Below are 57,671 nucleotides of genomic sequence, written 5' to 3'. Positions count from 1 at the left end.
CCAATCGATGCCTTCACTGAGGATGAGTCATTTCTGCACGTTTATGAATCCGCTTTCAAGGAAATTACCGATTATTTCAAGCCCGACATCATTATTACGCAGAACGGGGCGGATGCTCATTTCCTTGATCCTCTGACCCATCTAAGCTCAACGATGGCCATTTACGAGCGCATACCTGCAATTGCCCATGAACTGGCTCATCAATACTGTGAAGGGCGCTGGGTGGCACTTGGCGGGGGCGGATATGACATCTGGCGTGTTGTCCCGAGAGCTTGGGCTCAAATTTGGAAAGTTATGTTGGAAGAAGAACCTTTTACAGGTCCCCTCCCTGTCGAATGGCTGAAGAAATGGGAAAAAAAATCCCCCGTTTCTCTACCCGATGCATGGAACGATCCACCAGACGCTTTCAAACCTATACCGAGAAGAGAAGAAATTACAGAAAAGAACAATAAGCTGTTGGAAAAAGCACTGCAGCTGATTCATAACCAAAAGAAATTCAATTCCTTGTAGTAAAAAAAGCCACTACTTATGTAGTGGCTTTTAAGATCCGGAATTTTCGTAAGCCGGATCTAAAATGACAATTTCAACCCTTCGGTTCCTGCTCCAGTTCTCCTCAGAATCATTAGGAGCGACCGGTCTCGTCTCTCCGTAAGCAACAGCGGTAAACCTTTTCGGGTCCATGTCCTCCGTGTTATCCAGGATATACCGGATAACACTGCTCGCCCGTGCTCCGGACAATTCCCAGTTTGAAGGATAGCGGTAGCTGGAAATCTGACGGTTATCCGTATGCCCTTCCACTTTGACAAAGTTCGGAATGTTTTCAAGCAGGGTGCCTACCTTGGATAAGAACGGCTTAGCCTGGTCCAGAATTTCTGCCTCACTTGTTTCAAAGAGCAGCTGTTCTTCAAGAACGAGGACGACGCCGCGGTCGGAATTTGTCGCAGCAATAATGTCGCTCAAATCGTTTTCCTTCAGGTATTCATCGATCTCCTGCTTCAGTTCATCCAGGTCCTGCTCCTTTTCCGCTTCAGCCTCACTTGATTGTGAAGGTTCCGCTTCTTCCGGCGGCATGTCAAATTCATTATTCTTTTCACCGTTTTCCTCTATCTCAGCCTGATCAGTGGGATTCTCGTTTTCCACAGCAGAAGGATAAAAGTCCAGGATCATCCGGTTTCGGAAGCTTTCTGCTATCGCCTCAAATTTATCGAGGTTAATCTGGGACATGGAAAATAAAAGAATAAAGAATACAAGGACAAGGGTGATCATGTCTGCATATGTAGTCATCCATTTGGGTGCGCCGTCCTGCTTCTTCTTTTTAGGTCTACGCCTCATTGGCTGCTTCCCCAAGTGGATCGTTTTGTTCTTCGTCTTCCAGAGTCTTCTTATCATTTTCAGACAGGAATGCTCCCAATTTTTCTTCCAGAAGTTTCGGGTTCTGGCCGGACTGGACGCCGATGACCCCTTCGATGATAATCTGCTTCATGAACACTTCCTGGTCCGTTTTGTTCTCAAGTTTCCCCGCCATCGGAATGAAAACAAGGTTGGCGAGCAGTGTTCCATAGAAAGTAGTAAGAAGAGCGACGGCCATTTTAGGACCAAGCTCTTCCGGGGTGGATAAGCTGGAAAGCATCAGGACAAGACCAATCAGCGTTCCAATCATTCCCCAGGCAGGAGCATATTCCCCCGCCTTTTCAATAAGAGCTCTTCCTTTTTGGTGCCGCTCTTCCACAGCGGAAATCTCCGCATTCATAATTTCATTAATGACATCAGGCTCTACACCGTCAACAGCCAGAAGAATCCCTTTCCTTATAAAAGGATCCTCCACTTCCTCAAGCTCAGCTTCCAAGGCAAGCAGCCCTTCCCTCCGGGCCCGCTCAGAAAGTCTCACGAAGAGGCTGATCAGCTCTCTCAGGTTCATGCTGCTTTCTTTGAAGGCTTCCTTCGTCACACGGAAGGTCAGCTTCACTTCAGTAAGATTGAAGTTCACGAGAATAGCGGCGGCCAGCCCTCCCAGCACAATCACGATAGAGGATATTTGTATAAAGGAGGCGGCCCCTCCGATGCCTGCGTTGGACATGATTCCAACCATAACCATAGCAAATCCAAGAGTAATTCCTATGGGAGTCATTAAATCTTTTTTTGTCATTTCACTCTCTCCTCAGTTCGAACAAGTACCTTTTAGTACATATATCGGTACTATTTCTGCTGAGTTGAGTTTCTTTCAATAATTCGGTGTGGAAGAACCACGTTCTGTTCCTCTACTTCTTCTTTGTTCATGAATTTCGTAAGCAGACGCATGGCCACTGCTCCGATGTCATACATTGGCTGTACAACAGTGGAAAGCGTTGGACGCACCATGGTAGCCAGACGTGTATTATCAAAACCGAATACTTCCATATCCTCAGGTACACGAATGCCGCGGTCCTGCGCTCCGTGAATAACCCCGAGGGCCATTTCATCAGAAGAAACGAAAACGGCTGACGGCTGTTCGTCCATCTCAAGGATCTGCTCAAGCGCTTCATGACCGGAATCGTAGGAATAATCTCCAGTTACGATGTATTTGTCAGCATCCTCGACGCCCTTTTCACTCATGGCACGTTTGAAGCCTGTCACTTTTCTTGTATTGATTAATGTATTCTCCGGTCCGGAAATGAAGGCAATCCGCTCGTTATTGGAGTCCAGAAGCATCTTCGTTGCATCATAGGCCGCTTCTTCATAATCAATGTTTACAGAAGGCGTTTCCTGAGTCTCATCAACAGTCGCCGCCAGCGCAATCGGTACAGAAGACGTCTTGAACTCACGGATGTGGTCATCGGTAATGTCGCCACCCATGAAAATCAGTCCATCCACCTGCTTGCCGAGCATGGCATTGATCAAATGAAGCTCTTTGTCTTTGTTCTGGTCTGAGTTACTTAAGATAATGTTATAGTTGTACATGGTTGCGATATCTTCAATTCCCCGTGCCAATTCTGCGAAGAAAATGCTGGAGATATCCGGAATAATGACACCCACTGTCGTTGTCTTCTTACTCGCAAGACCTCTCGCTACTGCGTTTGGACGGTAGCCGAGCCGTTCAATCGCATCATGTACTTTCTTTCTTGTGGCGGGTTTCACATTCGGGTTCCCGTTGACGACCCGCGAAACGGTTGCCATTGAAACGTTAGCTTCGCGTGCTACATCATATATTGTTACATTCATCTAATTTCCTCCTCATCGAATCCTGTCGTACCGTAGTACTTATAAGAACAATCATACGACAGATCGCCTGCCTGCGCAATAATCATACGGTTCTCTAGAGTTTGTACCCTATCCATTATAACGGATTCCTAAATTCGTGCAAAAGGTTACTTATAGTCTTCCTGATTTTTTTAGAAACTATGAATAAAAAATAAGACAGGCTGTTTGATCAGCCTGTCTTTATCTTTTTTCTCCGTTATTTTTTCAGTTCTTCCATGAAGGCGTGGAAGGTCGGAATATCCATCTGCTGAGCTGAATCCGAAAGAGCAACAGCCGGATCCGGGTGAACTTCAGCCATGACACCATCGGCACCGACAGCGATTGCTGCTTTCGCTGTAGGAAGCAGCAGGTCGCGACGGCCGGTTGAGTGCGTTACATCCACCATGACCGGCAGGTGGGTTTCCTGCTTAAGGATCGGGACAGCGGAAATGTCCAATGTATTCCTTGTTGCTTTTTCGTAGGTGCGGATACCGCGCTCACAGAGAATGATGTTTTCATTCCCACGTGAGATGATGTATTCAGCTGCATTGATGAACTCGGCAATCGTTGCTGACAATCCACGTTTAAGTAGTACCGGCTTGTTCACAGAACCTGCGGCTTTCAGAAGCTCGAAGTTCTGCATGTTACGGGCACCGATTTGAATGACATCCAGGTATTCCAGAGCTTCTTCCAGGTCTCCTGGGTTCACGATTTCACTGACGACTGCAAGTCCCTGCTCATCTGCCGCCTGTTTCAAAATCTTCAATCCTTCCAGACCAAGTCCCTGGAAGTCATATGGAGAAGTTCTCGGCTTGAAGGCTCCACCACGAAGCAGTGTCAGACCTTCTGCTTTCACAGCTTTGGCCACTTCAGATACCTGCTCGTAGCTTTCCACCGCACATGGCCCCATAACAAAGGAAGGTGTGCCGTTTCCGACTTGTTCTCCTTTTATTTCAACGACTGTATCTTCAGGCTTTTTCTTCCTGGATACAAGCAGTGCTTTACGGTGGTCATCTTCCTGCAGTTCCAGCGCTGCTTTGAAGATTTCCTTGAATAAATGTACGATTGTTGAATCCTCGAAAGGTCCATCATTGTGCTGGGACAACTGGTCCAGCATCGCTCTCTCCCTTACTGGATCGAAGCGGTTCATCCCCTGCTGTTCTTTGATCTGACCAATTTCCTTTACCAGATCACCGCGTTTATTGATTAAACTCAAAAGGTCTAAATTAACCTTATCCAACTCGCTGCGCAACTGGTCAAGCTTTTGATTACTCATGCTTACGTCCCCCTACAATGATATTTGATAATTAGAATCATAAGTATTATGAAATAATTAGGGACAATTATAGCTAACTTTTTGAATATTGTCATCCCTTTGAAAGTGTTTTCATGAAAAACTGGCTAAAAAGTTGGAGGAAGGATCAAGCTTATCTTGAACCTTCCTCCATAAAACCCTGTTCTTATGCTGTGACTTCTTTCAGCTGATCTGCTGTAATTGCGCCATGGCTGTCGTGCCATACCACCTGCCCGTTTTTAAAATAAAGGGCCTGTGGCGATTCATGCTGGACATCGTATTCCGCAGCAATATGATTGGACAAATCTCTTGCCTCCTGGATATGAAGAATGTAGCACGGTACATCCGCTCCGTCGGTGAACTGCTTATATTGGTGATGAGCAAACGTGCTGACCGGGCATGTTAAACTGTGCTTGAGCAGGATAAATGCCTCTTTTTCGCTAACCACCTGTTCAAATGCCTGTTTGTCTTGAATCACTTCGATTGTCATTTCTATTCCTCCTAAAAGAAAGATGGAGACTGCGGACAGTCTCCATACTGTGTCAAATATTTGTCGATGTCGTAGAGTCCTGCTGTCTTTCCAGCTCCTGAGCAGCTTCCTCGATGGCTTCAGCTACTTCCTGAGCGGCTCTTTCCGCTTCATCTTCTTCATTTGTACGGATGTTTTTCACTTTGTCCTTCATCAGTCCGCTCCACTCCTGAGATTTTTCAGAAACAGATTTTGTCAGATGGGAAGAGGATTCAACAGCACGGTCTTTCCATTCTCCGCCCTTTTCATAAGCGACATCCTTCCACTCGCCGGCACGCTCTCTCAACTCCCCGGAGCCTTGATTGATGTTCTCGCGCAGTTCACGTCCGGATTTCGGAGCAAAGAGCAAGGCAACAGCTGCACCGACTAAACCGCCGATCAGCGAACCCAGTACAAAATCTCTACCATTATTTTGTTCTTTGTTTTGTTGTCCCATGTTAATTCCTCCTTATGAATTCTTATCTTCTTTCTTCGCTTTCTTCCAAAGGCTGATCGCCACCTGCCCCCACTTGACTGCCTGGGCAGCTGAGTCTGTGTGCTCATTGGCTGACTGAGTAAAACCCTTGGATACAGAACGTATGGATTGGTTAAATTCCTGTACGGTATCCCCTATACCCTTTACACCATCAACTAATGTATTAAGTTTCTGCGATTTCTCGCCTACATCCTCAGCCAGCTTATTCGTTTTATTCAACAGCTCAGTGGTCTCAAGAGTGATGCCTTCCATTTGTTTCTCTACACCCTCAAGGGTATCAGCTACGTTGTTCATTGTACGGCGTACAGCCGTTAACGTTCTTGCTAAGAAAATTACAAGAACAGCAAAAGCCACTGCTGCAATTAAAGCAGCAATGTAAAGGATATTGATCATTCCCCCTGCACACTCCTTCTTATGTAATCAACACAGTTTAGTTATTGCCCTAATCAGGCTTTTCCTAAACGTGAAGGCTGCTTATAAATGGACATATTCGCTATCTTAAACATAATATCCTTTTTTATCAGCCAATTTTCTACTTTTATTGAAAAAACATGCGGCTTTTCAAAGTTGAAAGCCGCATGCCTGCTTAATTGTACTGCTTTTCGTAAGCGTCCTGGAACTTTTGAATATCCCCGGCTCCCATGAAAAGAAGAACAGCATCATCATACTCGGCCAGCTGCTGCGTTTCATCCAGTTGAAGGACCTTGGATTCAGGAATCAGCTCCTGCAGATGGTCAATGGTCAGTTTTCCGCCATTTTCACGGGCCGAACCAAAGATATCGCACAAGTATACATGATCCGCTTCCTTCAAGCTTTCCGCAAACTCGTTCAAGAACGTTTTCGTCCTTGTAAAAGTATGGGGCTGGAAAATAGCGATGACCGGTCGATCGGCATATTTCTTACGGGCTGAGTCGATGGTCGCTGTAATTTCGATCGGGTGATGGGCATAGTCATCGACAAGAATCTGATTATGCCAGACCTTTTCGGTAAAGCGGCGCTTTACACCTTTAAATGTGGCAAGCTTTTTGATCTGCTCCGGCTGCATCTGCTCATAATGGCAGAGAGCAATCACGCTGAGGGCATTCAAAACGGTGTGGTTTCCGTACTGCGGGATCGTGAATGTATCATAAAAGTTGTTGCGCACAAACACGTCAAACGTCGTTCCATCTTCACCTTCACGGATATTCTGAGCCTGGAAATCGTTCGTGTCAGCCAGTCCATAGTAAAGGACAGGGACGTTGGCCTGAATATGCTGCAGATGCTCATCATCCCCGCACGCAATAATCCCTTTCTTCACCTGTTTTGCCATCTGTTGAAAGGCCTGGAAAACATCCTCCACACTTGAGAAGTAATCCGGGTGGTCAAAGTCAATGTTTGTCATGATGGCATAATCCGGCTCATAAGCAAGAAAATGACGGCGGTACTCGCATGCTTCAAAAGCAAAGTATTGACTGTCTTCATGGCCCTGCCCGGTTCCGTCCCCTATCAGGAAGGACGTCGGGTAGTTCTCTGTCAGCACATGTGCAAGAAGGCCGGTTGTCGACGTTTTCCCGTGTGCGCCTGTGACAGCTATACTTGTATACTTCTGCAGCCACTCACCTAAAAAATCGTGGTACCGGTAAAACGGCAGACCTTTCTCCCTGGCTGCCACGATTTCTTCATGATCGTCCCCAAAGGCATTTCCGGCAATAATCGTCTGGCCGTCAGTAATGTTTTCTTCTGAAAAAGACATGATCTCTATATTTTTAGCTTCTAGTACGTCTTGTGTAAAAAAGCGTTTATCTACGTCTGATCCTTGAACTTTCTCGCCCGAGTCGTGGAGAATCTGGGCAAGCGAACTCATTCCAGTTCCTTTGATACCAATGAAATGGTAAGTTGTCATAAACAAGAACCTCCAAAATAAAGTGGGTCACTTTAGGTATAGTATATGTAACGAGGATCGATCTGCGCTTCACCTCTCTGCACAGATGAGTCCTTGTCTGCATTTCCTTATCTTATCACGGAAATCGCTTTAGAAAAAGCAGGACCTGCCGGGAAGGCACCAACGAGGATCGTCCGCACCTTCCAAACTGCTATTCGGCTGGTCCTGTATATTCTACATATTCCAGTCTTGGATTCGGTTTGAAACGACGGCCTTCCTTGGCTTCCGCTTCGCCATCAATGATGACGTTATCCCCCGTAAATCCGATTCCTATCTTCAAGAGGCTTCCACCTACTCCATACATATCAACAGGAACTTTTTTCTCTTCAAACGCGCGGATACGTTCCTTCGTGAACCCGCCGCTCACGACAATCTTCACATGACGGAATCCTTCCTGATCCAATGCCCGGCGCAAGGCAAAGATTAATTCAGGATTGACCCCTCTCGGATCAAATGTCCCCATCAGATGCTGATTTCTCAGGAAATATTTGTCCACGAGATTCCTTGACGTATCCAGGCGGACGCCTTTCAACTCGTCTCCGAATTCCCGGGCAACGCTAAGGGAATCTGTAATGACATCATTATTATAATCAACGAGAGCCATGAGCTGATCGTCCGGGAATTGTTCATGATAGGCTTTTGTAGCCGCGACTACATCACCTTTAAACATTTGGATCAGCGCGTGGGGCATCGTGCCCATTCCTTCTTTCCCCCACCATTCATTCATGGCGTGGGTGGCCTGGGCAGTCGATCCCCCGATGAATGCAGAATATCCGTCCCCGGACTGCTGCGTAAAGTGGTCATCCCGGTCTCCCATAAAAATAATCGGTTTTTGTTTGCCGGAGGATCTGGCCGCTTTTACGACATTGTAGACATTGGTGGCCACAGATGTACGCCGGGCCAGAATACCGTCAATGATCCCCTCCAGAAATCCGAAATATTGATAAGGGCCCGTGACTGTAAGAACAGTTTCATACGGACTGATCTTATCGCCATCTTTCAGGGAATGAATCTCCAATTCCTCCGGATGGTCCGCAAAGGTATGGATAAGGGCAATCACTTCATCCGTCCCGCATAAAACGGCATGATCCTTCTGGAAAAACTGCATCGTCACCTTATTATCAGGAAGGTGGCTTTTAACGATATCCCGGGTCTTCAAAAAATAGACGGCAGAGAACCAGCCTTCAGCAACGCGTTCATCAAACTTGAATGTCTTGTTGGTCAGTCGGCTGATCTCCCCATTTAATTTAAGTGCAATTTCCTTCATGGCTTAACTCCTTAAACATATAGGTCGTAATTGGTCGAATTTTTATTCATAGTCCATCATATAAAATTGAGACCTGTTTCACAAGCCTTTCGACCAATCTCCAAGATTTTAGTCCATTATTTCTTCGATCTGCTGTCTGGTCAGAAGGACATCCCTCGGTTTGCTTCCCTTCTGTTCAGAAATAATCCCATAGTCCTCCATCTGGTCAATGAGGCGGGCGGCTCTATTGTACCCGACTTTGAAGCGGCGCTGGATCAAAGAGGCACTGGCTCCGTTCTGAGCAAGGACGAAATCAACCGCTTCATCAAACAGCTCATCCGTCTCTTCTTCGGTCGATACCTGCTTGATTAATTCATCCTGATGGAACAGATACTGCGGAGGAGCCATTTTCTTCACAAAGCTCGTGACCCGTTCAATTTCGTCATCTGATACGAAAGCTCCCTGAATCCGGACAGGCTGACCTGAACCATTTTCAACGAAAAGCATGTCCCCTTTTCCTAACAGCTTCTCGGCACCTGACGAGTCGATGATGGTACGGGAATCCACCTGGGAAGATACACTGAAGGCGATCCTCGTTGGAATATTCGCTTTGATAAGGCCTGTAATGACATCTACAGACGGACGCTGAGTAGCAAGCAGCAGGTGAATGCCACAGGCACGAGCCTTTTGAGCAATCCGGCAGATGGCATCTTCGACATCCTGCGGAGAAACCATCATCAGGTCGGCAAGCTCATCAATCACGATTACAAGATAAGGAAGCTTCTCAGAAGCACGTCCCTGTTTGATCATCTTATCGTTGAAACGCTCCACATCCCTGACGCCTTCGGCTACGAACTTTTCATACCGCTCTTCCATTTCTTTTACGGCCCACTTCAGAGCTGTCGTGGCCGCTTTTACATCAGTAATGACTGGTGCGACTAAATGAGGGAGGTCATTGTAAGGCGCCAGTTCCACCATCTTAGGATCAATCAGCAGGAACTTCACATCATCATAGTGTGCTTTGTATAACAAGCTGACAAGAATGGTGTTGATACACACACTTTTCCCTGAACCTGTAGCCCCTGCAATCAACCCGTGCGGCATCTTTTTCAGGTTGGTCACAATCGACTCCCCACCGATATCAAGGCCGAGTCCGACAGAAAGCGGGGACTGTTCTTGAGAAAAGGCTTCATCCTCAAAAATCTCCTGCAGTCCCACCATCTGTGGCTGTTTGTTGGGAACTTCAATTCCGACGGCCTGCTTTCCTGGAATCGGAGCTTCTATACGTATATCTTTTGCAGCCATGCTCAGTTTTATATCATCCGCGAGGTTGGTGATTTTGCTTACTTTCACTCCCGGCTCCGGCTGAACTTCGAAACGTGTGACAGAAGGCCCCTTCATTGCATTGATAACATTCGCCCGGACATGGAAATGACGCAGGGTTGTTTCGAGCAGTTCCATCTGTCCGGTAATCCAGCTGTCATCATCTGTGGATGGACGGACAGGATCCTCGAGTAGATGCAGCGGTGTCTGATATTCACTCCGTACATATTCAGGAGGTCTTCTTCCTGCTTCTTCTTCCTGTTCAGGTGCTGGTTTCTCCACCTGAGCTTCCTTCGTTTGGACAGTTTCAGGCTTGGGTTCCTCCTGTTTAGGAGCATCCGTCTTCTGATGATCTCTTGACCGCTTATCCCGAGGCGTCATAAGCACATTAAATGGCACACTTCTTCTGGAAGAGGATTTTCGTGTTTCCTCTTGGTCTTCCCGGGGTCCTGACGGTTTTTCCCCAAGCGGTTGGGGCTCCATGTCTTCTTCCGTTCCCCTCTCCTGTTCATCCAATTCAGACACAGCCTCATGTCCTGAGCCGGCATCTGGAAGTTCTTCGGTTCCCTCTGCCTCATCTCCGGCTTCGTTCTCAGCTGAGTGAGTTTCCGTATCCTGGAATTCTGGTTGGTTTACCTCAATCCGCTCGGTTTCCGTCTCAACCTCGAGCTCTGCTGTTTCTTCCTCTGCCCTATATTCTTCCGGGTCAGGAAGCTCTCCTATACTGTCTGGAGCGGCTTCTTCTTCCTCTTCATTGATCAACGGTCGTTCTGCCGCCTCAGAAACGTCCTCAGCCGTGTGAGCTTCCGACTCCTCGAATTCAGCTTGATTTACCTCAGTCCGCTCGGTTTCCATCTCAACCTCGAGCTCTGCTGTTTCTTCCTCTGCTCTATATTCTTCCGGGTCAGGAAGCTCTCCAACACTGTCTGGAGCGGCTTCTTCTTCCTCTTCATTGATGAACGGCCGCTCTGCCGCCTCAGAAGTATCATCTTCAAACGGGGCATCTTGAGTTTCTTCATTCTCCGGCTTCTCTTCTTCTGTATAAACCTCTCCATTACCATATGCATTGGTTTTGTCTATGGTTGGAGAATCCTGGTCGAAGATATCCTGCAGACGGTACCTGTATGTTTCTTCTTCAGGCGCTTCTGAATGGACTTCCTGATCTGAACCGGTTTCCACAGAGCTGTCTCCCTTCCCCGGATTCAATGCATGCATTTCCAAATCTACTGTGGATGTGTCTTCGTGTTCGTGGGACTCTTTGTCTGCCGGCGTCTCTTCGGTATGTTCGTCGCGCATGGAATCATTTTTGAGCTTCGACAGCTCTTCATTTCTATTTGGAAGCTCCTCCTGGACAGGCACTTCCATTTCCAGCGACGCCGCACCTTCCTGACGGCTTTCCCGTTGCGGCTCACCCTCGGATGGAGTCACAGCATCCGGCTGTTTCCTGCCAACCTGGACGCGCTCTCTCAATTTTTCCCGTAAATCCTGCCACTTTTTCTCTTCATAGGAACCTGTATAAAATTCCGGCTTGGAATTTTCCTCGACTGTATACTCCAGGTTCTGCAGCCCTTTCGTCATCTGCCTGGTTTGATAGCCAAAGATAGGGGAGGGAACATCACTTGGAGTAAAAGGAATGGACGTCGTTTCAAGTGTCTCTTTCAATTCCTCTTCCGGTTCCGGCTGTTTTCTCTGCCTGCGCTGTGGTCGTTTTTCTACTTCCGGCTCTTCTTCCTGAACATGACGTCTGCGCTCAGATCTTGCGCGTGACACATGTTCTCTGCGTTCCTGATCCTGATCTGGAATGACAGGGAAACGGAATTCTCCCTGCTTCGGATATCGATAGGTCATTTTTGTTTTTGCGTTGACATCTTTCTTTTCTTCTTTATGTACGGCAGCTTCTTCAGCATGGTTTTCTTCCTGTTCAAACAAGCGTTTCATTTTATCTTTTAAGTCTTTCCACATTAAGTTCACACTCTTTTCCAATTTAAATCATAATGCTGATTCCCTTATATTTTAACAGGTTTAAAGCAGGGTTTGGTTTACAATCGCTTTAAAAATGACTTTTGAATCAAAAAAAGCAAAGCAGACCAGCTGCTTTGCTTTTAGACAGAGTTATTCCATTTCAAACGTCTGCCCTGTTTCATATTGGTCATCCAATACAAGAATACCCTTCTCCTCAGGTGCATCCGGCAGATTGAGTTCCTTGGCAGAGCAGATCATTCCTGAAGATGGAACACCTCTAAGCTTCGCGTCCTTAATCTTCATTCCACCTGGCATGACAGCTCCTACTTTCGCTACAACCACCTTCTGTCCTGCATCCACATTCGGTGCACCACAGACGATTTGAAGAATTTCATCTCCAACGTCCACCTGACACACGCTTAATTTATCCGCATTTTCATGAGGGGCTTTTTCTTTTACGTACCCTACGACAAACTTAGGGCTGAGGTCGAAATCAAGGACATCATTCAATTCATTCTGCGTAAAAAGATCCTTGATAGGAGCCAGCACGTCTTCCGTTAAACGGATTTTGCCCTGTCCTTCAATATTGAAATACTTGGAGGCATGGAAGATGTTGTACCCAAGCAGGGATCCATCTCTTTTATCAGTGATTTTTACGACATCACCATAGGATTCCTGTTTGATTTCGTCCCGGCTGCCTTCCTTCACGGGAATAAGTAAAACGTCTCCAATTCCTTGCTTGTTGTAAAATACGTGCATGATCTACTCTTCCTTTCGGTCCTTTTTCGGTTTTTTCTGAGCCAGAATGAATATCGGCTCCAATTGTTTATCTTCATAAAGAAAGCTCAAAGAAGTTACGGGGACCGTTCCTTCAGCAAAGAACTTCATAGCCATCTGAGCTAATATATCATAGCCTTCTGGATTTTGAACATCCGCAAAAATGATAACATCCTGGTGCGGAATGCTGATGGCAAGCTCTCCTTTGGCTTCTGCCTTGAGCTGTTCAAGCAGGGCTTCATTCAGAATCCTGCTTGCATCATACCCGTCACCGGCGGAATGAAAATAAAAATCATTGCCATAGACCGTATCTTTTTTCAGATTGGTTTTCAGAGACCGGACGTTGAAACCTGAAATTTCCCGGATCCTGTCAAGATCCCACTTTTCTTTTTTCAGCATATCCTCATCAATCAGCTGATAGGACTTCCCAAGATCAATGGCATAATAAATACGGGTTTCAGCCGTATGATCTGTATAAACGAGCTTTTTCCCCTGCTCTGTCTCTGTTGGGAAAGAAGCCGCACGAATAACAGGAAAGATATACTGTTCCTTTCCTGTCAGTTGGTGATCTTCCTCCATCACACGCAGGGCTTCTGTTACATGGTCTTCCAGCTCATCAAGAGCCTCTTCCCCGCGCGCTTGGTATTTAGATATGACATTGGGGAGGGTGATTGTGATCCCTTTTCCAGACTCTGCCCATTCAATTCTGAATGTGTCCTTATCTCGGTTAAAGGTAGCTTTCCACTCGTCCCGGGCCAGCCGCTCCTCTAATTTCTTCTTCATTTTAATACTCGTCATTTTCATTGGTTTTTCCTCCTTTTACCTGGGAAGAAAGAAGATCATGTCGTTGATTTCTCTTCGATTTGCATACTCTTCCATTATACACACATCTTTGTAGTAAAAAAAGCAGACAGGCTGCGCCATCTGCACAGCCTGTCTGTAGGTTAACCGGAAACGTTCGTTAGGAAAGCTTCGATTTCTTCTTTTGTCTTACGATCTTTACTGACAAACCGTCCGGCTTCTCCGCCTTCGCGGAAAGCAAGAAAGCTCGGAATTCCAAAAATGTCATTTTCGGCGCAGACGTGGATAAATTGATCACGGTCTACATAAACAAATGTCCATTGGGAATATTTTTCTTCCAGCTCAGGAAGGAAGGGCTCGATCACCCGGCAGTCCGGGCACCAGTCCGCCGAAAAGAGCAGGATGACCGATTCATTTTCTATCAATTCTTTTAATTGCTGATCCGATTCTAATGTAATCATAAGGACACCTCCACCGCTATTCTAGCACAGGATCACTCATATTCAATTCTCATGTCTCCAGGCTCAATCCACCCTTTTCTGGAAAACCAATAATAGAAGCCATAGCTGATGACCGCAGGCCCTATAAAATGGAGGAAAAGGATGATCAGACCCACTTCAAGCGAAAGTCCCATCGTCTCAAATGTCATAATCTGACCAACAAATCCACTTGTACCCATGCCGGCTCCGGCTGCATTGTTTTCCATCGACAGCCACATCGTCGCCAATGGAGCCAGCAGCGCCCCGGCCAGCGTCGGCGGAAGGATGATCAACGGTTTTTTCACGACATTGGCTACCTGGAGCATGGATGTGCCGATCCCCTGGGCGACGGCGCCTCCAAATCCATTATCTTTATAACTTGTCACCGCAAACCCAATCATCTGGGCTGCACAGCCGACAGTAGCCGCTCCGGCAGCTGCCCCTTCCAAAGACAGCATAAGAGCGATTGCCAGACTCGAGATCGGAGCGGTTAAGGCCAGCCCCATGAGAACGGCAACAAGGACACCCATCAACAGTGGCTGCTGTTGAGTGGACCAATTGATGATTTCACCCATTCCGGTCATAAATGCTCCAATCGGCGCTCCAATGATCACACCAACGAAGTACCCTGCCAAAATCGTAGAAAAAGGAGTAAGGATAATATCAAGTTTCGTTTCCTTACTGACAACCTTTCCAAATTCCGTTGCAAACAAGGCAGCAATATAACTGCCGGCCGGGCCGCCGAGATCCGCTCCGTAAGCCCCGCTGAATAAGGCAGCAAAGATGACCAGCGGCGGTGCTTTCAACCCGTAGGCTACAGCCGCCCCGATGGCTCCTCCCCATATCTTTGCATCCATAGCGAAGGTTCCCATATCAATAAGAGAAGCTGAAAACATCCCCAAATCCAGCTGTTCACCAATCGTTTTCATAATCAGCCCGATAATTAATGAAGAAAAAAGTCCAAGAGCCATATAACTCAGAGCCGTTATGAAATAGGCATGAACCGAAATGTACACACCTTTTTTATTTAAGAACTTTTTCATTCCATGACCTCCTGTCTTACCGAAAGAAATTATACACCTATACACAACACGTGTAAAGACATGTCACTTGCATTCCGACAAGGTCTTTTGACCCATTCCTAAAAGCCTGGATTTTATTGTGTTCCTAATCGATTAGTCTTATAATAAATCCATAACTACATAAATTTCAGAAAATTCACAGGGAGGGTCCTTATGAAAACGATTCGCGCACGTGTAAGATTCATCCTTATCTCCTCACTCTGCTCCCTGCTGCTTCTTGTAGGCGTATCGACGTATTTATTTATGGAACAGTCGAAGCAGGCCGAAGAGAGACAAATGGTTCAGCAGGCCGTAACAGACAGTGAATCCATCCAAGCTCTCATGAACGAGGTGAAACTGGAACAGCAGCAGTTTTTCAATGAGCCATCCAAAGACCAGGGCGCAGCTGTGGAGACAGCCGTCACTGAAGTGAAGGAAGCAGCTCTTAGCTACAGAGAAACCTACAGCAGCTACCCATCCATTGAGGAAGGATTTCAGTCGATTTACGAAAGCTCCGAACAGTACATAGAAGAACTCGGACCGTTGGTAAATATGTTTAAGCTGATCGGCTTTTCCGATTCAGAAGGACTGCGTAAGCAGATCCAGGAAGCCTCTGCACAGTTCAGTGAGCTGATCAGCCAATCCGGAAGTCCAGCGCTGGAAAATGATCTGTTGGTAATGAAAATGGAGGAGCAGGCTTATTTAAACAATCCGGAGGAAGAACAGCTTGATGATTTTAAGGAGAGCTCCTCGTCCTTAAAAGAGTCCGCTGAAAGTTTAAACCTTCCGGAAGAAGAAAACGCTGCACTAAGCAGAAGCCTGCTGAAGTATGAGCAGGGCTTAAACACCATCGATAATACTTACGGACAGGCAGGAAACATACGCACCTCGTTCGAGGAAATTGCTTCACAGGTTTCCACCCAGGTGGATCAGGTGATGCATGCAGCCGGTGAAATGAACGAACGCATGGCTGCTGATCAGGAACAACAGCAGGTCTGGTTTACAGCAGGCCTTACAGCCTTAGGGGCGTTGATGCTTATCATTCTCTTCTTCACAGGTTTTCTGCTGATCCGCTCCATCAGTAAATCCATCCAGCAGCTGAAAACAGGAGCCTCCATTATCGGAGATGGACATTTAAGTCACCGAATCCAGCTTGAAACGAAAGATGAAATGGGCGAACTGGCGGATCAATTCAATGAGATGGCCGGGAAGATGGAAAAGTCCGTCAGAAAAGTGCTTCAAGCCTCCGGGGTGATGAACGACACATCGGAGCAGATGGCTCTAGTATCTTCGCAAACTTCCATACAGGCCTCAGAAGTTCATGCAGCCATCGGAGAGGTGGCCGTTGGTTCCCAGGAGCAGGCTCAGCAGATTGATGAAACCAATCACTTCATTCACGATGTATCAGCGGCCATTCAACAGACAAAGACAGCAGCAGCAGACATCGCAGGGAAGCTTGATCAAGCGAAAGAAGCTGGAGATGAAGGCCTTCGGAGGATGACAGGCTTAAAAGAAACGTCCGACGATTTTATCCGTTTGTCTAATTTAATGACGCAGGAAGTGAAAGCTGCGGCCGAACAGTCCAAAGAAGTCCATCATGTCGTAACAACGATCGAAGATCTTGCCGACAGCACGAACCTTTTAGCCTTGAATGCGGCTATTGAATCTGCCCGTGCCGGAGAATCCGGACGTGGCTTTGCTGTTGTGGCTGATGAAGTGAAGAAACTTGCTGAACGGTCCAAAACAGAAGCGCGGAGCATCCAAAGCATGATTGAGCATATGACCGTCCAGATGGATAAGCTGACCAATGAAGCCGACCAATTCCAACAGTACCGGGCTGCACAGGAATCCTCCGTCAAACAGACAGAAGAAGCCTTTAAAACGATCGCTTCCCACGTCACGTATATAAATGAGCAGACGGGTAAAGTAACGGATGCGGTCAACGAAGTCGAAACAGCCAATGAAGAGGTCAAGACCCGCCTGCACAATATCAGTGTCATTTCAGAGGAAGCAGCGGCAGCATCCGAAGAAGTAGCGGCATCCAGTGAAAATCAATTGTCTGCCATCGAGCAGGTGACACGTTCGGCTTCAGATGTTAAAAAACTGTCCAGCGAACTTGAAGAAGAAGGAGGCCAATTCATTCTTCAACAGCCCATGGATGATGACGAAGGTCCGGTTGAAAAAGAAACTCCATTGAATGAGGGTGTTCTTACAATAGAAGATCAAAAATGGAATATACCGAAAAAACGAAGCTCCTGAAAGAGCTTCAACTGGACTTGAATCACCATCTCTCTCATACTGAAAAAGAATAGAATATTGGGAGGGAGAATTATGCAGCTTACTGTATACTTAGCAGGACAGATTCACGATGATTGGCGCAGGGAAATCAAATCCAAAGCAGATGAAAAACAGCTGCCGGTAACTTTTGTCAGCCCTCAGGAAAATCATGCACTCTCCGATGATATTGGGGAAAAAATACTCGGGGAGCAGCCCGGGCAGGTGGAAAGAGATGATGCCGCCTCTTCCATTAACAATTTCCGTACGAAGATATTATTGAACAAGTCGGATGCGGCCATCGCCTATTTCGGGGAATCCTATAAACAGTGGAACACAGCGATGGATGCCGGAGCTGCGATTCAGGCAGGCAAACCACTTATCCTGATCCGCCCGGAGTCCCTCGTTCATCCATTGAAGGAGCTCTCCAATCAGGCTGATGTAACAGTAGAAACCATCGAACAAGCCGTTGAAGTCCTTGCTTATCTTTATGAGTAAAGGCAGCTGCAGCCGTTTCCGATAAAAACCGAATCCAAATGCAGAAAATGGACGGGGGCATCCCCCGTCCATTTATTGTTGATCAAATTCCCACTGCCCCTTTAGTAGCTGGACAACGTGGGTGAACATATCTTCTCGATGAATCAGACCATTCGTAAATATGCCGATAGCCCCTTCGTTACTCCGGACATCGTGCTTATCTGCGTATTCGTCCATGACATCGCCTAATTCTTTTCCTTTTTCAAGGCCTGCCTTCACCTCATCCGGCAGTCGAATCCTGGCTCCACTTGCACTATAGACGTTTTCCTTCTCATCTACAAGGGCGCCCCAGTTGCAAAGGTAAAGATCATCTTCAATTTCCATGACCCCGCCTTCCAGACCAATGCCCATTTTCGATTTATGGTGCGACGCACATTCGCGTGCTCTGTTAATGGCACCTTCCAACGTCTCTTCATCAGAAAAGGGCTGTGCTGCCACTTTTGATTCAACTTCCATCCCCACGACTTCGGCTTCCGGAAATACCCGCTTCACCGAATCAACTTTCGTAGGGTTCTTTGATCCTACATAAATCTTCAACATAACAGGCACCTTTCTCCTTCTCCCTTATATTCTTTCAAGGTCCTTGAATTCTTTAGTTCCTATCATTCTAGCATAAAGTCACACCCGCTGACATCAGCACGTGTGACTTTTTGGTGATCTATACGTTCCGGCGGATTTCATCGACAGTGGATTGATCCGTCGCTTTGACAAGCTTCACGAGAAGCTCTTTAGCTGCCGCGTAATCATCTACATGAATAATGGAAGAGGATGTGTGAATGTATCGGGAGCTGATTCCAACAACGGCAGATGGAACGCCATCGTTCGCCATATGCACCCGTCCTGCATCTGTTCCACCTTGCGATACAAAATACTGGTAAGGAATATCATGGGTTTCAGCTGTATCCAGAATAAATTCACGCATGCCTCGGTGTGTGACCATGGAACGATCGAGTATACGGAGAAGTGCCCCCTTACCCAGCTGACCGAATTCTTTTTTATCCCCGCTCATATCGTTGGCTGGTGAGGCATCCATCGCATAAAAAATATCCGGCTGGATCATGTTGGCAGCTACCTGAGCCCCGCGCAGTCCGACTTCTTCCTGGACAGTCGCTCCGGAATAGAGCACATTCGGAAGCTTTTCTCCCTGCAGTTCTTTCAGTAGTTCAATGGAAAGACCGCAGCCATAACGGTTGTCCCAGGCTTTCGCTAGAATTTTCTTTTCATTGGCCATCGGTGTGAACGGGCAGATCGGCACAATCGGCTGCCCGGGCTTGATCCCGATTTCCCTGGCATCTTCTTTATGATCCGCTCCAATATCAATCAGCATATTTTTGATTTCCATCGGTTTTTTCCGTTGTTCCGGTGTCAGATTGTGAGGGGGAATGGATCCAATGACACCTACGACAGGGCCGCGATCGGTCACTACCTGCACCCGCTGGGCTAAAAGAACCTGATTCCACCAGCCTCCCAGCGGCTGAAAGCGGATCATACCGTTTTCAGTGACTTGAGTAACCATGAAGCCTACTTCATCCATATGACCCGCGGCCATAACCGTCGGCCCCTTCCCTTTCTTCACTCCAAACACACCGCCAAGGCGATCCTGAACGATTTCATCCGAATATCTCCCTAACTCTTCTTTCATGAATTGGCGTACCAGATGTTCGTTTCCAGGTGCACCAGGCAGTTCCGTCAACGTCTTGAAAAGTTCCTGGGTTTCTTGATTCATATGTACATCTCCTTTATTTCCATCTGTTTCTATTTTAACGGAATTGTGAAAACGTTTCTACAAATCCGCCGTTCAAATGAGTTTTGATTTTCTTTTAACGGGAATATTTAGTATACTGGACACTAGAAACTAGTTGTGAGGTGATTGGTTAATGAACTGGAAAAAAGTCGCGATAGCCGCAGGTGTAGGAGCACTCGCCGGTTATATTGTAAAAGAACAAATCAACAGCAGTCAGAATGTCACTCCTGAAAAGGCACTGAAAATTGCAAAGGAAGCCTTCAAGAAACAGGGGCCGATCAGCGGCTCATGGATTTACATGAAGCCGGAAGAACTGAATAAAAACGGCATCAATTATGATGTTTATCGAGGCGGCATCTCCAAGAACCAGGACGGGGAAACCTCTCAATTCGAATTTTATATCGATACAGACACAGGCACCATCGTGGATGTAGCGGAAACAACGGCCTGATTTATAAAAATACCCTCTTCCAGAGAGGGTATTTTTTTATGTGTAATGATGCTTTTTCTGATCCACCTGATCGATGATTTTTCCGTCCTGGTCAAATTTCAACGCACGATATACAGCATCATGGTAAAACGTATACCAGGCTTCTTTATCATACCCAAATTCCATCCATTTTTTCTTTTCGTGTACAGAAGTCACCGGATAATCATCATAAGCGAGAGCCCACAGCACATTTTGGTGAGCATGGGTCGGCATCAAATCAGCCATGTGGATCCATACATGCTCCCCTTCCTCATAAACAAGAACAGAATGGCCGTCACTATGGCCGCTTGTGTGAATCATCCGCAGGCCGGGCACAACCTCCAGGCTGTCTTCAAAGGTCCGCACCTGATGTGCCACGGGTTTCCAGTTATCCTCCCAGTATGTATTAATTGAGCGCATATTCGGCTCCCGCATTTCGTCCCATTCCGTCCGGCTCGTATAAATGACAGCTTCAGGAAAGGCGGATACCAGCTCTTCTCCCTCCCAGCGGGTTAAACCGCAGGCGTGATCGAAATGAAGATGGGTCATCAGGACATAATCAATATCCTCACGGGTCAGATTTAATGTCTGAAGTCCTTGATCTATTTTGGATTCTTCAAGCACTCCGAAATTACGCATCTGTTTTTCATTCATTTTTCCATTCCCAATCCCGGAATCAATGAGAATATGTTTCCCTCCCACATGCACATAGATAGGATCCGTCCGAAGTTCAATTTGATTCTTGTCGTTCACAGGATATTTCTTGCTCCATAGCGCTCTGGGAACAACTCCGAACATAGCCCCGCCATCCAAATGGGTTACCCCGCCATCCAGCCAGGTCAACTCTGCTTGACCGATCGTCAGCTTTTCCATCACTATCACCCCTTCTATAAAGATAGCTCTAGTTTATCATAATAACTAGAGCCTTTGAAAACGCTATCAGGTTGTGAATCTTGCTGTACAACGGTAGATGGGTTGTCCTTTTGCGGAGAATTTCTCTTCATATTCCGTCGGGACATTCAGTGGATCCTCATCTGCATGGAGATCGACGGATACATCCTCAAGAATCATGCCGTATTCAGAAAAACTGACCAGCGAATATTCGAATAATCCTTTATTATCCGTTTTTAACGTGACTCTCCCCTCTTCTTTAAGAACCGCCTCATATTGGGAGAGGAACGTATGGAATGTCAGCCTCCTTTTTTCATGCTTCGTTTTCGGCCACGGATCGGAAAAGTTCAAATAAATATGGTCCACTTCATTATTTTCAAAAAGATCGGTCAAATCTTTTGCATTTTCATTGACCATCCTTACATTTCCAGTCTCCGCGTCTTTCACTTTTTTCACCGCACCGACAATCACACTCTTTACGAATTCAATGCCGATGAAATTGACTTCCGGGTGCTGGACACCCATGCCGGCGATAAACTGGCCTTTTCCTGACCCAATCTCTAAATGAAGGGGTTGATCAGGGTGGGAAAACAACTGCTTCCAGCTTCCCTTTTGTGCAAATGGAGCCTGGACGACAATCTGATCTTCTTCCCTTAGAAAATCGTCCGCCCAAGGTTTATTTCTTAAACGCATGTATGGAATTCCTCCTTCTTATCGATAAAATGGTACCATGAAGACCGCTAAATTGAAAATTTTTTTCTATATTCGCTGTATCTGTACGGATTATGGACCATCCGCGATGATTAAAGCTATTCCAGCCTCTATATCTTCATAAGGACGTCTGCTCCGTTTATACCGGAAAATTCCCCCGTTTAAGGGGGTTGGGTTGTAAGCGCTTCCTGATTTATGATGAATATCGTGTTGATCAATACTGAACGGGAGTGATGAGAAAGCTATGAAATTGATGACAAAACTTTTTGAAGTATCTGTTCTGGCCGTCTTCTCTGTTCTATTCGCAGGATATGCCCTGTTTGTTTATCCGTTTGAAAAAATATCTGAACATATGAGTGCCGAAGTTAAAGCCAAGAAGCTTAAATATACACCAGCCACACAAAAAACCGCTGCCTGAGGGCAGTGGTTTTTTTCGATCAGACTGATTCATCCGCTAAAATTCAAGCTCTTCCTTATCTCTGAAGAATTTCCCGGTCGGTCCTTCTTCCTCCAACTGGGAAAGCCATAAGATTCCTTCCATGGCCTCCTCAGGCTTACGCTTTGCCTTTTCCCCTCCCAGGTCTGTTTTCACCCATCCGGGGCTTACGGAGTTCACCTTCACGTTCTTCCGGCGTGCCGCTCCTGCGAACAACCTCGTTAAGGCATTCAAGCTGTACTTGGACGCTTTATAGGCACCGGCCATCGGAGCGTCCATCGCCTGACTGACCCCCATCTCTGCGGCCACATTAACGATCCGTCCATAATTATTCTCCAGCATGACAGGCATAAGGCTGCTCATGAGAAAATACGGACCAAAGTAATTCACGAGTTGAATCTCCTCAAAAGTGACAGGATCGATATCCAGAATCGAACTTTTTTTATCCGGAAAAATACCGGCATTATTGATCAATGCGTCGATCCGGCCGTCCTCTTGAAGAATCTTATCCCTGACTGAATCCATCTTATCGGGCTGAGCAACATCGAGGAAAATAGAATGAACATCCAGTCCCTCCTTCCGAAGCCGGGAAGCCGCTTCTTCTCCCTTTTCCTCATTTCTGGAACCGAGCCATACCTTAAACCCTGCTTCGGCCAGTCGGCGGCATGCCTCAAAACCAATGCCGCGGTTTCCACCTGAGACGAGTACGTTTTTCTCCATATCCAACTCCTCCACTTCTAGTGAGTGATATCCAACGATACCCGCCTGTTTGGAAGATTGATCCTTTTAATGTTCTGGAAACTATCAAAAAAAGCTTATGCCGCGGTGGCATAAGCTCTTCCTCTACTAGAGGTTTATATAATTCCGTGCTGCTTCATGATGGTCTTCAATTTTTCCGTCCGTACGGCGGATTCATGGTATTCTCCCCGCATTTGATGCCACTGAATAAATGCAAGCGCCTGGGAAATCGAGTACCATTTCATCCGCTGGAACATGTGGGAGTCAGGGCGGATACCGTATTCCTTCAACCATGTTTTCCAGTAATCCTCAGGGATATAGTTGTATAAAAGCATTCCGAGATCCAAAGCGGGATCAGCTACCATCGCGTTATCCCAATCGATTAAATAAAGATGATCTTTTGCGGATAACATCCAGTTATTATGATTGGTATCACAATGACAGACGACGTGAACATCGTGTTGGACATTCCGTACTTCCTGATCCAGGTATCTGACGGCCTGATGAATTTCAATCCTGGGATCCACCTTATCCAGAACCTTTTGGTTTTCCTTAATGTCCATAAGTATTTCATCAGGGGTTAAAGGATGCTTACCCAGTCTCATTAACATATCCAGCAGCTCAGTGGAATGGTGGATTTTACTTAACAGGGCGGCTACCCGCGGGTGCTTCATCTCTTCCGGATTCAATTCCCGCCCGTCCAGCCATTCCTGGGCAGTAATGACATCCCCATTCTCCAGCCTTTTGGTCCAGATCAGCTTCGGGACGATCCCTTCTGCGGACAGGACGGCTAAAAAAGGTGAAGAGTTGCGTTTTAAAAACAGCCGCTTCTCATCTGTCTGGGCATAGTAAGCTTCCCCTGTCGAACCGCCTGCTGGTGTTATTGTCCAATTACTACCGAGTATATGTTCCAACCAATTCACCTTCAATTCCTCAAATCCTCTTGTGATCGAATCACGTCTTTATTCATTCAGTATACCGTACTTTTGTCATTATTCGAAATATACCCTGCCGATTCAATAGTCACCTTAGAATAGATTAACTCATTGATCTGTCAACTTTCAAGAGATATCTATGAATTGCTCAGGAATGTCGTTTTTGATGACGCTTTCTTGATCAGCCATTCATTCGAGCAGGAAGGCTGGCCGTCCACCTGGAAACGTGTCCTCTGATTTGTGCGGACATGGACCCTGTCCGCTTCCCACTCGACCACTTCTCTCAAAGCTGTATGTTTTCCAATGAAGACGCTTAAAAAAAGGGCCAGCAGTTTCCGTTTGGATAGAGCTCGAACGAGAATGATCGAGAGGCGTGGATGGTGGATACCTGCTCGGGGGGCGATTTTCATCCCGCCCCCGAAATAAGGATGGTTTGTAATTGTCATCATCATGACTTTTTCAATAACAGGAGGATGATTATCAAGCGTCACTTCCACTTCCACAGCCTTGAACCACTGCAAAGCACGGACAAGAGCCGCGGGGTAGATCCATTTCGTTAAATGAAGACGACGCATCCACAACCGAAAGTCAGGGCGCTCCGCATAGGAAGCCACTGCCCCATCAAATCCGATACCAACACTGTTCAAGAAGGTTCTTTCCTGTCCGTTGTTCACCTGGTAGTTTCCCAGATAAACATGGTGCTTCTGTGGCTTACGGAGGACGGACTGGAATAAATTAGGAATGCGTGACTTTACTCCCAGTCCCCTTGCAAAATCATTGCCTGAGCCGGCTGGTAAAAAACAGACGGGAACAGGCCGTGCCGGATTCCAGCCATTGATCACTTCATGAAGGGTGCCGTCTCCACCAAGAACTAAACACGCTTCCAGGGAAGGACCCTGTGATTTTGACAAGTCGGCCGCAAGTGCTTCCGCACCAGCAGGCGCTTCTGTGAAAAACGTCCGGATATCCAGGCTGTGATAGTCGGACGTTTTCTTCAGCTGTTGATACAGCTTTAACCCCCGGCCGTTTCCTGCCGCAGGATTCACAATCAGAATATACATGAGCCCCACTCCCCGCGAGTTGAATAACTATACTTTATGTTTGCTGCTCCAGTATACTACTAGTATAAAAGGAGGAGAAGCACATGAGAAACAACTGCCTGTCATGCGGGACTATTTTCACAGTCCCTGATCAAGGAAAGCTGGTCATTAAAGAATCCTATTTCTATCACTTCCCTAAACCACTGCCTTTAACGGTGGAAGATAAAGACGCGGCCCACACCGTTTTTTCCTACCGAAGTCACAAGGAGCTGAAGGATGCACTGGAACAATGGAATGACGGGAATAGTCCCCGGTTCCGTATTCATGTCCTTGATCCTTTCACGGATCGTTCCTATCCAATCCCTTTGATACACCTCTACGAACGGATTTCCCGTCCGGATCTCGTTTCTATTATTCATAAGGGTGACTTTCAAGCCCATTTACAGCCGATCATGGATATAAACATGAAAAAGGTGATTGGATATGAAGCTTTACTGCGGACGATTCACGCTTCTATCCATCCTGGTGAGCTGTTCGCCTTTGCCAGTGATGCGGGACTTCAGTCGATGCTTGACCAAAAAGCAAGAAGAGCGGCCGTAAAAGCAAAAGCCGAGCATTTACAAAACGGAGAAAAGATTTTCATCAACTTCCTTCCCTCCACCATTTATGACCCGGACTTCTGTCTGGCTCATACCTTCCAAATGGTCAAAGAATACGATGTCCCTTCGGAGGATCTTGTGTTTGAAGTCGTGGAAACAGAGAGAATTACAAACGTCAATCATTTAAAAACGATCCTGGAGAAATACAAAGCTTCCGGAATGAAAACAGCGCTTGATGATGTGGGGACCGGATACAGTTCCCTGGAGATGCTTCGCTTACTGCAGCCCGATTATGTCAAAATTGACCGTTCCTACATCCGGGACTGTCATATCCATCCGGAAAAACAGTCCTTTCTTCACCAAGTAATGGCTGACGCAGGCAGACTTGCTATTGATGTCCTGGCTGAAGGAATTGAAACCCAGGAGGAATGGAACTGGCTTGCCGCTCTAGGTGTCCACTTTGGCCAGGGCTACTTGATCGGCAGACCAGCTCCGGCTCCACATGCTGCTATTCTTCCATAGGTTCCTCCGTATCCCATTCGGCTCGTTTTACCGCACTTGTCCGGCAGTGCTTCAGGAGAGCTTCTGCCGTTTTCAGCTGCTTATGCTTCAAAGGTGTGCTCATCTGTCTCTTCTCATAGAGCCAGCGTTCATACTCCTTGTTTCCTACATAGATCGTCTGGTAGGGTTCCTGTGTTTTTTCAAATGACAAGGCAGGGGATAATACCACTTTAGTGTAAGGAAAATCAATATCGTATTTTCTAAGAACACTCCTTACAAAGGTTTCCGTGCGCTTCAACGAAATCAGCGGACTTTGGACTTTCCGCTGAACGTTACCTTCTTCCAGCATCCAAGTGTGTTCAGTCTGCACATACGCCGTCTCCCCCTTCCGGGCAGGCAGAGATGCAACCAACTCCAGCCCATGCGGGCCAATCAGGATGTGATCGATTTCCAATTCTGCGTTTCTCAGCTGAGCGACCGGTTCATACATGAGCAGGTAGGTATCCGGAAAGCGCTGCAGATAAAAAGAGAGGGACGGATCGTCCCGGTAGGCTGGATGCAGAAAGGATTTTTTCTGGAGGGTGGTCGTCGCCCATTTCAATTGAAAGGGAAGCAGCCCATCCAGGTAGTACTGCTTCAACTCCCTTAATGAGCGGGGCTGTTTCTCCACCATCATGGATGCTGCTTCTTCACCAGCGTCTCCAAGCCCTTTGTCCCGGAATAATGCTTTCCACCATGGAGTTTTTTCCGGTTCAACTTCCATAGAATCCGGAAGTTCTTTTTGAAAGTCCAGCCGTCCCTGCTCATAGAGGGACCGCATTTTCGTCCAGTTTTCCTGTTTCAATCGGATAAACTGAGCGGGATATTGATACATATTCACTTCATATCTGGAGATATAATCATTCAGTTTAATTAGTTGAGCCATTGCCATCCCTACTTTTTAATTCAATGGTGAACACTTCTTGATATTTCGGATGTTCCCCGGGGTGGATCCTGAATAACGTTATTTGGTCCACAACCATCGGGAACTTCTGTTGAAATACAGCAGGAACGTTACTTAACGAGAGCGGTGACTGTCCTTCCGCCTGTTTTTTTGCCAGTGTAATATGAGGGTGAAACTTCCTTCTTTCCCGACTCCATCCGGATGCAGCTGCTGCTTCCTCTGTCTGTTGGTACAGCTTCTCCAGCCCCGGGGCTTTTTCCACTTCAGCGAGGAAGACCCGCGGGGACTGCGGGTTGCCGAAACCACCGGCGGGTCCGATAGTGATGGAAAAAGCATCCGGCATCTCCTGCTGGTGGAGCATTGTAATCAACTTGTTTATTTTTTCATCGGATGCCGGCCCCAGAAACTTTAGGGTTATGTGAAAGTCTGAGGGATGGGTCCAAACATTGTACCGCATATGTTCCCTCAGTTCCTGCTGCCATAGAAGAAGATGATCTGCTGCTTGTTCTGTCTTCAAGCCGATAAAATAATGAGGGTCGCTCATGATCCCGCCTCCGTTTCCATCGTCCTTTTATTTTGTCAGCCGGTACAGGCTTTTCGCATAAATTTCCATGGCTTTTACCATATCCTTCAACCTGACATGTTCATCAGACTGATGTGCAGTATCCGGACTGTCGGCAAACATCGCCCCGAAAGCGACTCCGGTGGTCAAAGAACGGGCATAAGTGGCTCCTCCAATGGACAAAGCTTCTGCCTGGCCGCCGATGGCTTCGTTATAGACGGACAACAGCGTCTGTACTAAAGGATCCTCTTTCTCAACGTAGAGAGACGCCAGATGATCGTAAATCTCCACCGTTCCTCCATTTGTTTCCAGCGCGGTGTGCAATTGTTCCATCACTTGCTCTGCGTCCGCCGTTACAGGATAGCGGAGGTTCAGCCCGACTCTCCATTCTTCCTTTGTCTTTTCCAAAGAGCCCAGATTTGATGTTAATGGTCCGGATACGTCATCAGAACTGTTCAAACCGAGACCTCTGCCGTCCGTATCTGTAAAGCAGGCAAGCAGCTGTGAAACAAGCTGACGGTCGATTTTAGGAAGCGGAAGAGAGAAGAGAAAGCCCAAAAGGTCTATCAGCGCGTTTTTCCCTGTTTCCGGACGGCTTGCATGAGCCGCTTTCCCTTTGAACACAATTTGGACAGCCTTCTCTTTCTCCTCCAGGTATGCATCTGTTTGATGTTCGTTCATGTAGGCATCAAAAGCCGAGCGAACGGACCCTGTCAATTCGACTACGGCCTCATCCGGAACCATATTCAACGGTCCTCCCCCTTTCACCCGTAAGAGGCGGACGTCACCTTCCCCGTCCGCTGCAGCAGGATACGAAGCATAAGCATCAAGCAGCCCTTTTTCAGCATGAATCACCGGAAAAGAAGCGTCTGGCGTGAAGCCGGCCACAGGCATGGGCTCCTTTTTAAAATAATGGCTGATCCCCTGCCAGTCCCGCTCTTCATCTGTACCGAGGATAAGCCGTATTCTCTTCTTAGGCTGAAATCCTTGGTCCTTCAGCATTTTCATGGCCATATAGGCAGCCATCACAGGTCCTTTATCATCCTGGGCTCCGCGTCCGTACAGGTTATTATCCCTTACAGCAGCTTCAAAGGGCGGGGATGTCCATCCTTCTCCCGCAGGAACAACATCAAGATGGCCGAGCACCCCGATGATTTCGTCTCCTTCTCCAAATTCGATGTGTCCAGCAAAGTCGTCGATGTTCTTTGTTACAAACCCGTCTTTCTCTCCAAGCGCAAGCATATGGGATAAGGCCTGCTGTATGGCAGGTCCAAATGGTGTATCCTCGTCTTTCTCATAAACACTTGGAATGCTGATCAGTTCACCAGCATGAGTAAGGAAGGAATCCAAATACGCTTTACTTAATGTTTTAAAATTCATGATTGTCCTCCTTTAGAAAGAATGGCGTCATACGTGGCTTTATCACAAACAGCATAAAGTTCTGCATTCTCAGGAATCGGCTCATCCAGCTTTCGATTAATCGCCAGATCATTCCGGTCTGCGATAAGAGTGGCTCCTTCAGATAGAAGATTTTGAAAGGCATCCTTGTAAGTACGCCACTCCGGACGGGTCGGAATGTAAAAGAGGTCCTCTCCTACAGAACGCTTCAGAAGCTGTCCATAAATTCCAGAAACCCCTTTTCTGAATGCTGCCCGGACTGCCAAAGAGGAAATCGTTTCACTGGAGACGATAAATTCATCCACCTGGGCATGCTTAAAGTTCTTGATGTGTTTTTCCTCCATCACTTCAACGATCGTATGGACACCCGGAGCCAGATTTTCAACGGATGAAGCAATCAGAAGTGTTTTTCCATCAATCATCTGATTGCTGGTCATCTGATCATCAGCAAAAATCAGTACAGCTTTCGCTTTGGTTATATTGGCTTTTTCCAATGTGTTTTGATCTCCCGCATCTCCTTTTATGTAATGAATGTTTTCTGAAAGCATAGGAGCTTCCGGGAGCTGATCGATCAATACGATTTCACAGTCTTCATGCGTATCCAGCATTTCCTTCACAGCAAATTCTGTTTTCTGTGACCAGCCGATAATCACAAAATGGCCTTGATCTTTATACACGATATCACCTTCCAGACGTTTTTTTCTATAAATGGCCAGACTATCAACGACCTTACCAATCACAATTCCAATCAGACCGATTCCGAAGATATATAAAAACATGGCTATCAGGCGCCCACCAGCACTGGCAGGAGAGTAATCCCCGTAACCTACTGTGGTTACCGTTGTCATGACCCACCAGAACCCATCGAATAGTGTCGGGAAGGTATCATTCTCCACGATAACGATCAAAATACTGGATAGAAGCAGCAGGGCTATGCTTGCTAAGAAAAGGACAAGATTGTTGACCTTTACCATTTTTAAAAGAATTTTCCTGAAAAAGTACAATTTCATACCTCCGATCTTTAATAATCTGTAAATAAGGTGAATAATCTGTAAATTGAGAGGATTATAGTAGCACGATACCTTTCATTATTGTAGAATGAAACCAACTTCAGAGATTCACTGGCACCACAAGTTCCATATAATGACGATTAAGGAGTGGTTTTTTGAATCATCCATCATCACGTATGCTCACCCGGATCAAAGCTGTCTACCTTTACATTAGAGAAAAAGGGACAGTCTCGACAAATGAGTTAGCAGATGAGTTTGGTATCACTGATCGCACAATGCAGAGGGACTTAAGCATATTGGAATACAATGGACTCGTCGCCAGTCCACACCGTGGAAGGTGGTCAATCACTGAAAAGAGGGTTAAAATCTCATAATTGAATCATTATCTCTTCTTATATAGATGACACCCGGTCGTGGACCGGGTGTTTTTTTCTTATTCTCGAACTTAGAGGTTTGTTATATTCATCAAATACTCCAGTTCCTCATCCGTCAGCTCACGGTATTCTCCAAGCTCCAGCTCTTCATCAAGAACCAGTTCCCCCATTTTAATCCGCTGCAGGTATACAACCTTCTTTCCTACAGCTTCGAACATCCGCTTTACCTGATGGAATTTGCCTTCGGTAATCGTCAGTTCGATTTCCGAAAATTCATCAGAAGAAAGAATGACCAGCTCCCCCGGTTTCGTATGATAGCCGTCATCCAGCGTGACCCCTGAAGCGAATTTTTCCACATCGCTCTCAGTGACTTTCCCTTCTATACGGGCAAAGTAGGTTTTTCCCACGTCTTTTTTCGGAGAAGTCAGCCGGTGGTTCAGCTGACCGTCGTTCGTGATCAGGAGCAGGCCTTCTGTATCCTTATCGAGTCTCCCGACAGGAAACGGTTCAAAGACGATATCCTCCGGCTGGAGAATATCGATCACTGTTGTCTCATGCGGATCTTCGGTAGCGGATATTAAATCCCCCGGCTTGTTCATCATTAGATAGATAAATTCCCGGTACTCCACTTCGTCGCCCATAACCGTCACTAAGTCTTCCTTGGGATCCACATGGGTTTTCGGGCTTTTTTCCGGTTCGCCGTTGATGCGGACATGGCCGCTCTTCAAAAGGCCTTTCACCTCTTTACGAGTTCCATAGCCCATATTGGCAAGCAGTTTATCAATTCTCAATCCTATTCCTCCTTAGCTGCGCTTCAAAAACTTATCCAGCACACGGACTCTTCCGCCCAGTACATGTTCAAGCAGTGTCGTCTTGTAGGCCGTCCACAAGTAGACGATTCCGCCGGCCCCTATACTGATGATCAATACGATCAAAGCATCCAGACGGTTTTCAGTGGGTTCAAATACAAAACCGAGCAGCCATTTGACTAGAAGTACCGTTACGGCCATGACTGCTGTCAGAATGACGACAAGCAGCGTACGCTTCAGCAGCTGCTTATAAGAAAAGTCGATGGTCGTAAAAATACGCCAGAAGTTCAGGCTGACAGCTGCAGCCACACCGATACCTGTCGCTAAAATCGCGCCTTTGGCGCCAAGCATCTGGATAAGCCACCAATTTAAGCTGAGCTTCAGCAGGATTCCTGTTCCGAGACTGACAACAGCGAAATTTTGTTTATTCACCCCTTGAAGAATCGAAGAAGTGACCGTATATAAGGCCAGGAACAGCCCTACTGGTGCATACCACCTGAGAAGATCTCCGCGGTATTCTATCTCATCCACGCCATAAAACGTTCCATACGCTTCCCACGCAACGACAGATAAGCCGGCGACAGCAGGAATGATCAGCAGCGCGACAATCTGGAGGGCCTGGTTGATCTGTTTGTTCAAACGGTCCATCTCATTTTTCGTAAACGCCTGTGTAATCGCAGGCAGCAGCGCCAGGGATAAACCAAGGCCGAGCGTAACCGGAATCATAATCAATTTATGACTTAGAAAATTTATGATGGAAAAAGCATTGTTATATTCAGCGCCTGAGGCCTTAATCGCTTTTTCCAAAGTAAACTGGTCGACCAGCTGGTATAAAGGCGTAGCAATCCCGACCAGAATGAAAGGACCGGCATAGGTGAACAATTCCTTGAACATTTCCTTATTGGACAATCCGTACGTATATTCCTGAGCCTGAATTTGATTTTCCAGGAAAGGTTTACGCTTTCTCCAATACACGTACAGAACGATACAGGAAGCAATTCCTCCGATAAAAGCGGCAAACGTTGCAAAACCGACCGCCTGATGGACAGGGCCGCCCAGCACCTGGACAATAACAAAAGCAGAAGCCAGAAGAAAAACAATCCGGACAATTTGTTCAACGACCTGTGATACGGCCGTAGGGGCCATAGACTCATGTCCCTGGAAGAAGCCTCGTGTAATACTCATCGGCGGTATTACGAGCAAGGCGAAACTGACCATCTGAATGACCATCGTCGCATGACCAAGGCGGTCAGAATCCGAGCCGATTGTCCATATGGCTACCTGTTCAGCTGAGAAGTACAGCATTAAAAACGCGATGACTCCTGTGATGGACATCAGGGTCATCCCCGCTTTCAGCATCCGCTGACCGGTCTCGTAATCACCAAGCGAGTTGTATTTGGACACAAACTTGGAAACAGCGACAGGAACACCCATGCTCGATAAGCTGAGCAGAATGCTGTAGGGAACATAAGCAATGGAAAATAGGTCGGTCCCGTCTGTTCCCACCATATTTTCAAACGGAACCGTATAAATCATTCCCAGGAACTTGGATAGGAAAGTTCCTGCAGTCAATAACAAGGTACCTTTAAGTATTTTTGACATAATTCGCTTTTCACCTTCAATTTTATTGTAGAATCGACCTCATCTATTTTATCATAGATAGAGGATAAACAAGGAACGATGAGATAAGAAAGGGACGACATTTATGAATTACCATGTAACCGTCATCGGCGGAGGGCCTTCAGGGCTTATGGCAGCCATCGCTGCTGCTGAACAGGGTGTAAGTACGCTCTTGATTGAAAAAGGAAAAAAGCTGGGCACCAAGCTTGCCATCTCCGGAGGCGGGCGCTGCAATGTTACGAACCGCCTTCCAGAAGAGGAAGTCATCAAGCATGTACCAGGAAACGGAAAGTTCCTATACAGTCCATTTTCTGTTTTTAACAATTACGATATCATTGACTTCTTTGAGGGGCTTGGAGTCGCGCTCAAAGAAGAAGACCACGGCCGGATGTTTCCGGTCAGTAATAAGGCGAAGGATGTTGTCCAGGCCCTTCTGAACCGGATGGATGAATTGAATATCGAAGTAAGAAAAGAAACGCCTGTGGATGCCATTCATTACGGAGAAAACGAACACGAGATCATTTTGAAGTCCAAAGAGAAGATACAAACGAATGCTGTAGTCATTGCGGCCGGCGGGAAAGCTGTCCCGCATACCGGATCTACCGGAGATGGCTATGCATGGGCGAAGAAAGCAGGACATACGATTACAAAGCTGTTTCCGACAGAAGTGCCTCTGCTGTCAAACGACACTGTAATTAAACAAAAGACTCTTCAGGGACTTTCTCTGCGGGGTGTGAACGTATCGGTATTAAATCCGAAAGGCAGAAAGATCATCACCCACCGGATGGATATGCTGTTCACTCACTTCGGTCTTTCCGGGCCTGCTGTTTTACGCTGCTCTCAATATGTCGTGAAAGAGCTGATGAAAGGCCACTCACCTGTGCAGGTGGAGATTGATGCTCTTCCTGACCAGCATGAACAATCCCTGCACGATGAGCTTCAGAAAACGATGAAAGACCAGCCCAAAAAAGCTTTTCGGAATGTAGTCAAGGGGATGGTTCCTGAACGTCTGCTCGACTATGTTCTGGATCAGTCCGAAATCGATCGTGAGGATAAAGCGGCGAACTTGTCCAATCAGCAGCTCCACCAATTCGTTCAACTGCTGAAACACTTTACCGTTCACGTACACGATTCCCAGCCGATCGAAAAAGCTTTCGTAACAGGTGGCGGTGTTTCTATCAAGGAAATCGTCCCGAATACCATGCAGTCGAAATTCATGCCGGGACTTTATTTCTGTGGAGAAGTTCTGGACATTCACGGATATACCGGCGGATACAATATTACCTCAGCAATGGTCACCGGCCGTGTAGCGGGCATGCACGCAGCATGGGAAGCGATGGCATGACAAAAAAGTCGAGAAAGGGTCAGCCCTTTCTCGACTTTCTTTGTTTATATTCTGTTTCCCGGCCAAGCTCACGGTTGATCAACAGCTGCATTTCCTCACGGTTCTCCGGCATGATAACCGGATCCTCCTCATGCCAATCCACCATATAAATAATATAGAAACGCCGTATCCTTCTGAAATATACGGTTGAATGTGGAAACGTATCGAAATATCCGCGGACCATTTTCCTACGTGAATAACTCCATCTCGTCAGTTGTATGATGATCACCCCGAACATATATTCTCATCATCAGTATAACGAGGAATCTATGAAAATTCAACCGGAATTACCAAATAAAAACCAGTCCTAAAAACGAGAATAAGAGACTGCTGAAGAGGTAAAGATATCCATAGGCCTGCAGCCGGTCCCACCTGTTCGTCAAACCGAAAACACCTGCAATAGCCAGCCATACGATCATAGCCACAAAAATCATGTGCTGGATTTCTCCAATATCTTCTTTCAGAGAAACAAGATAAAACCCAAGAGGGAGAAGCAGCAGAAGAACGGCATACTTCCAATTCCAAAATGTATTGCGTTTTCTTTCAAATTGAACCATTTCAAACGCTCCTTCATTCCTTATGTATACATCTTCCCGCCTATATTTTACCACACTTTAATAGATTCATGGATGGATCATATCCCTATCCAATAGTCTCTGTTATTGCTTGGTGTTGTTATTTAACATGTGAGCTCCTATCCCCCCTTTCTGTCATGGGATTTGTAGGAGGCGACCGGGAATGACTCCCTTTCCGTAGGGTACCGTGAGCCGCGGAAAGCGGACGGTTTTCCCTGCCATCCCATGCTCTGAGTAAACAACGGACCCCTAATTCCAGACGGAAACGATTTAGTAATCGTTTAAAATATCAACAACCGACTTTAACAGAGCTATTCAATAAAAAACACCCGGTCAGGAACCGGGTGTTTTTCATGAATTAAAAGTCTACATCTTTACCATAGTAAGCAGCGATGAACAATTGTTTCATCTGCTCTACAGAAGTTTCACGAGGGTTCGTTCCAGTACATGGATCTTCTACAGCATTGGCAGCCATTTGATCGACATGTTCTTTAAACAACTCTTCTTCTACACCAAAGTCTTTCAGTGTATTTGGTACATCCATCTCTTTATTCAGATTGCGTACCCATTCAATCAGACGATCTACGAGTTCTTCATCTGTCTGTCCGGAAAGGCCGATCCGGCGGGCAAGAGCTGCATAGCGGTCTTCCACTACACTGCGGTTGAATTGAATGACATATGGAAGATAAATCGCGTTCGCACAGCCGTGTGGAACACCAAAGGTCGGTCCACTCTTATGCGCCAGGCTGTGAACGTTCCCGAGAACAGCATTTGCAAAAGCCATGCCTGCCATCGCTTGAGCGTAATGAACTTTTTCACGGGAATCCTGGTTGTCTTTGTAAGAAGCCAGGAGATGCTGATCCAATGTCTCCAACGCCTCAATGGACAAAGCGTCAGTGAAGGTCGTCCTCGGTTTCGCCACATAAGCTTCAATGCTGTGTGTTACAGCATCCATACCACTATAGGCGGTCACGTGCTTCGGCATCGATTCAACCATAACCGGGTCAATGACAGCAAGGTCTGGTGTCAGGTCAAAATCAGCCAGCGGATATTTCACCCCTGTTTCTGATTCTGTAATGACAGAGAGGTTGGAAATCTCTGACGCTGTACCACTTGTTGTCGGGATTCCGATAAATTTCGCTTTCCCTCTTAGAGCCGGCAGATTAAATGGCTCCATTGCGTCCTGGAAGCTGAGTTCCGGGTGTTCATAGAAAATCCAGAAGGCTTTGGCAGCATCCATTGGGGACCCGCCTCCGATACCAATGATCCAGTCCGGCTCATAGTTTTTCACTTCTTCCAGATGATTGTTAACTAAGTCCGTAGACGGCTCTTCTGTAATACCTTCAATGACTTTCGTTTCTATATCCGCTTTAGACAAATGTTGTTTAATCGTATCCAGATTTCCATTTTCTTTTACTGAGCCTCCGCCAATAACAAGGAGTGCCCGCTTACCTTTGATCTCCTGAAGGATTTCAAGAGCATTTTCACCAAAGTATATATCGCGTGGAATTGTAAATCGATTCATGTTCAATACCTCCAAACTAGATTTGAACTCACAGAGGGAACATAACCGTTTACCTGCTATGTTAAACACAGCAGCAGGCTTATGGAACAAATTCGTGACCAAAGACTCGGTTTCCCCACTGTAAAACCAGTCCTTTAGACACGCTTCTTTATTTCTTCATAAGAGAACAGCAATCTATAAATCATCATTAGAAAACATAAAAAACCCTTCAGGATAATCCTGAAGGGTTCGTGTGACGTGGCAGCGTCCTACTCTCACGGGGGTAAACCCGACTACCATCGGCGCTGAAGAGCTTAACTACTGTGTTCGGCATGGGAACAGGTGTGACCTCTCCGCCTTCACCACCACATCAATATAAAGTTTGAGGTAAACCCTCAAAACCAGATAAGGAAACAACTATTGATTAAAACACGATTCACGAAGTTCAGTCCGGCTGCAGCTCCTAAATCCTCGCTGTTCTAAGCAAACATTCTTCAAGACTGAAAAACACAGTCTTTACGAATGTTTGCTTAGCCAGTCGGATTTGACCAGTCGCTTTCGCCTTCTTCATATAGATAAGTCATCGATCCATTAGTATCCGTCAGCTCCACGTGTCACCACGCTTCCACCTCGGACCTATCAACCTCATCGTCTCTGAGGGATCTTATCTGCTCGAAGCAGAGGGAAATCTCATCTCAAGGGGGGCTTCATGCTTAGATGCTTTCAGCACTTATCCCGACCACACGTAGCTACCCAGCGATGCTCCTGGCGGAACAACTGGTACACCAGCGGTGTGTCCATCCCGGTCCTCTCGTACTAAGGACAGCTCCTTTCAAATTTCCAACGCCCACGACGGATAGGGACCGAACTGTCTCACGACGTTCTGAACCCAGCTCGCGTACCGCTTTAATGGGCGAACAGCCCAACCCTTGGGACCGACTACAGCCCCAGGATGCGATGAGCCGACATCGAGGTGCCAAACCTCCCCGTCGATGTGGACTCTTGGGGGAGATAAGCCTGTTATCCCCGGGGTAGCTTTTATCCGTTGAGCGACGGCCCTTCCATACGGTACCGCCGGATCACTAAGCCCGACTTTCGTCCCTGCTCGACTTGTAGGTCTCGCAGTCAAGCTCCCTTGTGCCTTTACACTCTGCGAATGATTTCCAACCATTCTGAGGGAACCTTTGGGCGCCTCCGTTACTCTTTAGGAGGCGACCGCCCCAGTCAAACTGCCCACCTGACACTGTCTCCGGACCGGATTACGGTCCTGGGTTAGAATGTCCGTACAGCAAGGGTAGTATCCCACCAGCGCCTCCACCGAAGCTGGCGCTCCGGTTTCCAAGGCTCCTACCTATCCTGTACAAGCTGTACCAACATTCAATATCAGGCTGCAGTAAAGCTCCACGGGGTCTTTCCGTCCTGTCGCGGGTAATGTGCATCTTCACACATAGTATAATTTCACCGGGTCTCTCGTTGAGACAGTGCCCAAGTCGTTGCACCTTTCGTGCGGGTCGGAACTTACCCGACAAGGAATTTCGCTACCTTAGGACCGTTATAGTTACGGCCGCCGTTTACTGGGGCTTCGGTTCAACGCTTCGCATAAGCTAACGCATCCCCTTAACCTTCCAGCACCGGGCAGGTGTCAGCCCCTATACTTCGCCTTACGGCTTCGCAGAGACCTGTGTTTTTGGTAAACAGTCGCTTGGGCCTTTTCACTGCGGCTCCTCGGCAGAGGAGCACCCCTTCTCCCGAAGTTACGGAGTCATTTTGCCGAGTTCCTTAACGAGAGTTCTCCCGCTCACCTTAGGATACTCTCCTCGCCTACCTGTGTCGGTTTGCGGTACGGGCACCTCTTTCCTCATTAGAGGCTTTTCTTGGCAGTGTGAAATCAGGAGCTTCGGTACTATAGTTCCCTCCCCATCACAGCTTGACGTTGCCGGACGGATTTGCCTATTCCGACCGTCTCACTGCTTGGACGTGCACATCCAATGGCACGCTCTCCTTATCCTCCTGCGTCCCCCCGTCATTCAAACGGAAAGGAGGTGGTACAGGAATATCAACCTGTTGTCCATCGCCTACGCCTTTCGGCCTCGGCTTAGGTCCCGACTAACCCTGAGAGGACGAGCCTTCCTCAGGAAACCTTAGGCATTCGGTGAAAGAGATTCTCACTCTTTTTTCGCTACTCATACCGGCATTCTCACTTCTAAGCGCTCCACCAGTCCTTACGGTCTGACTTCGCAGCACTTAGAACGCTCTCCTACCACTGATCATAAGATCAATCCGCAGCTTCGGTGGTGTGTTTAGCCCCGGTACATTTTCGGCGCAGAGTCACTCGACCAGTGAGCTATTACGCACTCTTTGAATGATGGCTGCTTCTAAGCCAACATCCTGGTTGTCTAAGCAACTCCACATCCTTTTCCACTTAACACACACTTTGGGACCTTAGCTGGCGGTCTGGGCTGTTTCCCTCTCGACCATGAACCTTATCACCCACGGTCTGACTCCCAGAACAAAGTCTATGGCATTCGGAGTTTGACTGAATTCGGTAACCCGATAGGGGCCCCTCGTCCAATCAGTGCTCTACCTCCATGACTTTCTATTCTGAGGCTAGCCCTAAAGCTATTTCGGAGAGAACCAGCTATCTCCGTGTTCGATTGGCATTTCACCCCTACCCACACCTCATCCCCGTAATTTTCAACTTACGTGGGTTCGGGCCTCCAGTCAGTGTTACCTGACCTTCACCCTGGACATGGGTAGATCACACGGTTTCGGGTCTACGACCGCATACTCACTCGCCCTGTTCAGACTCGCTTTCGCTGCGGCTCCGCTTCTGCTGCTTAACCTCGCATACGGTCGTAACTCGCCGGTTCATTCTACAAAAGGCACGCCGTCACCCATTAACGGGCTCCGACTACTTGTAGGCACACGGTTTCAGGTTCTATTTCACTCCCCTTCCGGGGTGCTTTTCACCTTTCCCTCACGGTACTGGTTCACTATCGGTTACTAGGGAGTATTTAGCCTTGGGAGATGGTCCTCCCGGATTCCGACGGAATTCCTCGTGTTCCGCCGTACTCAGGATCCACTCCGGAGAGAGGAAGATTTCGACTACAGGGCTGTTACCCTCTTCGGCTGATCTTTCCAGATCGATTCGTCTATCTTCCTCCTTGATAACTCCAAAGGAGTGTCCTACAACCCCAGAAAGCAAGCTTTCTGGTTTGGGCTGATTCCGTTTCGCTCGCCGCTACTTGGGAAATCGCGTTTGCTTTCTCTTCCTCCGGGTACTTAGATGTTTCAGTTCCCCGGGTCTGCCTTCCTATACCTATGTATTCAGTATAGGATACTGTCCCATTACGAACAGTGGGTTTCCCCATTCGGAAATCTCCGGGTCAAAGCCTGCTTACGGCTCGCCGGAGCATATCGGTGTTAGTCCCGTCCTTCATCGGCTCCTAGTACCAAGGCATCCACCGTGCGCCCTTATTCACTTAACTATCTTCGTGAAAAGACGTTTATATAAATCAATTAGATGTCTTGTCATCATGATCTCATCGCTAGATGAGTCATAATTCCTTATCCAGTTTTCAAGGTTCACAAATTTGAAAGATGCTTTGATCTCTCAAAACTGAACAACCAACACAGTACGTTTCCGTAATATCCTTAGAAAGGAGGTGATCCAGCCGCACCTTCCGATACGGCTACCTTGTTACGACTTCACCCCAATCATTGGCCCCACCTTCGGCGGCTGGCTCCAAAAAGGTTACCTCACCGACTTCGGGTGTTGCCAACTCTCGTGGTGTGACGGGCGGTGTGTACAAGGCCCGGGAACGTATTCACCGCGGCATGCTGATCCGCGATTACTAGCGATTCCGGCTTCATGCAGGCGAGTTGCAGCCTGCAATCCGAACTGAGAATGGTTTTATGGGATTTGCTACACCTCGCGGCTTCGCTGCCCTTTGTACCATCCATTGTAGCACGTGTGTAGCCCAGGTCATAAGGGGCATGATGATTTGACGTCATCCCCGCCTTCCTCCGGTTTGTCACCGGCAGTCACCTTAGAGTGCCCAACTGAATGCTGGCAACTAAGATTAGGGGTTGCGCTCGTTGCGGGACTTAACCCAACATCTCACGACACGAGCTGACGACAACCATGCACCACCTGTCACTTGGTCCCCGAAGGGAAATCCCTATCTCTAGGGAGGTCCAAGGATGTCAAGACCTGGTAAGGTTCTTCGCGTTGCTTCGAATTAAACCACATGCTCCACCGCTTGTGCGGGCCCCCGTCAATTCCTTTGAGTTTCAGCCTTGCGGCCGTACTCCCCAGGCGGAGTGCTTAATGCGTTAACTTCAGCACTAAGGGGTGGAAGCCCCCTAACACCTAGCACTCATCGTTTACGGCGTGGACTACCAGGGTATCTAATCCTGTTTGCTACCCACGCTTTCGCACCTCAGCGTCAGAAACAGACCAGAGAGTCGCCTTCGCCACTGGTGTTCCTCCACATATCTACGCATTTCACCGCTACACGTGGAATTCCACTCTCCTCTTCTGTCCTCAAGTTCCCCAGTTTCCAATGACCCTCCACGGTTGAGCCGTGGGCTTTCACATCAGACTTAAGGAACCGCCTGCGCGCGCTTTACGCCCAATAATTCCGGACAACGCTTGCCCCCTACGTATTACCGCGGCTGCTGGCACGTAGTTAGCCGGGGCTTCCTCGTCAGGTACCGTCAAGGTACCGCTCTATTCGCACGGTACTTGTTCTTCCCTGACAACAGAACTTTACGATCCGAAGACCTTCATCGTTCACGCGGCGTTGCTCCGTCAGACTTTCGTCCATTGCGGAAGATTCCCTACTGCTGCCTCCCGTAGGAGTCTGGGCCGTGTCTCAGTCCCAGTGTGGCCGATCACCCTCTCAGGTCGGCTACGCATCGTTGCCTTGGTGAGCCGTTACCTCACCAACTAGCTAATGCGCCGCGGGCCCATCTGTAAGTGATAGCGAGAAGCCATCTTTCAACTTATCTTCATGCGAAGAAAAGTATTACCCGGCATTAGCCCCGGTTTCCCGGGGTTATTCCGATCTTACAGGCAGGTTGCCCACGTGTTACTCACCCGTCCGCCGCTCGTTCCACGAGCTTCACCCCGAAGGGATCCACTCGCTTCCCGCGCTCGACTTGCATGTATTAGGCACGCCGCCAGCGTTCGTCCTGAGCCAGGATCAAACTCTCCATAAAAGTAGTTTGACTTGCTCATCTGCACACCGAATGTGCTTGTTTCAAATTTCTTCATTAAAGAAGAAACGTTTTGACGTACTGGTTGGTTCGTTCAGTTTTCAAAGATCAAATACTGCCTATCCGACAGTAATCAAATTCTAGCATAACTACTCTTATTTCGTCAATAGCATTTACTAGATTTTGTTGATTTTTTTACGTTGCTGCTAGTTTCTCTGAAGCAACGTTTACTATATTACATGTTATACACCGTTACGTCAATAGAATGATAGATATCTTTATCAACTTTTTATATTCAACTATTATCATGGTTTTCCTGTATGGATATGATCCCGACAGTTAAAAAAATGAGTCTCTTCTAGTGTCGAAGAGACTCATTCAGGCTGCAAGTAATAGACGGCCTTTCCTTTTTTCTTTCTGATCATACGTGCGGCCATCCGTGCGGCCCGTTTATTGTCGGAAATGACCAGGATATCTTTTGTGCAGTCAAATCGTTCCTTTAAAGCCCGGGACAAATAATTTAACGGAATGTTCTCAGCTCCAGGATAAGGGGAACGGTGGGCGATGATGTAATCCCTGATATCAATCACACAGACGTTATCCTCTGAATAAGACTGTTCGAAATAAGACTTCAGAGATGATCTCCGTTTATAGTAGAACAGGGTGGTCAGGAATATTATTATGGCCGATCCATATACGAATTCCATTGTTCTCACAACCCTTTCAGGATTAAAAGACGAGTTCTCCGTCCCATTTCAACATGCCGCCTTCCATATTCGATACATTGGAGAAGCCTTTTTCCTTCATAAATTCTGATGCGTTCATGCTTCTGCGGCCGGAGCGGCAGACCATCACATAGGATTCATCTTTTGGAAGCTGATCTACGGACTGCGGGATGTCGCTTAGTTTAATGTGTCTGGCCCCAGGAATCATACCTTGAGCCACTTCATCATCTTCCCTGACATCTATGACTTTAATATCTTCATTATTGTTCAGTTTGTTTTCGACTTCTTGTGGTGTTATTTCTTTAATTTGGTTCACGATAACCCCTCCAATTGTATTGATCCATGTTCATTTTAATCCATCATATTTCAAAGTCAAGACATCTGTTCAAGAGGTGGTTTCCTACATAAAAAGAGCGCCACAGGCATTTTACCCAGCGGCACTCTTTCTAAAACAATCAGTTGGCTACAATATTCACAAGTTTCCCAGGCACTGCAATGACTTTACGCACTGTTTTTCCGTTCAACCACTCCTGAACGTCCTCATTTTCCAGCGCCTGCTTTTCAAGATCCTCTTTGGAGGCCTCCGCAGGTACCATCATTTTCGCTCTTACTTTACCCATGACCTGAACGACAATCTCTACTTCATCTTCGACAAGTTTGGATTCATCGAAAGAAGGCCAGGGCTGATAAGTAATGGTTTCCTCATGTCCAAGCTTTTCCCATAGTTCTTCTGCAATGTGAGGAGCAACAGGGGAAAGCAGCTGGACGAATCCTTCAGCATAGGCTTTAGGAATCGTATCGGCCTTATAGGCTTCATTAATGAACACCATCATCTGTGAAATGCCTGTATTGAAACGCAGTTCCTCAAAGTTTTCCGTCACTTTTTTCACTGTCTCATGGTAGACCTTCTCTAAAGAATGGCCGGATTGTTCCGGTTGAATAGAACTTGTCAGCTCACCGTCCGGCATGAACAATCTCCATACACGATCAAGGAAGCGACGGGCACCGTCAAGACCGTTTGTCGACCAGGCAATAGATGCTTCCAATGGTCCCATGAACATTTCATAAAGGCGCAGTGTATCCGCCCCGTGTGAATAGACGATATCATCAGGGTTCACAACGTTCCCTTTGGATTTACTCATTTTCTCGTTATTCTCTCCAAGAATCATCCCCTGGTTGAACAGTTTTTGGAACGGTTCTTTTGTTGGGACAACACCTGCATCATATAGAACCTTGTGCCAGAAACGAGCATAAAGAAGGTGAAGAACGGCATGTTCAGCCCCACCGATGTATACGTCGACAGGAAGCCACTTCTTCAAGGCTTCATAATCTGCAAATGTTTCTGAATTGGTCGGATCAATATAACGAAGGTAATACCAGCAGCTTCCTGCCCACTGCGGCATAGTATTTGTTTCTCTGCGGCCCTTCATCCCTGTTTCAGGATCCACAACGTTTACCCAGTCATCAATATTAGCCAGCGGGGATTCCCCGGTCCCCGACGGTTTGATTTCTGTTGTTTTCGGCAGTTCAATAGGAAGATCCGCTTCTTTTACCGGTGTGATGGATCCGTCTTCCCAGTGGATGACAGGGATCGGCTCACCCCAGTAACGCTGGCGGCTGAACAACCAGTCACGCAGGCGGTATGTCGTCTGCTTCTTACCACGGCCGTTTTCCTCAAGCCATTGAATGGCTTTTTGAATGGCTTCTTCTTTTTGAAGGCCATCAAGGAAGTCGGAATTGATGTGAGGTCCATCTTCTGTATAAGCCGCTTCCTCTACATTCCCGCCTTCAACGACGGGGATGATAGGAAGACCGAAAGCCTGGGCGAATTCATAATCCCGCTCATCATGAGCCGGTACCGCCATGATTGCTCCGCTTCCATAGCTCATAAGTACGTAGTCAGCCACCCATACCGGAAGTTTTTCACCATTGATCGGGTTGACGGCATAGGCTCCGGTAAATACTCCGGTTTTATCCTTCGCTAGATCTGTCCGCTCAAGGTCGCTCTTGTTTTTCGCTTTTTCAATATAAGCGGCTGCCGCTTCTTTTTGTTCCCCTGTCACGATTTCATCGACTAATGGGTGCTCAGGGGCAAGAACAGCGTAAGTAGCCCCGAACAATGTGTCCGGACGCGTTGTAAATACATCAAAGGTAAGCTCTGTACCGTCCAGGGCAAAGGTGACTTCCGCCCCTTCGGATTTACCGATCCAGTTGCGCTGCATATCTTTAATACTTTCCGGCCAGTCCAGCTCTTCCAGATCATCCAGAAGACGATCCGCATATGCCGTGATTTTGAGCATCCATTGTTTCATCGGCCGGCGCTCAACAGGGTGACCTCCGCGCTCACTCTTTCCATCAATGACTTCTTCATTGGCCAGAACCGTACCCAGCGCAGGGCACCAGTTTACAGCGACTTCATCGATATACGCGAGCCCTTTTTCATAAAGCTTCAGGAAGATCCACTGTGTCCACTTGTAGTAATCCGGGTCCGTCGTATTGACTTCACGGTCCCAGTCATAGGAAAAACCCAGCTCCTGGATTTGACGACGGAAGTTATCAATATTCTGCTTTGTGAATTCTTCCGGATCATTTCCTGTATCCAGTGCATACTGTTCTGCCGGAAGACCAAAGGCATCCCAGCCGATCGGATGAAGAACTTCATATCCCTGCATCCGCTTCATACGGGAAAGGATATCTGTTGCTGTGTAACCTTCCGGGTGTCCCACGTGCAGACCTGCTCCGGACGGATACGGGAACATATCCAATGCGTAAAATTTCTGTTTGTCTGATTGACTGTCTGTTTTGAACGTTTTTTCGTTCAACCAGTGATTCTGCCACTTTTTCTCTATCGTTTTATGATCAAAAGCCACTTCATTTCCTCCTTTATCTCTCTCGAAAAAAATATAAAAAAGCCCCTCATCCCAAATGGGACGAGAGGCTTGATTCCCGCGGTACCACCCAAATTAACACAACTTATGTGTTCAACTCGACATCTGTAACGGCGATGAAACCGGCAGAAACTACTTTACGTTCACTTCTGCGACATCCAAGGCGAGTTCAGGACAATTAAGGACAGCTTTCACCAGCCGCTGCCTCTCTGGTACTTAATCAGAACCTTACTACTCCTTTTCCACGTCATCATATATATTCGTATCTTAATGAAAGGGCAGACCTTTGTCAAGCGCTTCTCTGTTCACCCCTGCCATTCATGCTACAATAGAATGGAATCTATTGTTTGGAGGCACAGCATGATTTTAAATAAAATACTGGACCAGGCTCACGCTCTTATGAAAAAGGCCGTCCATGAAGGCGGCGCTGTCATTGACGGGACGTGCGGCAACGGTCACGACACCTTATTCTTATCCAACCTCGTCGGCAACGATGGTCACGTCTACGCTTTTGACATCCAGGAACAGGCCGTCGAAAACACCAGGGCACGTTTGAAAGAGCACGAAGTACTGGAAAGGGCCACGGTCATTCATGACTCTCATACCCACATTGAGGAGCACCTGCAGGAGGAGCATAAAGGCATGATCCAGGCGGCTATCTATAATCTAGGATACCTGCCTGGCAGTGATAAACGCATCATCACAAAACCGAATGACACCATTACATCCATCGAAAACGTTTTGAAATCGTTAAAGAAAGGCGGCCTTGTCGTCCTTGTTGTCTATCACGGACACCCGGGAGGAAAAGAGGAAAAGGAAGCCGTCCTCCGTTATGTCTCCTCACTGGATCATAAGGACTATGAAGTTCTTAACTACAGCTTCATTAACAAGGATCGGACCCCTCCCTTTATTATCGCCATCGAGAAAAACGTATAAAACAAGCCTGGCAGTTTTAACTTCTGCCAGGCTTTAATTTATGGTACATTTTCGTATTGAAATAAAAGAACGCCGTTTTCCGGCCGCTGATTTTCAGCATATCCTTCACAAAGCTTCTTGCATTGGACAACCGCCTGACTTTCCTGTCGGCCAGATACATCCCAACGAGGCCTTTGTGGATCATTTGATGAAAGGACCGGTCCGGAAGCTTCTGAACCTCTTCATCTGTCCTGCGCACAAAGTATTCAAATCTCCCTTTCATCTGTTCCTGATGGTCATAATAGGAACAGAAGTTGAGATCTCCTTCCCGTTCATCCTCTTCCTGATCAATATAATAGTCAAGAAGAATATGAAGCCCCTGCATAAACGGAAAATAACTGTCCTCCACATTACGGGCCAGGTCCTCATCCATTTTGTTCCCCAGCGCATAGGAAACGAGGCAGAATATGCCCAAGGTGGATCCGGTGCAGGCGGAAAATTCATACCATTTCAATTCCGGCCAGTCGGTCTGGTGATGTTCGAACCACTGCTGCAGTCTCGGAATCCTTTCCTCTTCGATCACGTGCTTATGTACTTGAAGGTCGCAGTACAAACGCCCAAGCTTCAGTGCCCGCTCATGGACAATCTGATAATTGTCAGCCTGACTCAGCACATCCTGGCAGGTTTTCACAAGCTCATGAAGGTACCCGCCGTCATCCTTCTCTTCCCTGTATTTATAATAGTCGCGGCACGGATTCCCAGGGGTTAATGCATCGGCCATCGACAAGTGGAGCCTTTCAAAATCATCAGGATCCATGGAGGTGCTCCGATCACATAAATTATCGAGATAATCACTGATCGTCTGATAAGCGACAATAAAGCGGACAGCAAGATCCGGGCGGTCACCGGAAAGCACGGAATAAACCGCCCCACCTTCGCAATGGAACGTTTTATCCTTGATACTGGCCTGGGCCTGCGTTCTTAATTCTTCATCAGGGATTCGGGAGGCAGCATCTTTCCAATAGGCTAGTTCTTTATGTACTCGCGGAAACACATTCCGATACACTTCGTAAAGCAGATGGACAGCATTGCTTGGAACGGACTCCTTCAAGGGTGGACACTCCTAACGTTCATTTATTATGTTGCTCAAAAAAGATCGTGTATGGTGATAGACCTGGTCATTTTCCGGTTCATTAAAAATCTCATGGTAAAGACCCGGCCACAGCTTATAACTTTTTTCACTGGTATCGACATGATTGAACCATTCTTTTGTGCGTGCCGGATCCACTAAAAGGTCTTCCTCTGCCTGCATCACTAAAAGAGGCACATCAGGAAAACGGCTGACTTGTTGAAACGCCCGGATTCCCGCCTTTTGAAACTCACGGTACCACCGCACCGATACTTTATCAATGACAAGCGGATCCTGACGGAATTCTTCAACCTTGATTTGGTTTCTAGTTACATTTTCGGGATTCTGTCCCGCTTTCATACGCAGCGAAGGGGTAAAAACATTCAATAGATAGGAAAAAGCCTCCAGCGGGCGGGCCGTTTTATTCCGGATCTGTACAGCAGGAGAAGATAAAATCACACCATCCAGCTGCGGCTGCTTTTCCTCCATAAAACGAATCACAGCCAACCCCCCCATGCTGTGGCCGAGAAGGAAAATTTTTTTATCCGGATCCGCCTGCTCATACCAGCTTTGAATGGTTTCAACGTAATCACCAAACGAACGGATATGACCTTTCTTCCCATCAGACAACCCCTGCCCCGGCAGGTCTCCATAAATCACCGAAAAACCGTCCTGACGGAAACGATCAGCAAGTTCCTTATACCTTCCCATATGCTCAAAAGCGCCATGGACGAGAATGATGGTTGCACGATCACGGGCCGATTCCAGTTTTTCCACAGCCGATCCCTCTTTTCATTTGATATACTGATGTTACTCATATTATAAGGGGGCTTCGTATGATTTGCGAATATAAAGGAAAACGACCTCTCATCCACCCATCAGCTTTTACAGCAGAAGATGCCGTCATTACCGGGGATGTTGTCATAGAAGAGAACGCAAGCATCTGGTTTAAGACGGTCATCCGCGGCGATGTCTCATCGGTACATATCGGTAAGAACACAAATGTCCAGGATCTGAGCATGCTGCACCAAAGCCCTGACCAGCCTCTCATACTGGAAGACGGCGTTACGGTCGGGCACCAGGTTACCCTGCATTCTGCACACATTAAACAGGACGCTTTGATCGGCATGGGATCCATGATTCTGGATGGCGCTGTCATAGGGGAGCGGGCCTTTATCGGAGCAGGAAGCCTTGTTCCGCCCGGAAAAGAAATCCCTCCGGATACACTGGCCTTCGGACGGCCGGCCAAGGTGATCCGTTCCTTAACAGAAGAGGATTACAAGGAAATGGACCGGATCCGGAAATCGTATGTCGCAAAAGGGCAGTACTATAAGAACCTTCGGGGCTGAAATGCTTTTCAGCTCGATGCCTGCATGATCAGAAGACATACAGAGGGAAGTGGATAGCCGTATCAAATCAATGCGTACTCTGCCGTTAGTGCAACTCGTGAAAATAAAAAAAGCTGTTTCCTCCAACAAGGAAACAGCTTTTTTTTATTGAAAACGACCGCTGAGCTCTTCCGCTTTATCCGTACGTTCCCATGGAAACTCAACATCTGTCCGTCCAAAATGGCCGTAGGCAGACGTATCACGGTAAATAGGTTTACGAAGATCGAGCATTTTAATGATTCCAGCAGGACGGAGGTCAAACAAGTCACGCACAGCGTCCACCAGCTTTTCTTCCGACACTTTGCCGGACCCGCTGGTATTGATGGAAATGGAAACCGGCTGGGCCACCCCGATTGCATAGGCGAGCTGGACTTCCACTGTATCCGCAAGACCTGCAGCTACGATGTTTTTCGCAACATAACGAGCCGCGTATGCAGCAGAACGGTCCACTTTGGTCGCATCCTTCCCACTGAAGGCACCACCACCGTGACGCGCATATCCACCGTACGTATCTACGATGATCTTACGTCCTGTTAAACCGGCGTCCCCTTGAGGACCTCCGATTACAAAACGCCCGGTCGGATTGATAAAGTATTTGGTTTCATCATCAATATAGCCTTCCGGTACAACGGGCCCGATCACCTGCTCTTTCAAATCCTTCTGGATCTGTTCGAGCGTGACTTCTTCAGCGTGCTGCGTCGAAATAACAATCGTATCCACGCGGACCGGCTGATCATTTTCATCATATTCAATCGTTACCTGCGTCTTGCCGTCAGGACGAAGGTAATCGAGTGTTCCGTCTTTGCGGACATCAGAAAGACGCTTGGAAAGTTTGTGGGCAAGAGAAATAGGCAGCGGCATCAATTCGGGCGTTTCATTGTTGGCAAAGCCGAACATCAGTCCCTGGTCACCGGCACCGATGGCTTCTATTTCATCATCGCTCATTTTCCCTTCACGGGATTCAAGCGCAACATCCACTCCCCCTGCGATATCCGGGGACTGCTCATCAATAGCCGTCAAAACGGCACATGTATCTGCATCAAAGCCGTATTTTGCTCGTGTATATCCAATATCTTTAATCGTCTGGCGCACGATCGATGGAATATCAACATAGGTATTCGTACTGATTTCACCGGAAACCAGGACAAGTCCCGTAGTTACTGTTGTCTCACATGCCACCCTTGCATTCGGGTCGTTTTTTAAAATTTCATCTAAAATAGCATCAGAAATAGCGTCACAGATTTTGTCCGGATGACCTTCTGTCACGGATTCTGATGTGAATAACCGGCGGTTCGCTGGCATTCTAAAAACTCCTCCTTCTGTAAGTACAAAGTATTAGACGGAACTCTTTACCAGTATGTGTAGAAAAACATAAGTTCATTTCATAGTGTCATCCTGGATCCGAAAACATTTTCGTGCACGTTCTCAGTCAGAAATAATAAACAGGCGGCAAGGCCTGGTCATGGACATTTCCTTCTTATAAAAAGAAAAAACCCTTCCTATACCGAGGAAAGGGGCTGCTTCCTTTCGCTCTTATCGTCCAAGGAGCTGACTCCTTGCTTCAGGTTAGCACCATGTCCCTGCGGACGGTTGCTGGGTTTCAAAGGGCCTGTCCCTCCACCAACTCTGGATAAGAGAGTTTCCGTTCTCAGCTATCGTATCGAAAAGCGTGTTTAATGTCAATTGGATTCATCGGGTTTCGACGCACCCCTTCCATCCAGATTCAACCTGGATAAACGTTCTGTTCAAACCATCATAGGATAATAACAGCCATGAAATATGGCAGTGTTGAAAACTTTCCCACAATCCACTGAATAGTATGGACGATTAAAATAAATGTGTTATACTAATCTCACATTATTAAACTGCAAAGGCGGGACGATGCATATGAGTACAATAAACCAACTGTCAGAACTTAATCTTCTACTTTCCCAGGACCATGTCCACCACCAATTATCTGTTCCACATTTAGTGGAAAAGATTTTATACCGCAATGAAGGTACACTAACGGAAAAAGGGGCCGTTCAGGCTACGACAGGTACCTATACGGGACGCTCACCAAAGGACAAATTCATTGTCCGTGACGACGTAACCGAAGATAAAGTCGAATGGGGTGCTGTGAACCAGCCTATTGACGATGATACGTTTGTGAAATTATACCATAAAGTGCTCGATTATTTGAAAGACCGCAGGGAGTTATTCGTCTTCAAAGGTTTTGCAGGAGCGGATGAGCGCTACCGCCTTCCTATGCAGGTTCTTACAGAATTCGCCTGGCACAACTTATTCGCCCGCCAAATGTTCATCCGGCCGGAGGCATCCGAATTGGAGGAGCATGACACAGAGTTCACTGTCATATCTGCTCCAACCTTCAAAGCAGATCCTGACGTGGATGGTACGAATTCCGAAGCGTTCATCATGGTTTCGTTTAAACACCGCGTTGTCCTCATCGGAGGAACAGAATACGCAGGGGAAATCAAGAAGTCCATCTTCTCCGTCATGAACTACCTGCTTCCGGAAAAGAACGTCCTTCCGATGCACTGCTCGGCCAACATCGGCAAAGAAGGCGACGTTGCTCTGTTCTTCGGTCTGTCGGGCACAGGAAAAACGACTCTGTCCGCTGATCCTCAGCGCCGCCTGATCGGGGACGATGAGCACGCCTGGTCCCCCTACGGTGTCTTTAACATTGAAGGGGGATGCTATGCGAAGTGCATCAACCTGTCCAAAGAAAAAGAACCGCAGATCTATGATGCCATTCATTTCGGCTCGGTTTTGGAAAACGTCGTCCTTCAGCCGGATTCGCACGCGCCGGATTATGACGATACGAGCCTGACGGAAAATACACGGGCCGCCTACCCACTGGATCACATTGATAATACAGTCCAGCCAAGTATTGCCGGCCACCCAAATGCCATCATTTTCTTGACAGCTGATGCCACGGGAGTCCTCCCACCAATCAGCCGTTTAACAAAAGAACAGGCGATGTACCATTTTCTAAGCGGCTATACGAGTAAACTGGCTGGAACAGAGAGAGGGATTACCAAGCCGGAAGCGACTTTCTCCGCCTGCTTCGGCTCCCCTTTCCTTCCGCTTGCTCCATCAGCATATGCTGAAATGCTCGGAGAGAAAATAGACCAGTTCAATACGGACGTCTTCCTTGTCAATACAGGCTGGTCAGGGGGAGCCTACGGAGAAGGCGAGCGTATCAAACTGAGTTACACGCGTTCCATGATCCATGCCGCTCTGGAAGGTGAACTGAGTTCTGCCGAAACTTATAAAGACCCTGTGTTCGGCCTTCACATCCCGACCCACTGCCCGGGAGTACCGGACGAAGTCTTATTCCCGAGAAAAACGTGGAACAATCCTGCCGCTTATGATGAAAGTGCCAAAGAACTTGCTGAAAAGTTTCATGCCAACTTCAAAAAGTTCACGTATGCCAGTGATAAAATCAAACAGGCCGGCCCGACCCACCACACAAACTAAACAGAAAAAAATCCGCCGTTATCCAAACGGCGGATTTTTTCTGTTTAGCGGTGTTCCAGACGCTTTAAACATTCCGGCAGAACCTCATCCTTCATCATGAAGCTGAACCGGTCGTTATTTTTCAAGTTTCCCGGCAGATGCCGGAAAAGGACAGGACCATGCGTTTCAAAATAATGATCCTGATCAGCCAGCTCAGATATTGTAGCAAAATAGACATTCTTGATGACAGTTCCGCCTTTTCCATCGACATGATACTGCCCAAGATAAGTCAGATCATCAATATCGGCTCCTGTTTCTTCTTTCACTTCTCTTACTGCTGCCTGTTCCGCCGTCTCCCCTTCTTCTACTTTCCCACCAGGGAATTCGAGCCCTCTGTCTTTGTGCCGGGTTAACAGCCACTGATCACGAAAGCGGCAGATGATCCACACATGTTTCGGCTCTTCAGAAAAAGGGTGATCCTCGAAGGATAACCGGACAGGATTTTGATAAAAATCATAAAAAGTTTTCATGTCTCTTCAACTGCCTTTAATCCTTGTTATACGTTCGCTTTCCTGTTTAAATCGTACCATAAGCAGCCGCAAATACAAACCAGTCCCTCTCTACTTGTAGGATTTCCGGTCCGTACCGACACAAAATCCCCCGATTATGTACGAAAGAACCGCTTCAAAAGGGGAAGCGGCCCTTCTCTCAATTTTTCAATACGCCCATTTCCTCAATATGCTTCTTCGTCATTTCATCACCCAGATCATAGATCTGCTGGAAAGCCTTATGCATATCCTCATCGGTATCATCGTTATCCTGATCCTGATGGTAAGGCATAAATGGAATATGAGCCCTGTAAAAGGACCGGCCGTCTGCCTGGGCAATCTCATCAAACACTTCACGCAGAGCCGTCACTTCTTCAGGGGTGGCGTAGATAATAAAATCATCATTATTAGCATCATGATTTACTGAAATCTCCCGCGTACCGATGTTAATGTAATACTGATCTCGTTCCATCTTCACCCTCCTTTCCCTTAGTGTGAACCATGAAGGGAAAGGTTATGAGTCCATTTAGGAAAGGAGATGGGTGGAAGACAGCTGTGTTGCCTCTGCCAGCTTTTCCTCATCGACTTCTATGCCGATCCCATGACCTTGAGGCACAGGTAAGGCGCCTTTCTGCACTTTCAAGGGAGGCTTTACAATATCAGCTTCAAAATAACGCGTCGACCCGGACAAGTCTCCCGGTATGGTGAAATTAGGCAGAGAGGCAAGGGCAAGGTTATGGGCTTTGGATATCCCTGATTCCACCATACCCCCGCACCACACCGGTACTCCGGATGCGGCACAGAAATCATGGATTTCTTTGGCGGCCGCCAATCCTCCTACACGGCTGATTTTCACATTGATAATCCGGCAGCTTCCCAATTCAACCGCCTGTACAGCATCTTGAAATGAGGTCACCGATTCATCCAGGCAGATCGGTGTCTGCATCTGTTTCTGTAGCTGCTGGTGCAGATAAAAATCGCCGGAACGGAAAGGCTGCTCTATCATCAGCAGGCCATAACGATCCAAAGCGGTCAAATTCTCCATATCCGCTTCATCATACTGCCCGTTCCCGTCGATCATAATGGGCAGATCCGGAGAAGCAGCCCGAACCGATTCAATCATTTCCCGTTCCTTCCCTTTGATGATTTTAAGCTTATACCTTTCATAGCCCTCCATCTGCAGTTCAGCAATATCCTGCTCAAGGTGGTCACTCAGACTAAGGACAGCTCCCGCCTGTACCATCTTCCTCGTTCCACCGATCAAAGAGGCAAGGCTTGTTTCCTTCTGTTTGGCATAAAGATCCCAGACAGCGCCTTCCAATCCTGCTTTGGCCATCGGGTGGCCCTGCACGGAAGCTGCGATTTCCTGAAACTGCGCTGGGTGGGAAAGGGCGTTTCCCGCCAACAAAGGGATAAGAAAACCCTCGAGGACATGCCATGCCGTGGCTGTCGTTTCATACGTATAAAAAGGCTCTGGAAATGCCGTCACCTCTCCATATCCGGTCAAGCCTGAGCGATCGTGAGCTTCAACGATAATAAGCGGACGTGACGTTAGACTTCCCCTTTTCGTACGGAAGGGATGTTTCATCTTCAGCTCAATTTTTTTGAGGATGATTTTCTCGATTTTCATCGGTCCCCGCCCTCTGTCAGGGAAAACAATTCCCTTCTCAGTAACTTGTTGGAGGCGTTTCGCGGCAGCTCCTGAACCCAGTATATATCAGCCGGCTGCTTATATTTCGCCAGCCTTTCATGGACATAACGGTAGATGTCCTCATCCCTGATCGTCTCATCCTCCGCCACAAGGAAAGCTGCCGGCACTTCCCCCCAGCGATCGTCCGGACGCCCCGTAACGCCGGCCTCTTTAATACCAGGGATTTCTGTAAGCACGCTTTCTATTTCAGCAGGGTACACGTTTTCACCGCCGGAAATAATCATATCCTTCACACGGTCGACGACATATAAAAAGCCGTCCTCATCCTGATACCCAAGATCCCCGGTATGAATATAAGGTTCCTGCCGTGCAGGGCGGTTATAATAGCCTTTCGAAACCATCGGACCTTGGACAATGATTTCTCCAATCTCCCCGGGAACCGGACTGTCGATCCACAGCTCGGCAAGGCTCAATGCTTTTCCTGCAGATCCCGCTTTATCAAAAGCGGAAGCAGGGCTCAATGTCGCAATTTGTGAGGAGGTTTCCGTCATCCCATAGGTCTGGAAAACAGGGATTCCCTTTTGAGAGCAGTTCTTTAACAGCACGTTCGGAACGGGGCCGCCTCCGAGCAGCATGCAGCGGAACGTATCCGGATAGCCGGATGAACCCGCCCGTTTCACAAGATGCTGGAGCATCACCGTAACGACAGACGCATGGGTCACGCCCTTATTCATCACAGCTTCATGGACCTGCTCTTGATCGAATTTAGCCATAAGGTACACGGACATTCCGTAAACCACACTCTTGATCAATACAGAAAAACCGCCGACGTGAAAAAGCGGCAGGCAGGTGAGCCACTTATCATCAGGCGTCAAACCAAGGTTGAAAGCGGAAGCAGCCGCACTATACCAATGGTTGCCATAGGTGTGAATCACGGCTTTTGGATTTCCTGTCGTTCCGGATGTGTACATCATCGTATAGGGAGCATCAAAATCAATCTCTTTTTTCAATTCCCCTTCCTCCCTGCTCCCGGAAGGTTCATTCCTGCACTCCACAGCCTTCACCCCTGTTTGTTCAACAGCTTGGTGTGCTTTCTCTCTTAAAGAGGCTGCAAAAAACATTCGGGAGACATCGGCATCCTGAAGCTGATAAGAGATTTCAGGGGCTGTCAGCCTTGTATTCAACAAGACGACGACAGCTCCTATATAACTGACCGCATGGATGAACACAGGAAAATGAATATCGTTTCCTGAAAGAAAAGCAATATGATCACCTTCCTCCACTCCCATACGTTTCAAGTAATGGGCCGTCTGCCGGCTTCTTTCCTGAAGTTCAGAAAATGTCCAAACGTCTCCTTCTGGTGTTTCCAGTGCTGTTTTTTCCGGATTTAAAAAGGCTTGTTTATCCAGCCAGTGAGGAATCTTTTCCCCCATATCGTTCTCTCCTTTCGTTCATTGGAAAAGGGGCATTCCCTTCTTTGGAATGCCCCTTCGTTTATGATGTCCACGTATTAAGGGAAACGAGGGAACTGATCGAAATCAGGTTTTCTCTTTTCCTTAAAGGCGTCGCGGCCTTCTTTTGCTTCATCGGTTGTGTAGTAAAGAAGTGTTGCGTCTCCACCCATTTGCTGCAGACCGGCAAGACCATCTGTATCTGCGTTGAAGGAAGCCTTCAAAAAACGCAGAGCTGTCGGGGATTTATCCAGCATTTCACGGCACCATTGAACCGTTTCTGCTTCAAGCTCCTCCAAAGGAACGACCGTGTTGACAAGTCCCATGTCTTCCGCTTCTTTTGCACTGTATTGACGGCACAGGTACCAGATTTCACGGGCTTTCTTATGGCCGACGATACGCGCAAGAAGACCAGCGCCGTAACCGGCGTCAAAGCTGCCGACTTTCGGTCCAGTCTGGCCGAAGATCGCATTATCAGCAGCAATCGTCAGGTCACAGACAATATGTAGGACGTGACCTCCACCAATAGCATAACCGGAAACCATAGCTACGACCGGTTTAGGAATAACACGGATCAAACGTTGAAGATCCAGGACGTTCAAGCGTGGGATCTGGTCGTTGCCGACATATCCACCGTGCCCACGTACTTTCTGGTCACCTCCGGCACAAAATGCATCATCACCGGCTCCGGCAAGAACAATCACACCAATTCTGGAATCGTCACGGGCATAGGCAAATGCGTCGATCAGTTCGGAAACCGTCTGTGGACGGAACGCGTTGCGGACCTCCGGACGATTTATCGTAATTTTAGCAATCCCTTCGAAACGCTCGTACATAATATCTTCGTACTCGCGATCTTGAATCCAATCAAAAGACATATCATTTCCTCCTTCATTATGTTTCATCTATATACCCTCATGAAAAACGCTTTCATTGACTATTTTAACATGAAGCTATCTACAATTTTAGCAAAAATTCGCGGTTTCTCAAGGTGTACGGCATGTCCGGCCCCTTCCACCTCTTTCCAATGGACTTCAGGCAGAAGTTCAGACATCTGTTTATTGATGTTTTGGAACTTCTCATCCTCTGCCCCTGTAATAAGACAGACAGGAACGGTTAAAGTGGTTAACTGTTCCCACCACGACGGTTGATGGCCCGTCCCCATTCCCGAAAGTGATTCCGCAAGACCCCGGCCCTGCTGGCTGAGGCGCTCACTCCGGATCTGCTGCTTCCTCTCTTCCGGAAGGCGGTCCTGCGTACGGAAGAGAGGCATCTGCTCCCAGTAATCAACGAAAGCATTCAGACCTTCCCGCAGAAGCATATCAGCCAGCGCTTTATCCTTTGCCTGTCTCGCCAGCTGTTCTTCCGTTGAAGCAAGACCCGGAGAAGCACTTTCCAGCAGGATACTTTTCACTTTATGTGGGTAAAGCATAGCGAAGGAAAGCGCAGCCCTGCCGCCCAGTGAATATCCAAGCAGATGAACCTGTTCGATCTCCAAACGATCAAGTAGTTCATGAAGATCCCTGCAGAAGCGCTCCATGGAAATCGCCCCCATCGGACCTGTGCTCCCATGGCCGGGCAGGTCGACTTTAACAATATCATAAGATCCTGTTACATACGACAATACTTCGTCAAAGGTCCCGGACGTACCGGTAAATCCGTGAAGAAGGAGGAGAGGCTCTCCTCTTCCTGTCCGCTCCACTCCGTATTCGCGGCCGTTTATATTACTGTTCATCGTTTTCCCTCCACCGTATCACTGCATCATGCACATCATTCCAACGTGTATTATGAAAGTCGACATGATCATCACGGCTGACCATTGCTTCAATCACCGTCAGCTGTTGGGACGAGGCGCTTTCGGACACCGACTGCCGGTACTCCTCCCACGTCTGCACGCGTAAGTGGCGGCCTCCATACATTTCAACCGCCGGCTTCAAGTCGAGTCCAAGCGGCGTCCCAAATAGTTCCTCAAAATGCTTCGGATCCTTAGACTGAGGCAGGTAAGAAAAAATGCCTCCCCCATCATTATTGATGACGACAATGGTCAAAGGAAGCCCCTGACTTTTCGCCATCCAAAGACCGTTCATATCATGGAAGAAGGAAATATCCCCAAGAAGCAGTGTTGTTTTCTGTCCGGCCGCCGCCGTACCGAGCGCTGT

General features: G+C 47.5%; 53 protein-coding genes, 3 rRNA genes, 1 riboswitch and 1 other annotated feature (2 of these 58 only partly in view). Of the genes, 11 read left to right on the top strand and 45 right to left on the bottom strand.

Going from position 1 to position 57,671, the window contains the following annotated elements:
- Window positions 1-510, top strand: partial view of an acetoin utilization protein AcuC gene (locus ACXADP_RS06765; RefSeq protein WP_474971135.1) — the 3' end only. Its footprint begins 663 nt before the window's first position; 510 of the gene's 1,173 nt are visible here — the last part of the coding sequence; its start codon lies off the left edge, out of view; its stop codon occupies window positions 508-510.
- Between the two features lie 30 nt (window positions 511-540).
- On the opposite strand, the gene motS is transcribed toward ACXADP_RS06765, so the two are convergent.
- The 14 genes from motS to ACXADP_RS06695 form a co-directional block, all read right to left on the bottom strand.
- Window positions 541-1,332, bottom strand: a complete 792-nt coding sequence (gene motS / locus ACXADP_RS06760; RefSeq protein WP_474971134.1) for a flagellar motor protein MotS — start codon at window positions 1,330-1,332, stop codon at window positions 541-543.
- Window positions 1,322-2,146: a flagellar motor protein MotP gene (gene motP, locus ACXADP_RS06755; protein WP_474971133.1), complete on the bottom strand. Its 825-nt coding sequence runs from the start codon at window positions 2,144-2,146 to the stop codon at window positions 1,322-1,324. The genes motS and motP overlap by 11 nt, the downstream gene beginning before the upstream one ends.
- Before the next feature lie 50 nt (window positions 2,147-2,196).
- Window positions 2,197-3,198, bottom strand: coding sequence for a catabolite control protein A (gene ccpA / locus ACXADP_RS06750; protein ID WP_474969220.1), 1,002 nt, complete (start codon window positions 3,196-3,198; stop codon window positions 2,197-2,199).
- Between the two features lie 235 nt (window positions 3,199-3,433).
- Window positions 3,434-4,492 (bottom strand): bifunctional 3-deoxy-7-phosphoheptulonate synthase/chorismate mutase, encoded by a 1,059-nt coding sequence (locus ACXADP_RS06745; RefSeq protein WP_474969221.1) that lies wholly within the window; start codon window positions 4,490-4,492, stop codon window positions 3,434-3,436.
- Between the two features lie 184 nt (window positions 4,493-4,676).
- Complete coding sequence (gene ytxJ, locus ACXADP_RS06740; RefSeq protein WP_474969222.1) at window positions 4,677-5,000, bottom strand: bacillithiol system redox-active protein YtxJ; 324 nt, start codon at window positions 4,998-5,000, stop codon at window positions 4,677-4,679.
- A gap of 52 nt (window positions 5,001-5,052) precedes the next feature.
- Entirely contained in the window at window positions 5,053-5,475 is a 423-nt protein-coding gene (locus ACXADP_RS06735; RefSeq protein ID WP_474969223.1) for a YtxH domain-containing protein, read from the bottom strand.
- A 12-nt stretch (window positions 5,476-5,487) separates the two neighbouring features.
- Window positions 5,488-5,907, bottom strand: a complete 420-nt coding sequence (locus tag ACXADP_RS06730) for a DUF948 domain-containing protein (protein ID WP_027955113.1) — start codon at window positions 5,905-5,907, stop codon at window positions 5,488-5,490.
- Between the two features lie 193 nt (window positions 5,908-6,100).
- A complete protein-coding gene (murC, locus tag ACXADP_RS06725; protein WP_474969224.1) occupies window positions 6,101-7,396 on the bottom strand; it encodes a UDP-N-acetylmuramate--L-alanine ligase in 1,296 nt (431 codons plus the stop codon).
- A gap of 190 nt (window positions 7,397-7,586) precedes the next feature.
- Window positions 7,587-8,702: a nicotinate phosphoribosyltransferase gene (locus tag ACXADP_RS06720; protein ID WP_474969225.1), complete on the bottom strand. Its 1,116-nt coding sequence runs from the start codon at window positions 8,700-8,702 to the stop codon at window positions 7,587-7,589.
- 108 nt (window positions 8,703-8,810) lie between these two features.
- A complete protein-coding gene (locus ACXADP_RS06715) occupies window positions 8,811-11,966 on the bottom strand; it encodes a DNA translocase FtsK (protein ID WP_474971132.1) in 3,156 nt (1,051 codons plus the stop codon).
- Between the two features lie 150 nt (window positions 11,967-12,116).
- Entirely contained in the window at window positions 12,117-12,725 is a 609-nt protein-coding gene (ytpR, locus tag ACXADP_RS06710; RefSeq protein WP_474969227.1) for a YtpR family tRNA-binding protein, read from the bottom strand.
- A 3-nt stretch (window positions 12,726-12,728) separates the two neighbouring features.
- Window positions 12,729-13,547 (bottom strand): DUF1444 domain-containing protein, encoded by an 819-nt coding sequence (locus ACXADP_RS06705; RefSeq protein WP_474969228.1) that lies wholly within the window; start codon window positions 13,545-13,547, stop codon window positions 12,729-12,731.
- A 140-nt stretch (window positions 13,548-13,687) separates the two neighbouring features.
- A complete protein-coding gene (locus ACXADP_RS06700) occupies window positions 13,688-14,005 on the bottom strand; it encodes a thioredoxin family protein (protein WP_474969229.1) in 318 nt (105 codons plus the stop codon).
- A 32-nt stretch (window positions 14,006-14,037) separates the two neighbouring features.
- On the bottom strand, window positions 14,038-15,066 hold the full coding sequence (locus ACXADP_RS06695) for a PTS sugar transporter subunit IIC (protein ID WP_474969230.1): 1,029 nt from the start codon (window positions 15,064-15,066) through the stop codon (window positions 14,038-14,040).
- Between the two features lie 192 nt (window positions 15,067-15,258).
- On the opposite strand from ACXADP_RS06695, the gene ACXADP_RS06690 reads away from it, so the two are divergent.
- Together ACXADP_RS06690 and ACXADP_RS06685 are read left to right on the top strand one after the other, a co-directional pair.
- Window positions 15,259-17,343: a methyl-accepting chemotaxis protein gene (locus ACXADP_RS06690; RefSeq protein ID WP_474969231.1), complete on the top strand. Its 2,085-nt coding sequence runs from the start codon at window positions 15,259-15,261 to the stop codon at window positions 17,341-17,343.
- A gap of 72 nt (window positions 17,344-17,415) precedes the next feature.
- On the top strand, window positions 17,416-17,856 hold the full coding sequence (locus ACXADP_RS06685; RefSeq protein ID WP_474969232.1) for a YtoQ family protein: 441 nt from the start codon (window positions 17,416-17,418) through the stop codon (window positions 17,854-17,856).
- 72 nt (window positions 17,857-17,928) lie between these two features.
- Here ACXADP_RS06685 and ACXADP_RS06680 read toward each other — a convergent pair whose 3' ends face one another.
- Window positions 17,929-18,432, bottom strand: coding sequence for a DUF84 family protein (locus ACXADP_RS06680; RefSeq protein ID WP_474970427.1), 504 nt, complete (start codon window positions 18,430-18,432; stop codon window positions 17,929-17,931).
- Between the two features lie 121 nt (window positions 18,433-18,553).
- Window positions 18,554-19,621 (bottom strand): M42 family metallopeptidase, encoded by a 1,068-nt coding sequence (locus tag ACXADP_RS06675; protein WP_474969233.1) that lies wholly within the window; start codon window positions 19,619-19,621, stop codon window positions 18,554-18,556.
- A gap of 151 nt (window positions 19,622-19,772) precedes the next feature.
- Between ACXADP_RS06675 and ACXADP_RS06670 the strand changes: the two genes are divergently transcribed.
- Complete coding sequence (locus ACXADP_RS06670) at window positions 19,773-20,090, top strand: PepSY domain-containing protein (protein WP_474969234.1); 318 nt, start codon at window positions 19,773-19,775, stop codon at window positions 20,088-20,090.
- A gap of 36 nt (window positions 20,091-20,126) precedes the next feature.
- Here ACXADP_RS06670 and ACXADP_RS06665 read toward each other — a convergent pair whose 3' ends face one another.
- Window positions 20,127-20,981, bottom strand: coding sequence for a YtnP family quorum-quenching lactonase (locus ACXADP_RS06665; RefSeq protein ID WP_474969235.1), 855 nt, complete (start codon window positions 20,979-20,981; stop codon window positions 20,127-20,129).
- Between the two features lie 66 nt (window positions 20,982-21,047).
- A complete protein-coding gene (trmB, locus tag ACXADP_RS06660) occupies window positions 21,048-21,692 on the bottom strand; it encodes a tRNA (guanosine(46)-N7)-methyltransferase TrmB (protein ID WP_474969236.1) in 645 nt (214 codons plus the stop codon).
- A gap of 262 nt (window positions 21,693-21,954) precedes the next feature.
- Here trmB and ACXADP_RS06655 point away from each other — a divergent pair, with 262 nt between their 5' ends.
- Window positions 21,955-22,128 (top strand): hypothetical protein, encoded by a 174-nt coding sequence (locus ACXADP_RS06655; RefSeq protein ID WP_474969237.1) that lies wholly within the window; start codon window positions 21,955-21,957, stop codon window positions 22,126-22,128.
- Window positions 22,129-22,164: 36 nt separating this feature from the next.
- On the opposite strand, the gene ACXADP_RS06650 is transcribed toward ACXADP_RS06655, so the two are convergent.
- From ACXADP_RS06650 to ACXADP_RS06640, 3 genes are all read right to left on the bottom strand, one after another.
- Complete coding sequence (locus tag ACXADP_RS06650) at window positions 22,165-22,866, bottom strand: SDR family NAD(P)-dependent oxidoreductase (RefSeq protein ID WP_474969238.1); 702 nt, start codon at window positions 22,864-22,866, stop codon at window positions 22,165-22,167.
- Window positions 22,867-23,000: 134 nt separating this feature from the next.
- Window positions 23,001-23,798, bottom strand: a complete 798-nt coding sequence (locus ACXADP_RS06645; protein WP_474970428.1) for a phosphotransferase — start codon at window positions 23,796-23,798, stop codon at window positions 23,001-23,003.
- A 158-nt stretch (window positions 23,799-23,956) separates the two neighbouring features.
- Window positions 23,957-24,880 carry a diacylglycerol/lipid kinase family protein gene (locus tag ACXADP_RS06640; RefSeq protein WP_474971131.1) on the bottom strand — a complete coding sequence of 308 codons (924 nt, stop codon included), beginning with the start codon at window positions 24,878-24,880 and terminating at the stop codon, window positions 23,957-23,959.
- 83 nt (window positions 24,881-24,963) lie between these two features.
- Here ACXADP_RS06640 and ACXADP_RS06635 point away from each other — a divergent pair, with 83 nt between their 5' ends.
- Complete coding sequence (locus tag ACXADP_RS06635) at window positions 24,964-25,980, top strand: EAL domain-containing protein (protein ID WP_474971130.1); 1,017 nt, start codon at window positions 24,964-24,966, stop codon at window positions 25,978-25,980.
- Here ACXADP_RS06635 and ACXADP_RS06630 read toward each other — a convergent pair.
- Genes ACXADP_RS06630 through ACXADP_RS06615 form a run of 4 tightly spaced genes read right to left on the bottom strand, consistent with a single transcriptional unit; the run spans window position 25,967 to window position 29,872 of the window.
- The gene (locus tag ACXADP_RS06630) at window positions 25,967-26,884 is read right to left on the bottom strand and encodes a nuclease-related domain-containing protein (protein ID WP_474971129.1); all 918 of its coding nucleotides are present in this window, start codon (window positions 26,882-26,884) and stop codon (window positions 25,967-25,969) included. The two genes, ACXADP_RS06635 and ACXADP_RS06630, sit on opposite strands and share 14 nt — an antisense overlap.
- The gene (gene thpR / locus ACXADP_RS06625) at window positions 26,868-27,446 is read right to left on the bottom strand and encodes an RNA 2',3'-cyclic phosphodiesterase (RefSeq protein WP_474971128.1); all 579 of its coding nucleotides are present in this window, start codon (window positions 27,444-27,446) and stop codon (window positions 26,868-26,870) included. Before thpR ends, ACXADP_RS06630 begins: the two co-directional genes overlap by 17 nt.
- Before the next feature lie 27 nt (window positions 27,447-27,473).
- Window positions 27,474-28,844 (bottom strand): dipeptidase PepV, encoded by a 1,371-nt coding sequence (gene pepV, locus ACXADP_RS06620; protein WP_474971127.1) that lies wholly within the window; start codon window positions 28,842-28,844, stop codon window positions 27,474-27,476.
- Window positions 28,841-29,872 (bottom strand): potassium channel family protein, encoded by a 1,032-nt coding sequence (locus tag ACXADP_RS06615; protein ID WP_474971126.1) that lies wholly within the window; start codon window positions 29,870-29,872, stop codon window positions 28,841-28,843. Before ACXADP_RS06615 ends, pepV begins: the two co-directional genes overlap by 4 nt.
- Before the next feature lie 176 nt (window positions 29,873-30,048).
- On the opposite strand from ACXADP_RS06615, the gene ACXADP_RS06610 reads away from it, so the two are divergent.
- Window positions 30,049-30,246 (top strand): DeoR family transcriptional regulator, encoded by a 198-nt coding sequence (locus ACXADP_RS06610; RefSeq protein ID WP_474970429.1) that lies wholly within the window; start codon window positions 30,049-30,051, stop codon window positions 30,244-30,246.
- 71 nt (window positions 30,247-30,317) lie between these two features.
- Here ACXADP_RS06610 and ACXADP_RS06605 read toward each other — a convergent pair whose 3' ends face one another.
- Entirely contained in the window at window positions 30,318-31,037 is a 720-nt protein-coding gene (locus ACXADP_RS06605; RefSeq protein ID WP_474971125.1) for a pseudouridine synthase, read from the bottom strand.
- Between the two features lie 12 nt (window positions 31,038-31,049).
- Entirely contained in the window at window positions 31,050-32,657 is a 1,608-nt protein-coding gene (locus ACXADP_RS06600; RefSeq protein ID WP_474969246.1) for a putative polysaccharide biosynthesis protein, read from the bottom strand.
- A gap of 103 nt (window positions 32,658-32,760) precedes the next feature.
- Here ACXADP_RS06600 and ACXADP_RS06595 point away from each other — a divergent pair, with 103 nt between their 5' ends.
- The gene (locus ACXADP_RS06595) at window positions 32,761-34,020 is read left to right on the top strand and encodes a BaiN/RdsA family NAD(P)/FAD-dependent oxidoreductase (protein WP_474969247.1); all 1,260 of its coding nucleotides are present in this window, start codon (window positions 32,761-32,763) and stop codon (window positions 34,018-34,020) included.
- A 326-nt stretch (window positions 34,021-34,346) separates the two neighbouring features.
- Here ACXADP_RS06595 and ACXADP_RS06590 read toward each other — a convergent pair whose 3' ends face one another.
- From ACXADP_RS06590 to leuS, 8 genes are all read right to left on the bottom strand, one after another.
- Complete coding sequence (locus ACXADP_RS06590; protein WP_474969249.1) at window positions 34,347-34,616, bottom strand: hypothetical protein; 270 nt, start codon at window positions 34,614-34,616, stop codon at window positions 34,347-34,349.
- A gap of 376 nt (window positions 34,617-34,992) precedes the next feature.
- Window positions 34,993-36,159, bottom strand: coding sequence for an iron-containing alcohol dehydrogenase (locus ACXADP_RS06585; RefSeq protein ID WP_474971124.1), 1,167 nt, complete (start codon window positions 36,157-36,159; stop codon window positions 34,993-34,995).
- 235 nt (window positions 36,160-36,394) lie between these two features.
- A 5S ribosomal RNA gene (rrf, locus tag ACXADP_RS06580) occupies window positions 36,395-36,508 on the bottom strand.
- 201 nt (window positions 36,509-36,709) lie between these two features.
- Window positions 36,710-39,626 (bottom strand): 23S ribosomal RNA (locus tag ACXADP_RS06575).
- Window positions 39,627-39,796: 170 nt separating this feature from the next.
- Window positions 39,797-41,361 (bottom strand): 16S ribosomal RNA (locus ACXADP_RS06570).
- The 16S, 23S and 5S rRNA genes sit together here, the layout of an rRNA operon.
- 371 nt (window positions 41,362-41,732) lie before the next feature.
- On the bottom strand, window positions 41,733-42,065 hold the full coding sequence (locus ACXADP_RS06565; RefSeq protein ID WP_474969251.1) for a rhodanese-like domain-containing protein: 333 nt from the start codon (window positions 42,063-42,065) through the stop codon (window positions 41,733-41,735).
- Window positions 42,066-42,087: 22 nt separating this feature from the next.
- Window positions 42,088-42,399, bottom strand: coding sequence for a rhodanese-like domain-containing protein (locus tag ACXADP_RS06560; RefSeq protein WP_474969252.1), 312 nt, complete (start codon window positions 42,397-42,399; stop codon window positions 42,088-42,090).
- Window positions 42,400-42,538: 139 nt separating this feature from the next.
- Complete coding sequence (gene leuS / locus ACXADP_RS06555) at window positions 42,539-44,953, bottom strand: leucine--tRNA ligase (protein WP_474969253.1); 2,415 nt, start codon at window positions 44,951-44,953, stop codon at window positions 42,539-42,541.
- 53 nt (window positions 44,954-45,006) lie between these two features.
- Window positions 45,007-45,225 (bottom strand) — a binding site (T-box leader).
- Between the two features lie 16 nt (window positions 45,226-45,241).
- Here leuS and mnmM point away from each other — a divergent pair.
- On the top strand, window positions 45,242-45,907 hold the full coding sequence (gene mnmM, locus ACXADP_RS06550; protein ID WP_474971123.1) for a tRNA 5-(aminomethyl)-2-thiouridylate-methyltransferase MnmM: 666 nt from the start codon (window positions 45,242-45,244) through the stop codon (window positions 45,905-45,907).
- Between the two features lie 16 nt (window positions 45,908-45,923).
- Here mnmM and ACXADP_RS06545 read toward each other — a convergent pair whose 3' ends face one another.
- Both ACXADP_RS06545 and ACXADP_RS06540 read right to left on the bottom strand, forming a co-directional pair.
- Window positions 45,924-46,997 carry a tetraprenyl-beta-curcumene synthase family protein gene (locus ACXADP_RS06545; RefSeq protein WP_474969255.1) on the bottom strand — a complete coding sequence of 358 codons (1,074 nt, stop codon included), beginning with the start codon at window positions 46,995-46,997 and terminating at the stop codon, window positions 45,924-45,926.
- A 12-nt stretch (window positions 46,998-47,009) separates the two neighbouring features.
- A complete protein-coding gene (locus ACXADP_RS06540) occupies window positions 47,010-47,792 on the bottom strand; it encodes a lysophospholipase (RefSeq protein WP_474969256.1) in 783 nt (260 codons plus the stop codon).
- Between the two features lie 59 nt (window positions 47,793-47,851).
- Between ACXADP_RS06540 and ACXADP_RS06535 the strand changes: the two genes are divergently transcribed.
- Window positions 47,852-48,364, top strand: coding sequence for a gamma carbonic anhydrase (locus ACXADP_RS06535; protein ID WP_474969257.1), 513 nt, complete (start codon window positions 47,852-47,854; stop codon window positions 48,362-48,364).
- Window positions 48,365-48,508: 144 nt separating this feature from the next.
- On the opposite strand, the gene metK is transcribed toward ACXADP_RS06535, so the two are convergent.
- On the bottom strand, window positions 48,509-49,705 hold the full coding sequence (gene metK / locus ACXADP_RS06530; RefSeq protein WP_474969258.1) for a methionine adenosyltransferase: 1,197 nt from the start codon (window positions 49,703-49,705) through the stop codon (window positions 48,509-48,511).
- 228 nt (window positions 49,706-49,933) lie between these two features.
- A riboswitch (SAM riboswitch) is annotated at window positions 49,934-50,040 on the bottom strand.
- A gap of 250 nt (window positions 50,041-50,290) precedes the next feature.
- On the opposite strand from metK, the gene pckA reads away from it, so the two are divergent.
- Window positions 50,291-51,883, top strand: a complete 1,593-nt coding sequence (pckA, locus tag ACXADP_RS06525) for a phosphoenolpyruvate carboxykinase (ATP) (protein ID WP_281658393.1) — start codon at window positions 50,291-50,293, stop codon at window positions 51,881-51,883.
- Window positions 51,884-51,927: 44 nt separating this feature from the next.
- On the opposite strand, the gene ytkD is transcribed toward pckA, so the two are convergent.
- The 7 genes from ytkD to menD all read right to left on the bottom strand — a co-directional run.
- Window positions 51,928-52,392 carry an RNA deprotection pyrophosphohydrolase gene (ytkD, locus tag ACXADP_RS06520; protein WP_027956479.1) on the bottom strand — a complete coding sequence of 155 codons (465 nt, stop codon included), beginning with the start codon at window positions 52,390-52,392 and terminating at the stop codon, window positions 51,928-51,930.
- Between the two features lie 178 nt (window positions 52,393-52,570).
- Window positions 52,571-52,882, bottom strand: a complete 312-nt coding sequence (locus ACXADP_RS06515; protein WP_474969260.1) for a hydrolase — start codon at window positions 52,880-52,882, stop codon at window positions 52,571-52,573.
- A 54-nt stretch (window positions 52,883-52,936) separates the two neighbouring features.
- The gene (gene menC, locus ACXADP_RS06510; RefSeq protein WP_474969261.1) at window positions 52,937-54,040 is read right to left on the bottom strand and encodes an o-succinylbenzoate synthase; all 1,104 of its coding nucleotides are present in this window, start codon (window positions 54,038-54,040) and stop codon (window positions 52,937-52,939) included.
- Entirely contained in the window at window positions 54,037-55,494 is a 1,458-nt protein-coding gene (locus ACXADP_RS06505) for an o-succinylbenzoate--CoA ligase (RefSeq protein WP_474969262.1), read from the bottom strand. Before ACXADP_RS06505 ends, menC begins: the two co-directional genes overlap by 4 nt.
- A gap of 77 nt (window positions 55,495-55,571) precedes the next feature.
- Window positions 55,572-56,390, bottom strand: a complete 819-nt coding sequence (gene menB / locus ACXADP_RS06500; protein WP_206933628.1) for a 1,4-dihydroxy-2-naphthoyl-CoA synthase — start codon at window positions 56,388-56,390, stop codon at window positions 55,572-55,574.
- Between the two features lie 59 nt (window positions 56,391-56,449).
- Window positions 56,450-57,247: a 2-succinyl-6-hydroxy-2,4-cyclohexadiene-1-carboxylate synthase gene (gene menH, locus ACXADP_RS06495; RefSeq protein WP_474969263.1), complete on the bottom strand. Its 798-nt coding sequence runs from the start codon at window positions 57,245-57,247 to the stop codon at window positions 56,450-56,452.
- Window positions 57,237-57,671 carry the 3' portion of a 2-succinyl-5-enolpyruvyl-6-hydroxy-3-cyclohexene-1-carboxylic-acid synthase gene (gene menD, locus ACXADP_RS06490; RefSeq protein ID WP_474969264.1) on the bottom strand. Its footprint extends 1,311 nt past the window's final position, so only the last 435 of its 1,746 coding nucleotides appear in the window; the start codon falls outside the window, past its right edge — the gene reads right to left on this strand; it ends in the stop codon at window positions 57,237-57,239. The genes menH and menD overlap by 11 nt, the downstream gene beginning before the upstream one ends.

This window comes from Halobacillus sp. AWH4_228 (genome assembly GCF_056158365.1).
This window is presented reverse-complemented; position numbering and strand designations above follow the sequence as displayed.

Bases quoted from the DNA above. Each gene is read 5' to 3' on its own strand.
- ACXADP_RS06745 (WP_474969221.1), bottom strand. From the start codon at position 4,492: ATGAGTAATCAAAAGCTTGACCAGTTGCGCAGCGAGTTGGATAAGGTT.
- ytxJ (WP_474969222.1), bottom strand. From the start codon at position 5,000: ATGACAATCGAAGTGATTCAAGACAAACAGGCATTTGAACAGGTGGTT.
- ACXADP_RS06690 (WP_474969231.1), top strand. From the start codon at position 15,259: ATGAAAACGATTCGCGCACGTGTAAGATTCATCCTTATCTCCTCACTC.
- ACXADP_RS06630 (WP_474971129.1), bottom strand. From the start codon at position 26,884: ATGGCTCAACTAATTAAACTGAATGATTATATCTCCAGATATGAAGTG.
- pepV (WP_474971127.1), bottom strand. From the start codon at position 28,844: ATGAATTTTAAAACATTAAGTAAAGCGTATTTGGATTCCTTCCTTACT.
- ACXADP_RS06610 (WP_474970429.1), top strand. From the start codon at position 30,049: ATGCTCACCCGGATCAAAGCTGTCTACCTTTACATTAGAGAAAAAGGG.
- ACXADP_RS06665 (WP_474969235.1), bottom strand. From the start codon at position 20,981: ATGGAAAAGCTGACGATCGGTCAAGCAGAGTTGACCTGGCTGGATGGC.
- ACXADP_RS06675 (WP_474969233.1), bottom strand. From the start codon at position 19,621: ATGAATCAAGAAACCCAGGAACTTTTCAAGACGTTGACGGAACTGCCT.
- ACXADP_RS06590 (WP_474969249.1), bottom strand. From the start codon at position 34,616: ATGGTTCAATTTGAAAGAAAACGCAATACATTTTGGAATTGGAAGTAT.
- ACXADP_RS06640 (WP_474971131.1), bottom strand. From the start codon at position 24,880: ATGTATATTCTGATTGTGAATCCTGCGGCAGGAAACGGCCGGGGGTTA.
- ACXADP_RS06730 (WP_027955113.1), bottom strand. From the start codon at position 5,907: ATGATCAATATCCTTTACATTGCTGCTTTAATTGCAGCAGTGGCTTTT.
- ACXADP_RS06650 (WP_474969238.1), bottom strand. From the start codon at position 22,866: ATGGAGAAAAACGTACTCGTCTCAGGTGGAAACCGCGGCATTGGTTTT.
- ACXADP_RS06515 (WP_474969260.1), bottom strand. From the start codon at position 52,882: ATGGAACGAGATCAGTATTACATTAACATCGGTACGCGGGAGATTTCA.
- ACXADP_RS06655 (WP_474969237.1), top strand. From the start codon at position 21,955: ATGAAATTGATGACAAAACTTTTTGAAGTATCTGTTCTGGCCGTCTTC.
- mnmM (WP_474971123.1), top strand. From the start codon at position 45,242: ATGAAAGGGCAGACCTTTGTCAAGCGCTTCTCTGTTCACCCCTGCCAT.
- thpR (WP_474971128.1), bottom strand. From the start codon at position 27,446: ATGAGCGACCCTCATTATTTTATCGGCTTGAAGACAGAACAAGCAGCA.
- ccpA (WP_474969220.1), bottom strand. From the start codon at position 3,198: ATGAATGTAACAATATATGATGTAGCACGCGAAGCTAACGTTTCAATG.
- ACXADP_RS06700 (WP_474969229.1), bottom strand. From the start codon at position 14,005: ATGATTACATTAGAATCGGATCAGCAATTAAAAGAATTGATAGAAAAT.
- murC (WP_474969224.1), bottom strand. From the start codon at position 7,396: ATGACAACTTACCATTTCATTGGTATCAAAGGAACTGGAATGAGTTCG.
- ACXADP_RS06715 (WP_474971132.1), bottom strand. From the start codon at position 11,966: ATGTGGAAAGACTTAAAAGATAAAATGAAACGCTTGTTTGAACAGGAA.
- ACXADP_RS06535 (WP_474969257.1), top strand. From the start codon at position 47,852: ATGATTTGCGAATATAAAGGAAAACGACCTCTCATCCACCCATCAGCT.
- menB (WP_206933628.1), bottom strand. From the start codon at position 56,390: ATGTCTTTTGATTGGATTCAAGATCGCGAGTACGAAGATATTATGTAC.
- ACXADP_RS06705 (WP_474969228.1), bottom strand. From the start codon at position 13,547: ATGAAAATGACGAGTATTAAAATGAAGAAGAAATTAGAGGAGCGGCTG.
- motP (WP_474971133.1), bottom strand. From the start codon at position 2,146: ATGACAAAAAAAGATTTAATGACTCCCATAGGAATTACTCTTGGATTT.
- metK (WP_474969258.1), bottom strand. From the start codon at position 49,705: ATGCCAGCGAACCGCCGGTTATTCACATCAGAATCCGTGACAGAAGGT.
- ACXADP_RS06585 (WP_474971124.1), bottom strand. From the start codon at position 36,159: ATGAATCGATTTACAATTCCACGCGATATATACTTTGGTGAAAATGCT.
- ACXADP_RS06670 (WP_474969234.1), top strand. From the start codon at position 19,773: ATGAACTGGAAAAAAGTCGCGATAGCCGCAGGTGTAGGAGCACTCGCC.
- pckA (WP_281658393.1), top strand. From the start codon at position 50,291: ATGAGTACAATAAACCAACTGTCAGAACTTAATCTTCTACTTTCCCAG.
- ACXADP_RS06735 (WP_474969223.1), bottom strand. From the start codon at position 5,475: ATGGGACAACAAAACAAAGAACAAAATAATGGTAGAGATTTTGTACTG.
- trmB (WP_474969236.1), bottom strand. From the start codon at position 21,692: ATGCGTTTAAGAAATAAACCTTGGGCGGACGATTTTCTAAGGGAAGAA.
- motS (WP_474971134.1), bottom strand. From the start codon at position 1,332: ATGAGGCGTAGACCTAAAAAGAAGAAGCAGGACGGCGCACCCAAATGG.
- ytpR (WP_474969227.1), bottom strand. From the start codon at position 12,725: ATGCACGTATTTTACAACAAGCAAGGAATTGGAGACGTTTTACTTATT.
- ACXADP_RS06505 (WP_474969262.1), bottom strand. From the start codon at position 55,494: ATGGGGGAAAAGATTCCTCACTGGCTGGATAAACAAGCCTTTTTAAAT.
- ACXADP_RS06720 (WP_474969225.1), bottom strand. From the start codon at position 8,702: ATGAAGGAAATTGCACTTAAATTAAATGGGGAGATCAGCCGACTGACC.
- ACXADP_RS06685 (WP_474969232.1), top strand. From the start codon at position 17,416: ATGCAGCTTACTGTATACTTAGCAGGACAGATTCACGATGATTGGCGC.
- ACXADP_RS06595 (WP_474969247.1), top strand. From the start codon at position 32,761: ATGAATTACCATGTAACCGTCATCGGCGGAGGGCCTTCAGGGCTTATG.
- ACXADP_RS06565 (WP_474969251.1), bottom strand. From the start codon at position 42,065: ATGGAATTCGTATATGGATCGGCCATAATAATATTCCTGACCACCCTG.
- ACXADP_RS06635 (WP_474971130.1), top strand. From the start codon at position 24,964: ATGAGAAACAACTGCCTGTCATGCGGGACTATTTTCACAGTCCCTGAT.
- ACXADP_RS06695 (WP_474969230.1), bottom strand. From the start codon at position 15,066: ATGAAAAAGTTCTTAAATAAAAAAGGTGTGTACATTTCGGTTCATGCC.
- menH (WP_474969263.1), bottom strand. From the start codon at position 57,247: ATGAACAGTAATATAAACGGCCGCGAATACGGAGTGGAGCGGACAGGA.
- menC (WP_474969261.1), bottom strand. From the start codon at position 54,040: ATGAAAATCGAGAAAATCATCCTCAAAAAAATTGAGCTGAAGATGAAA.
- ACXADP_RS06615 (WP_474971126.1), bottom strand. From the start codon at position 29,872: ATGAAATTGTACTTTTTCAGGAAAATTCTTTTAAAAATGGTAAAGGTC.
- ytkD (WP_027956479.1), bottom strand. From the start codon at position 52,392: ATGAAAACTTTTTATGATTTTTATCAAAATCCTGTCCGGTTATCCTTC.
- ACXADP_RS06600 (WP_474969246.1), bottom strand. From the start codon at position 32,657: ATGTCAAAAATACTTAAAGGTACCTTGTTATTGACTGCAGGAACTTTC.